Below are 57,671 nucleotides of genomic sequence, written 5' to 3'. Positions count from 1 at the left end.
GCAACCGCCACATCGCCCGGCACTTCCGTCGCCTGGCGTTGCTGGAAACCTTCACCGACACCACGGTCAGCCGTGAAGTCCCGCCCACCCTGGCGCAAACCCTGGTCAACGCTGCCGGCAGCGAAACTGGCCAGTTGCTCGACACACTCGGCTCTCACACCGATGGCTTGAGCGAGCCTGAAGCCGATGCCCTGCGCGAGCAGTTCGGCCTTAATGAAATCGAGCACGAACAACCGCTGCCCTGGTGGACACACCTGTGGCACTGCTACAAGAATCCGTTCAACCTGCTGCTGACACTGTTGGCGGTCATCTCCTGGCTGACTGAAGACATGAAAGCCGCCATCGTGATTTTCTCCATGGTGGTGCTCTCGACCTTGCTGCGTTTCTGGCAGGAAACCAAATCCAATCAGGCCGCCGATGCCCTCAAGGCCATGGTCAGCAACACGGCCACAGTGATGCGCCGGGACCTTGAGAACCACAGCGCACAGCGCATCGAACTGCCAATCAAACAACTGGTGCCGGGCGACCTGATCGTGCTGTCTGCCGGGGACATGATTCCCGCCGATTGCCGGGTGCTCAGCGCCAAGGACCTGTTCGTCAGCCAGGCGGCCATGACCGGCGAATCGATGCCGGTGGAAAAATTTCCCCGGCAGCAGGACCGCGACACGCAGAATCCGCTGGACCTGGACAACATCCTGTTCATGGGCACCAACGTGGTGTCCGGCACGGCCATGGCGGTGATCCTCACCACCGGCAACAGCACCTATTTCGGCGCCCTGGCCCAGCGGGTCGGGGCGACGGATCGCACGCCGACTTCGTTCCAGACCGGCATCAACAAAGTCAGCTGGCTGTTGATTCGCTTCATGTTCGTGATGGCGCCGCTGGTGTTGTTCATCAACGGTTTCACCAAGGGCGACTGGACCGAAGCGCTGCTGTTCGCACTGTCGATTGCCGTGGGCCTGACTCCGGAAATGCTGCCGATGATCGTCACCTCGACCCTGGCCAAGGGCGCGGTGTTCCTGTCGCGCAAGAAAGTCATCGTCAAACGCCTCGACGCGATCCAGAACTTCGGCGCCATGGACGTGCTGTGCACCGACAAGACCGGCACCCTGACCCAGGACAAGATCTTCCTGGCGCGCAACGTCGACGTCTGGGGCAACGACTCGGATGATGTGCTGGAAATGGCCTACCTCAACAGCTACTACCAGACCGGCCTGAAAAATCTGCTGGATGTGGCGGTGCTCGAGCACGTCGAAATCCATCGTGAGCTGAAAGTCGGCACGGCGTTTCGCAAGGTCGACGAGATTCCGTTCGACTTCACTCGCCGGCGCATGTCGGTGGTGGTCGCCGAGCGCGATCAACCGCACCTGCTGATCTGCAAGGGGGCGGTGGAGGAAGTGTTGGCGGTCTGCTCGCGGGTGCGCCACGGTGAAGTCGATGAAGCCTTGAGCGAAGAACTGCTGGCGCGCATCCGTCAGGTCACGGCCACCTTCAACGCCGAGGGCCTGCGAGTGGTGGCGGTAGCGGCACGGCCGATGATTGAAGGCCGCGACACCTACAGCCTGGCCGATGAACAGGCCCTGACGCTGATCGGTTACGTAGCCTTTCTCGATCCGCCGAAAGTAAGCACCGCGCCGGCCCTCAAGGCGCTGGCGGCCCATGGCGTGGCGGTGAAAGTGCTGACCGGCGACAACGAACTGGTGACGGCGAAGATCTGCCGCGAAGTCGGCCTGGAGCAGCAGGGGCTGCTGATGGGCAACGACATCGAGCGCATGAGCGACGCCGAGCTGGCGAAAGCCGTGGAGACCACCAACGTCTTCGCCAAACTGACGCCGTCGCACAAGGAGCGCATTGTCCGGCTGCTCAAGGGTAACGGCCATGTGGTCGGTTTCATGGGCGACGGCATCAACGACGCCCCGGCCCTGCGCACGGCCGACATCGGCATTTCCGTGGACAGTGCCGTGGACATCGCCAAGGAGGCAGCCGACATCATCCTGCTGGAAAAGAGCCTGATGGTGCTGGAGGAGGGCGTGCTGGAAGGGCGCCGGACCTTCGCCAACATGCTCAAGTACATCAAGATGACCGCCAGTTCGAACTTCGGCAACGTGTTCTCGGTGCTGGTGGCCAGTGCGTTCATCCCCTTTCTGCCGATGCTGCCGATGCACCTGCTGGTGCAGAACCTGCTCTACGACATTTCGCAGATCGCCATTCCATTCGATAACGTCGATGACGAGATGCTCAAGCAACCGCAGCGCTGGCAGCCGGCGGATGTCGGGCGTTTCATGCTGTTTTTCGGGCCGATCAGTTCGATCTTCGACATCACCACGTTCGCCTTGATGTGGTACGTGTTCGATGCCAACACCCCGGATCACCAGACCCTGTTCCAGTCCGGCTGGTTCGTGGTCGGGCTGCTGACCCAGACACTGATCGTGCACATGATCCGCACGCCGAAGATCCCGTTCCTGCAAAGCCGCGCGGCCATGCCGTTGCTGGTGATGACCGGATTGATCATGGCCGTGGGGATTTTCCTGCCGATGGGCCCGCTGGCGCACTACTTCAAGCTGCAGGCATTGCCGTCGCTGTACTTCGTGTTCCTGCCGGTGATCCTGCTGGCGTACATGGCGCTGACCCAGGCGGTGAAGGGGTTCTACATCCGCCGGTTTGGCTGGCAATAAGCCCGCTCCCACAGGGGATCGTGTATTTTTCAAGGATTTCATCATGCAAGCCATCAACAACCTCAACCTGACCTCTCTGCTCGACACCCTGGTCAGCCTCAGCGCGGCCTTCATCCTCGGTGGCCTGATCGGATTCGAGCGCCAGTACCGGCAGCGCACCGCCGGCCTGCGCACCAACGTGCTGGTGGCGGTGGGCGCAGCGATTTTCGTCGACATGGCCAACCGGCTTGCCGGTGCCGATGGCGCCGTGCGGGTCGTGGCGTATGTGGTTTCCGGCATCGGTTTTCTCGGTGCCGGGGTGATCATGCGTGAAGAGGGCAATGTGCGCGGCCTCAATACGGCCGCCACCCTCTGGACCTCGGCGGCGGTCGGTGCCTGCGCCGGTGCCGACCTGCTGGCCGAGGCCTTGCTCGGCACGCTGTTCGTGCTGGCGGCCAACACCTTGCTGCGGCCGATCGTCAACAACATCAACCGTCAGCCGCTGGACGTGATTTCGGCGGAAGTCACCAACATCGTCTATGTCATCGCCCGGCGTACGCAGCAAAAAACCGTGCTGGCCTTGCTCGAAGCCGAGCTGGAGCGCAGCAACTATCCGGCCAGCGATGTCGATGTGCATGCCTTCGGCACGGATGAAATTGAAATCGAAGCCACTCTGGCGACCACCTCGGTCGATGGTGATGAACTGGATGCGCTGGTGGCCCGGATTTCGACCTCGACCCTGGTGGTGCAGGCGTTCTGGAGTCCTAGTACTACGGAGTGAAGGCCAAGGTTTCCCTGGCAAACGTCAGACTAACCGACATTCATTTAGGAATATTCCTACATAAACCTGGGAGGGGCTGCCGTAGGCTTTGCGACCTCTTGAAACCGACATCCATTTGGAGGTCACCTTGCCGGATAAATCCTTGCGCATCCTGATCGCCGATGCGCAGCACTTCAATCGCCTGCGGATCGAGCGGCTGTTCAACCAGCTCGGCTACTTTCGGGTGGCGCCGGTGCACAGCCTCGACGAGCTCCTTCCACTGGTGGAGTACGCTGGCGAGCCCCTGGACCTGGTGCTCGTCAATGGGGCGATGGCCAGTGAAGGGCTGGACCTGTTCAGTTTCCTGGCTGACAACCCACAGGTTCATCACGGGTTTATCTTCAATGAACAGCAGGCGCCGGCGCCGCCTGTCTCGGGCAAAGTCCAGGTCAGCCAGGCCGTTCTGCCTGACCTGGCGTCGATTACGCAGTTGATGAGCACCGTCGATCGTCGCCTGCCGTTCGTCGGAACTGTCATTTCTGTCAGGTAGTTCTTTCCAGCCTTCCATGCAATTGTCTTTGCGCAGCGTTGTGCCCAACCGCTGCGGTGCCTGGAGGGCATTTTTTGCCCGATCGTGTTGTTTTGCACGGGAGTTGTCATGAAGTCAGCACTGATTGTGGAAGATCATCCGGTGGTTCGCTCCATGATCAAACTCATACTCAAGGGTGAAGGGTTCAAGCAGATTTACGAGGCCTCTCGTGGCGACGAGGTCCTGTCGTTGATCCGGGAGCATCAACCGGATGTCGTGCTGCTTGATCTGGGTCTTCCCGGGGTGGCGGGGCTTGAGGTGATGGATCGCATAAAGGCTGAAAACACCCGATGTCGTGTGGTGGTGTTTACCTCGCTGGAGGCGCAGTTCTATCAGGACCGCTGCATGCGTGCCGGGGCTGTTGCCTATGTTTCCAAGAGCAAGGACCTGGATGACTTGAAGGCGGCGGTGAATTCGGTGATGGCCGGCTACACCTATTTCGCCCAGACCCCCTCGAGCTCCGTGGCGATGGGACAGTTGCAACGCAGTGAAAAGCAGTTGATCGACAAACTCTCCAATCGTGAACTGACCATTCTGCAGTACCTGGCCCGGGGCTCGAAAAACCTGGAGATCGCCGAGATCATGCACCTGAGCTACAAGACCGTCAGTACCTACAAGACCCGGCTCATCCTCAAGCTCAACATGAGCTCGTCGGTGCACTTGAGGGATTTCGCCCTGCGCAATCATCTGATCTGAATGAACGTTTTCCGACGACTGACTGGTTGGTTGCTGACGGGCCTTCTTCTCTGGGCATCGACTGTCTGTGCGCAACAGTCGTTGACCCTGTTGGGACGCTCGAGTGCCGAAGGCCTGAGCGTCAGGTTGTCGGACACCGAGTTACGCTGGCTGCAGCAAAAGGGCAAATTGGTGCTGGCTGTCTCGGGACCGGACTATCCCCCCTTCGAGTTCAATACGGCGGGCAAGGTGTTCGAAGGCGTGACAGCCGATTACGCCGGGTTGCTCGAACAATTGTTGAACATCGACATAGAGGTGCACTGTTATCCGTCGCGAGCCGACGCGCTGCAGGCCATCAAGGAGGGGCGGGCAGACCTTCTGGGAACCGCCAATCGATATGAAGCCGAGGACCCACAGTTACAGATGTCCAGCGCCTACGCGGTCGATCAACCGGTGCTGGTCACCCGCACCGATTCCCCTCCGGTGCTTGACTCGACTCTGGCCGGCCAGCGGTTGGTGATGCTGTATCACTACTTGCCCGAATACAGCGTGCAACAGTTCTATTCCAAGGCGCAGGTCCAGCTGTTTCCCTCGACACTGGCGGCGATGGGTGCCGTGGCTTTCGGCCAGGCCGATGTCTATCTGGGCGATGCGATCAATGCCCACTACCTGATCAGCAGGAACTACCTGAACAACGTGCAACTGACCGACTTCTCGCCCATGGAGTCCGGGCGCTTTGCCTTCGCGATGACCCGCGACAACGTTTCGCTGTTGCGCATCGTCAACAAGGCTTTGGCGGCCATCACCCCCAATGAACAGATGAACATTCTGCGTCGCTGGGGGGGCAATGGCGTATCTATCCACGGCACCCGGTCATTGCAATTGAGTGTGGCGGAACAGCACTGGCTCGAACTCCACCCGCGGGTGAGGGTGGCAATCAACGACAATATTCCGCCGATTTCATTTATCGACAGCGAAGGCAAGTTTCGCGGTATCAGCGTCGATGTGCTGGCGAAAATCACTTCGCGCACCGGGCTGCAATTCGACATCCAGAGCATGAAATCAGTGACTGATATGGTGTCCGGTATCACCAGTGGGCAGGTCGATGTGCTGGCCGGTATCGGCCTCAGTTCCCAGCGTGAGGATGAACTGCTGTTCACCCGGGCGTTTCTGAGCAGCCCTTCGGTGCTGGTGACCCGAGCGACCGGGGACAGCCCCAGGACGCTGGAAGACATGGCGGGAAAAGCCCTGGCACTGACCCAGGGCAACATTGCCGGCGAGTACCTTCGCCAGCATCACCCGCAGATCCAGCTGGTGGATGCACCACTGTCGACGGACGCCATGAAAATGGTCGCCCAGGGCAAGGTCCACGGCGGCATCAACTCCTTGATCAGCGCCCGTTACCTGATTTCCCGGCAGTATCGCGATCGCCTGCAGGTAACCAGCACCGTGGGTGCCAATCCTGTCCGAAGCACTCTGGCAACCAGTCGCGAGGCTACCGAACTGCATTCGATTCTGGATAAGGCGCTGTTAAGCATTCCTCCCGAAGAAATAGACGAGCTGACTCAACCCTGGCGCTATGACTCGGTGGTCGAGCAGAGTTACTGGCTGCGACACCGACAGGCGATCTTGCAGGCGTTTGCGCTGGCGGGTGTCTTGCTGTTGCTCGCGTTGGCCGGGATCGTCTGGCAGCGGCGGCAGATTCGCCAGCGTCAGCAATTGCTCGGGCAATTGCAGGAAGCCAAGGACGCGGCGGACGACGCCAACCGGGCCAAGACCACGTTCCTGGCCACCATGAGCCATGAGATCCGCACGCCGATGAACGCCTTGATCGGCATGCTCGAACTGGCGCTGAAACGGGCCGATGAAGGGGTGACCGACCGCGACGCCATTGAGGTCGCGTCAAATGCCGGGCAGCAATTGCTGGATTTGATCGGCGACATTCTGGACGTCGCCCGGATCGAATCGGGGCATTTGTCGTTGGCGCCGGAGCGGGTCAACCTGCATGCGCTGGTGACATCGGTCTGCCGGGTTTTCGAAGGGCTGGCGATTCAGAAGAATCTGCAATGGCGGGTCGAGCTCGCCGAACACAGTGACCTCGATGTGATGCTCGATCCCGTGCGCTTCAAACAAGTGCTGTCCAATCTGCTGAGCAACGCCATCAAGTTCACCCGTGCAGGCCAGGTGAGCCTGACACTGCGAGTGCGGCCGCAAGCTCCGGCGCATCTCGCCGTCAGCGTACGGATCGAGGACAGCGGCATCGGTATCAACGCTTTCGACCAGCAACGCCTGTTCAGCCCGTTCGTGCAGGCCGATAACAATCAGCAGACCGCCCGGCAAGGGTCCGGCCTGGGCCTGGTGATCAGTCGTACCTTGTGCGAAATGATGGGCGGGCAGTTGCATCTCGATAGTGAGCCTGGGCGCGGCACGCGGGTGGACATCAGCCTGATGCTGCCCGCCCTGCAAGCGTTGCCCGCGGGGGGGATGCCCCAGGACTCGGCGCAGCTCACGACCCGGGCGTTGTCGATCCTGGTGGTTGACGATTACCCGGCCAATCGCCTGCTGCTCTCGCGGCAGTTGAGCTATCTGGGTCACAGTGTGGTATTGGCGGAGGATGGGGCGCAGGGGCTTGAACAGTGGCGCGGACAGAGTTTCGAACAGAGTTTCGAACTGGTCATTACCGACTGCAACATGCCGGTGCTCAGCGGTTACGAATTGGCGGGCGCAATACGTGAGCACGAGCGGCTGCAAGGGCTGTCGCCGACGCTGATTCTGGGCTTTACCGCCAATGCGCAGGCCGAGGAGAAAACCCGCTGTCAGGCGGCGGGCATGGACGATTGCCTGTTCAAACCCATTCGCCTGGTGGATTTGCAGGCGTGGCTGGCGCAGCGCTTTTCCAGCGCCCCTCCGGCGGCAAATGACGACCCAGGCTTGGCCGAGTTCGACTTGAGCGGGCTGGAGCGCTATGCGGATACGGACCCTGAGCTGATCGATCAACTGCTGCACGATCTGGCGCTGACCAACCGTGAGGACCGCGTGCATTTGCTGGCCTTGCACGCCAGCGACAACCGCCCGGGTTTGCAGACGCTGGCACACCGGATCAAGGGCGGGGCGCTGATGGTGCAAGCGCTTGGCCTGGTCGAGTGTTGCGAACAACTGGAGCGGGCGTGCAATGACGGCCGCGCGGCACTGATCGACGACGCCGTCGACCAGTTGCAGCATGCCATGGCCCGCCTGGACCTGCGTCTCGAGCAGGATTGAGGCTCAATCCCAGTTCGGTGCGATGCCTTTGGGGCTGGTCAATCGGTGGCCGCGATCCAGTGTTGCGATCAAGGCCATGTCGGCCTCGCTCAAGGTCAGTTCGCGAGCCTTCAAGTTGCTTTCGAGGTTGGCCCGGCGAGTGGACGACGGGATCACCGAGTAACCCGATTGCATGGCCCACGCCAGGGTGACCTGAGCCGGCGTCGCTTGCAGGCGTTCAGCGATCAACTGGATGAGCGGGTCCTTGAGGACTTCACCGTAAGCCAGAGTCATGTAGGACGTGATGCCAATGCCCTGGCTCTGCGCGAACGCGACGACCTTGCGGTTTTGCAGGTACGGGTGCAGTTCGATCTGGTTCGTGGCGATGTGCTCGGCGCCGATGGCCGCAATCGCCTGTTTCATCAGGTCGATGGTGAAGTTGGACACGCCGATCTGCCGGGTCAGGCCCATACGTTTGGCTTCGAGCAGGGCGCCCATGAACTCTGCGACAGGCACTTGATCGTCCGGCGAAGGCCAATGGATCAGGGTCAGGTCCAGGTAATCGGTCTGCAGTTTGCCCAGGCTTTCCTTCAGGCTGTCGATCAGTCGATCACCGGCCAGGTTGGCGACCCAGATCTTGCTGGTGATGAACAGGTCTTCCCGGGCGATGCCGCTGGCAGCGATAGCCTCGCCGACCTCGGCTTCGTTCTCGTAGATTTGTGCGGTATCGATCACCCGGTAACCGAGCGCCAGGGCGGTGCTCACCGAATCGATGAGCACCTGGCCTTGCAGGCGAAACGTACCCAGGCCGAAGGCGGGAATGGACATTGATGACTCCAGAGGTTGCAGTGGGAATGGGCGGCAGTATCTGCGCCTGCATCCGTGAGAAAAACCGCTGGATTGGCAAAGCAATGTTTACTGGAAATCAAGAATCATCGGCAGTCTGGTGGGGTGATGGTGTCTGATCCGACGCCTTCGCGAGCAAGCCCGCTCCCACATTTGCAATGCATTCCCCATGTGGGAGCGGGCTTGCTCGCGAAGGTAGCGACTCGGTCTGAAGCCTTACCCCCGAGGTTCAAGAATCATGCAAGTGGTGGTCCCCGTCGCATACAACCGCCCATCCACATCATAAATCCGCCCCTCGGCCAGCGCTGTCGAGCGACCCAAGTGCACAATCTTGCCCTCGGCACGCACCGGTCCACTGGCGTTGTTCAACGCGCGGACGTAGCTGATGCGCAGATCCAGCGTGGTGTAACCCTGGCCTTTTTTCAGTTGTGTATGGACCGCGCAACCCATGCATGAATCAAGCAAGGTTGCGGCATAACCGCCGTGGACGGTGCCCAGCGGGTTGTAGTGCCGGGCATCCGGCGTGCCCTGGAAGATGAACAGTCCGGTCGACCATTGGATGGGGATGAAATCCATCAGCGTGCCAATCGGCGGGGAGGGCAATTCGCCGTTGCCAATGCCTTCGAAAAACTCGGCGGGGGACAACGCGCTGACCTCGGCCATGGACAGACTGCCGGGCCCGGCAAGGCGGGCGCGCATGGCTTGTTCCTGGGCGATCCATTGGGCGAGGGTGGCGTCGCGGTTAGGGCTTTGCATGACGGAGTCCTCGGTGGGGTAAATATTATGGGTGTAATCAAATTTAATATTATGCCCGAAATAAAATATCCGCTACCCCCCAATCAACTTGCCGCTTTCAGCTCAAAGCTTGCCGCTGCCTTCAAGCAATATCACTGCGACTGAATTCTTCCCCGAGAAAATCGATCAAGGTGCGCACCGACGGCAGTAACCCCCGACGCGAGGGGAATATCGCATGGATCACACCGCTCTTCGGTGCCCAGCCCGGCACCAGTTCCACCAGTTGCCCGGCAGCGATTTCATCGCGCACCACCACGCTGGGCAGGTGCACGATGCCGATCCCGGCGACCGCCGCATGGCGCAAGGCCAACAGGTCATCGGTGACCATGCGCGGGGCATGCCGGATCATCGCCGTGCTGCCATCGGCGCCGAACAGTTCCCACTGATATTCGCGCTGCGCCGCGCCCCAGTGCAGGCTCGGCAGGCCGCTGAGGTCGGCCGGGGAGGCCGGTGTCGACAGGCGCGATAAAAAGGCCGGGCTGCCGACCACGCTCTGGGTGCTGTTGCCCAGCACCTTCATCACCATGTCGGTGTTTTCCAGCGGTGGAAAGCGTACCCGCAGGGCAATGTCGAAGCCTTCGTGAATCAGATCGACCCGGCGGTTGGTGCTCTCGATGAACACTTGCACCAACGGATACTTGAGCATGTAGCGGGTCAGCATTGGCCCGACCCAAGTGTTGAGCAGCGCCGTCGGGCAACTGATACGCACCATGCCCTGAGGCTCGGAGCGGTTGCGCTCGATCAGTTCGGCGGCGCTTTCCGCCTCCACCCGCATGGCCAGGCAGCGCTGGTAATACGCCTGGCCGATTTCCGTCAATGAGCAATGCCGGCTGGTGCGGTGCAGCAGGCGCACGCCGAGACGTTCTTCAAGCTCGGCAATGCGTCGGCTGAGCTTCGACTTGGGCATGTCCAGTGCCCGGCCGGCCGCAGCGAAACCGTGATGCTCCACCACTTGGGTGAAGTAGTAGAGGGTGTTGAGGTCTTCCACCATCGTTCTCCAGATAGAACGCTAAAGCTGATTTTTGCAGTCTAGCGCAGCAAAGGTCACGGTTTTAAGCTTTGTCCATGGCTTCACCACCCCTTCACCAGGAGACACCATGAAAAACATCATCGGTATCTACACCAGCCCACGGACCCATTGGGTTGGCGACGGTTTTCCGGTTCGCACGCTGTTTTCCTACGACAACCTGGGCAAACACATCAGCCCGTTCCTGTTGCTCGATCACGCCGGCCCCGCTGAATTCACCCCGACCACCGAACGACGTGGCGTTGGTCAGCATCCTCATCGTGGTTTTGAAACCGTGACTATCGTTTACAAGGGCGAACTGGAGCACCGGGATTCCACCGGCAGTGGCGGCAAGATCGGCCCTGGCGATGTGCAATGGATGACCGCTGCCTCGGGGATCCTGCATGAAGAGTTTCACTCCGAAGGATTCGCCAAAAGCGGCGGCACCCTGGAGATGGTGCAACTGTGGGTCAACCTGCCGGCCAGGGACAAAATGGCCGACCCCGGCTACCAGACGATTCTCGATGCTGACATCCCGAGCATCGCCTTGAAGGACAGCGCCGGCAGCCTGCGCCTGATCGCCGGTGAGTTCGACGGCCACAAGGGCCCGGCACGCACCTTTACCCCGGTCGAGCTGTGGGACATTCGTTTGAATGCCGGCAAGTCGCTGACCCTGGACCTGTATGAAGGGCGCAACACCGCACTGGTGGTCTTGCGTGGCACGGTTCAGGTCAATGGCCTGGAACCGGTGCGCCAGGGGCAACTGGCCCTGTTCGATCGCAAGGGCGATCAGATGACCCTCCAAGCCAGCGAAGACGCGGTGGTGTTGTTGCTCAGCGGTGAGCCGATCGACGAGCCGATCGTCGGTCACGGGCCGTTCGTGATGAACACCGAGCAAGAAATCCACCAGGCCTTCGCCGACTTCCAGTCCGGACGCTTCGGCCGGATGCACGCTTAATTCGCAGCGCTTCAACACCCGACTCTACACAGGATGAGTAGGCCGGTTTTCAGGCCAGGGATGGCTGTTGCCCAAAAGAAAGAGGAAACGCACATGAGTACTGTCTACGCGGCCAACTTCAACGGCCAGAAACCGACCATCGATCCCAGCGACAGCGCGATGCTGTTGATCGATCACCAGAGCGGACTGTTCCAGATCGTCAAGGACATGGACGTGCCCCAACTGCGCGCCAACGCCATTGCCCTGGCCAAGGCTGCGACCCTGCTGAAGATGCCGGTGATCACCACGGCTTCCGTTCCCCAGGGGCCGAACGGGCCGCTGATTCCCGAGATTCACGAGGCCGCACCCCATGCGCAGTACGTGGCGCGCAAAGGCGAAATCAATGCCTGGGACAACCCGGAGTTTCATGCGGCGGTCAAAGCCACCGGCAAGAAAACCCTGGTGATCGCCGGCACCCTGACCAGCGTGTGCCTGGCGTTCCCGTCCATCGCCGCCGTGCATGAAGGCTACAAGGTATTTGCGGTGGTCGACGCCTCCGGCAACCACTCGAAACTGGCCACTGATCTGACCGTTGCCCGTCTGGCCCAGGCCGGGGTGGTGCCGATCGACATCATGGCGACGCTCTCCGAGCTGCAAGGCTCGTGGAACCGCCCCGATGCCGAACAGTGGGCCGCTGTCTACGCCCAGGCCATGCCGCATTATCAATTGCTGATCGAGAGCTACCTCAAGGCCCAGCAAGTGGCGAACGAACACGAGGCGCTGGACTCCCAGCGCTAACCGGCTGCCCCACGCCGATCTCCAATCGGCATCGATAACCTGCGAGGATTACTGCAATGACCACTTCCTACAAGCGTCTGGACAAGGACAACGCCGCCGTTCTGCTGGTGGATCATCAGACCGGCCTGCTGTCACTGGTCCGCGACATCGATCCTGATCGCTTCAAGAACAATGTGTTGGCCCTGGCCGACCTGGCCAAGTACTTCAAGCTGCCGACCATCCTCACCACCAGTTTCGAAACCGGCCCCAACGGCCCGCTGGTGCCGGAGCTCAAGGCACAGTTCCCGGACGCGCCGTACATCGCTCGGCCTGGCCAGATCAACGCCTGGGACAACGAAGACTTCGTCAAGGCGATCAAGGCCACCGGCAAGAAACAACTGATCATCGCCGGCGTAGTGACCGAAGTCTGTGTGGCGTTCCCGGCACTGTCGGCGCTGGCCGAAGGCTTTGATGTGTTCGTGGTCACCGACGCGTCCGGCACCTTCAACGAACTGACCCGCGAATCGGCATGGAGCCGCATGACCGCCCAGGGGGCGCAATTGATGACCTGGTTCGGCCTGGCCTGTGAACTGCACCGCGACTGGCGCAACGATATCGAAGGGTTGGGCACGCTGTTCTCCAACCATATTCCGGACTACCGCAACCTGATGACCAGCTACAGCACGCTGACCAACAGCAAATAACTTCGGCATCACGCATCCCCCCTGTGGGAGCGGGCTTGCTCGCGAAAGCGGTGTGTCAAACAACATATATGTTGCCTGACACACTGAATTCGCGAGCAAGCCCGCTCCCACATTTGTTTTTGTGGCGTTTGCAGAATCCCGCCAAATCAATTGCTCCTACACTGGTGCCAATCCATGCGATCTTCGCGTCATTGGCCCTGGATGGAGTTGCTTGATGCTGTCATTGCTCACTGAACACCCATTGATCTGCGCCATGGCGCTGATCCTGATCGATCTCGGGTTGTGGTACTTGCTCAGTGCCGCTGGCAGTGCCTGGCGGCTGCTGGTGCGGGTGGTGATTTTTTCGTTGTTCAGCCTCCTGTTGTTCAACGAAGGCCTGAACCCGATGGAACCGCCGCCCTGGGCCGATAACGTGCCGCTGCACCTGGCCGCCACCGGCTTGCAGATCGGCTGGTGGTTGTTCGGCGCGCGGACCCTGACCGTGCTGATCGGCGCGGTGATGATGCAACGGGTGGGGCATACCGGGCGCTTGCTCCAGGATTTGCTCGGCGCGGTGATTTTCCTGATCGCGGTGATTGCGGCCCTGGCCTATGTGCTGGAACTGCCGGTCAAGGGTGTTCTGGCCACCTCCGGTGCGTTGGCGATCATCGTCGGCCTGGCGTTGCAAAGTACCCTCAGCGACGTGTTCTCCGGGATCGTCCTCAACACCACCAAGCCCTATCAACTCGATGACTACATCTCCATCGACGGCATGGAGGGCAAGGTGACCGACATCGACTGGCGCGCCACCCGCCTGCAGACCTCCCAGGGCTGCATGGCAGTGATTCCGAACTCGTTGGCGGCCAAAGCCAAGATCATCAATTTCAGCAGGCCGAACGACATGTTCGGTATCTCCGTCTCACTGGAAGTGAGCCCCCACGCGAGGCCGAACACGGTGATCGAAGCCTTGGAGCGGGCCATGCAAGGGTGCCGTGCGCTGCTGGAGACGCCGTCGCCCAGCGTCGGCCTGAAAAATGCCAGCAACACTGGTGTGGTCTATGAAATCAGCGGGTTTGTCGCATCGATGGACGAGAAACGCTCAGTGCGCAATCAGCTGTACGACCTGGCCTACCGGCACTTGCAGGCCTGCGGGGTCAATTTGTTGTCGAGCGTGGAGCCCAACCCGCCGATCAACTCGACACGCAAACGGGCGTTGCTGGACAGCTCGCCGATTTTCTCCACCCTGCGTCAGGAGGAGAAAGACACGTTCAGCCAGAACATGACCCTGCAAACCTTTCGCGCCGGGGAGGTGATCCTGGAAGCGGAGGAGGTCAGCGATCACTTGTTCATTATCGAATCCGGCGTGATCTCGGTGACCTTGATGCGCCACGGAACGCCATTCGAATCCGGACGCATGGGGCCGGGGGAGGTGATCGGCGAGGCGGGTATTCTCACCGACAGCGCGCTGCCTGCGCAGTTTACCGCCAAGACCTTCTGTGGCCTGTACCGCATCGAAAAGTCCTACCTCAAGCCGTGCCTGGATGCCCGTCACGACATCAACGATGCAATGAAAGCCTTGCTCGATTACCGGCTGCAAAAAGCGAAAACCCTGACTCAGGAGCTGCCGGTGGCGGTGGAGAAAAAAGGCTTTCTGCGGTGGTTGCGCAATCGGGTTTGAGCTCGGTGGTGAATGGCCGCTGCGCGGATCGCGAGCAAGCTCGCTCCCACATTTGAGTGCATTTCCCTGTGGGAGCGAGCTTGCTCGCGATGACGGCAGTGAATTCACCAAAAGTGAAGAGTGAAACCCATCACACCCGCGCCAATGGCCTCCTCGACTTCTGGAATATTGGCTATTTGTGTAGACCGGCCTGGGAACTAACGTAGCGACACACCCACTTGCCCTGGAGCACGCCATGCAACCCCGTATCGATTTCTACACTGCCAGCCCTGATGCCCTCAAGGCGATGATCGCCCTGGAAACAGCAGTGTCGAAGCTGCCGCTGGAAAAAAGCCTGATTGAACTGGTCAAGCTGCGCGCTTCGCAGATCAACGGCTGTGCCTTCTGCATCGACATGCACACCGCCGATGCGATCAAGGGTGGCGAAACCCCGCGTCGTCTGTTCGCCGTGACGGCCTGGCGCGAGGCGCCGTTTTTCACCGAGCGTGAACGCGCTGCGTTGCTGTGGACCGAATCCCTGACCCAGCTCAGCCTGACCCACGCCCCGGACGAAGACTACGAAGTGGTCAGCGCACAGTTCACGCCCAAGGAAATGGTCGACCTGACCGTCGCCATCAGCACCATCAACAGCTGGAACCGCCTGGCGGTCGGCTTCCGTAAAACGCCTCAGGCCTGACATTCAGGTCATCGATGCGGGGATGGGTAACTCGCTACGGACCATTGATATTTGAGTCACCCAACTTGCTTATTGATAACGGACGCCTCCACTTCGGAGGCGTTCCTTTTTCCGGATTAGCTCTATTTATTCAATTTCTCTCTGCGTAATGGCGGGCTTATGGGTTTACCGTCTAACGAACTGTAATTTATGACAGTTATATAAATATGTTTTTGATCCTAATGTCTTTTCGAAATCCAGCGCTTTTCTATGGGGCGAGTTGAAATGGCTAACGAAGAGACTAAGAGATACACGCAGACAATGTACAGCCTTGAGCGACCTGATTGGTTGCTTAAGTCGGGACTCAGCAAAGGAATTTTTCATGACCGAAAATCAACTTCGTTAATTGTCCCGGCAGGCAAATCAATACGATTTCGTCAATCTCTCCCGGAAACGGGTATGGGGGTAACTCTGAACTTGATGAATGATGACAGCGCAAAAGAGAACCACCACACAGTGACCACTCAGTGGAAAGAAGTTTTCGCCGAGCATGCGTCAGCCATATTTTTGACTACGCCTTATACCGATACCGCTGGCCAGCAGGTTAATGTTGAGGTGGAGTTTGTAAACGGCGGGGGAAGTTTGCCAACCTGCCAGGCGGGTTTGGATGCAGATGAGTTTTTTAAAGAGTGGGACCGATTGGCAGCACCATATGCGTTGTATGTTTGTGGTTATGCAATGATTCTAATTCCTGCCAAGGATAAAGAGGTCCTGCGCAGGTTGCATGAGGAATCCGGCTTGCATAGCCTGACTGCTTACTATGATGGTGTTTTTGAATACTTCAATTATCTTGCCGGTCTTTCATTTGCCCCGAGCGTGCCCACCGATAAAAATATTCCTAACCGTTACTTTATGAAGGCGGACAAATCAGGTGGTGGTTCTGCCTATTATGGGGGGGGATGGACCGCGGAGTCTACGGATTCGGTAGCGAAATTCTGGTTGGATATCAGGGCTACCAATTGGGGCTCTCTTCATGAAATATCTCATGGTTACGAAGGACGGTTCATCAGTGATGCTGTCGTCAGGATGAGTGAGATTTGGAACAATATTTTGTGTGCAATGTATCAACAGAAGGAGTTGGGGGAGGACTTTTACAAAATCGGCTGGCTGTACGGTGCCGGGGAAGAACAGCTTTATATCAATGCCAAAGCGGCATTTGATAAAGGGCTTGTCGATGTAGGGCCTAATGGACACTTGATACTTTTTTTCTATCTGCTGCTGGTTAAATCGATGGGGGAAGCTGGGTTGATAGAGTTTTATCAACGCTTTCGTCGGAACAGTAACTCCGACGGCTATGTTGTCGCCGATTATGCCGGTATGGATTTGTTGAGTGAAGTAGGGGTCGATATCGGGAATGTTGACTTTTCACCAGTCATGTCTTACGTGGGAGTTGTGCTGTCGCCTGAGAAAGTTAAGTTTAATTCCTTTAGCAGCGCCAGTGCTGTTTATCCTCTGTATCTGCTTGTAGAAAATCACGACATTCAGCAGATTCAAACTCAACTGGGACTAAGGAGTCCATTGGATTTGGTTAGTTGTGCTGATCTCAGTGTTACTGGCTTAATCGGCAGCGTATCATTTGTTTTTGATGAAGACATACTCGATAAGATTCAGGGCAAGACCCTGCTCCTGAGAGATGGATGGGGGCCTGCCAAGCTTGCACAGATAAATGGGGCAAGGGTGGTTGTCAGTAATTTGGAGTTGGGTGTATATGCATTGCAACTACCGGCTATAGGTGATGACGCGTATCAGTGGGATTGTCATTATGTTGCGGTTAAGGATAAACATATTCAGTATAACTGCACGTACGTAAAAAAATATGCGAGTTCTCTTGTCGGTCAGGCCGTATACCTGGGGGGATTGAATGGTGACTTTTGCAGAATTGCAGTAGATGTTTCGCTCGGGCGCCTGAAGATCGATGTTTTGCATCGAAGACCACATGGCTATTTTCCGGGGCAGGTATATGGGAAAATAGTAGTGGCGAATGCACGGGGCGATATTGTTTTTTGTCGAGAGATGTTGGGTGATAATACCGAATTGTTCTCGGGGACGGTTTTGATTTCTCCAGGATTTACTATTGAGATAATGCACAAGGAGCCATCGCGTATAAAGATGCCTAAAGCGACGGCGTCGGCAATTATTGATTTGAATGCACAGATCAATAGGTTGAAAGTGACTGAGCAAGGACTGATAAATATAAGTCTTGGCACTGATGCAGGTGAAAATCTGATGGCTGAAATTGATAGGTGTGCAAAGGAGTTTGAACGGAATCCACACTTTGTACTGGGTAATGAAATTTTATTGAAGCAAGATATGCGGCGCGCAATTAATACTTATGATGAGCCTGTTCGTGGTTTGCTTTTCGAAAAGTATCGCGCGGTTGAGTTTGTCAGGCCTGGATTTGATGTTGCTATTTCTGGTATGGATTTTGTTTGGCACTTACGAGGAAATGGCGATCGTGAGATAGGGTGGATACGCATAAATTTATTTTCGCGTTGGGTGGAAGTAACCTTCCTCGCTAACTCCAGTGCTCATGAATACTTTTCCTCGGTATATTTATCAGTTGTGTTGACGTCGGCGACAGGTGAGCTTGTTTATGTTCGAGATCTTCGAGGGAATACTCCCGTGGCAGCCAGTAGTGTGCAACTCCCGCTTTCCTCCGATATGGTCGTGAGTGTTATGCATAGAGAGCCCACACGTTGTCGAATTAGTAATAGTAATAGCGGGGCCGAGATTCCGGTGGGGCGTGTACAGCACGCTCAAATCAATACAACCTCATTTTCCTTGAATTTGGGCAGTTACTGGCCAAGGGAAACGGTCGATTCCTGACAAAGATCCTCAATGAGCATCGGCACTCGGCGCGGCCGGTGGTTGCACCTTGCGCATCAGGGGCACCATCGCCGTGGCAATGACAAAGCACACCCCGATCATCAGAAACGCGTCGCCATAGGTTTGTGTCTGGGCTTCGCGGTAGGTCAGCAACCATAGCTGATGCAGGCTGGCGGTGACCCCGGCGTCACCGCTCTGGCCGAGGGCGGCGAAGTTGTTGCCGACCTGGGACAGCCATTGGTTGAGGGCCTCGTTGGTGCTGTTGAGGTTCTCCGCCAACCGGGTGAAATGCAGGTTGGTACGGTCGTTGAGAATGGTCGCACAGGCGGCGATACCGATCGCCCCGCCCAGGTTACGCATCAGGTTGAACAGCCCCGATGCATGTTTGAGCCGCGCCGGCGCCAGGCCGCCGAGGGTCAGCGTTACCGCGGGCGGCACCGCCAGTTGCTGGGCAATCCCGCGCAAGGCTTGCGGCAACATCAATTCCCTGGCCCCCCAGTCATGGGTGATCGGGCTGAAATCCCACATCGATAACGCGAACAGCCCGAGGCCGGTCATCATGATCCAGCGCAGGTCGACGCGGTTGGCCAGAAAGGCATACAGCGGAATCGCCATGATCTGGAACACCCCGGTGGAGAAAACCGCCAGACCAATGTCCAGCGCGCCGTAGCCACGCACCCGGCCGAGGAACAGTGGCGTCAGGTAAATGGTGGCGAACAGGCCGATGCCAGTGACGAACGAGAAGAAGCAGCCAAGGGCAAAATTGCGATCCTTCAGGGCGCGCAGATCGACAATCGGATTGGCCACATGCAGGGTCCGGCCGATGAATGCCAACCCGGCCAGGCCGCTGATCCACGCAGTGGTCAGGATCGTGCGATCGCTGAACCAGTTCCAGCGCGGGCCTTCTTCGAGGGTGTATTCCAGGCAGCCGAGGAACAGCGCCAGAAACACCATGCTCAAATAATCCGCGCCTTTGAGCAGCGACAGTTCCGGCTGGTCGATCTTGACCAGCATCGGCACGGCCACGGCGACAAAGATGCCGGGCACCAGGTTGATGTAGAACAGCCAGTGCCAGGACGAGATGTCGGTGATCCAGCCACCGATCACTGGCCCCAGTGTCGGTGCCAGGGATGCCACCGCGCCAATGGTCGCGGCGGCGATCACCCGTTGTTTGCCGGAGAAGAACACGAAGGCCGTGGTGAACACCAGCGGGATCATCGAACCGCCGAGAAAGCCTTGCAGGGCGCGGAAGGCGATCATGCTCTGGATGTTCCAGGCCACGCCGCACAGCAGGCTGGTCAGGGTAAAGCCGACCGCCGATGCGCAGAATAGCCAGCGCGTGGAAAACACCCGGGACAACCAGCCCGACAGCGGGATCACGATGATCTCGGCGATCAGGTAACTGGTTTGCACCCACGCGGTTTCGTCGGTGCCGGCGGAGAGTCCGCCGCCGATGTCACGCAACGAGGCCGAGACAATCTGGATATCCAGCAGCGCAATGAACATGCCGATGCACATGCTGGCAAAGGCGAAGACCTTGGTCGCCGTCGCCATGTCCGCGGCATTGAACGGTTGCGCCGGGGCGGCGAGGGCGCGGCTCATGGCGCGCTGGCCACGGCGGGCGCTTCAGGCGCCTTGCGCGTGTCCACTTCAGCGGTGACCGACAACCCCGGACGCAGGTGGCCGAGCACGCTGTCGGCCGGGTCGAGGTGAATCCGCACCGGCACCCGCTGCACGATCTTGGTGAAGTTGCCTGTGGCGTTTTCCGGCGGCAACACACTGAATTGCGAGCCGCTGGCGGGGGCGAGGCTGTCCAGGTGACCGTGGAATTCCTGCCCCGACAGCACGTCGGCACGGATCACCACCCGCTGCCCCGGCACCATGTGCGCCAGTTGGTCTTCCTTGAAGTTGGCATCGACCCACAGGCCGCTGGCCGGCACCACCGAGAGCAATTGCGAGCCGGCCTGGGCATAGGCGCCGACCCGTGCCCGACGGTTGCCGATCACGCCGTCAACCGGTGCCTTCAGTTCGGTGTAGCCGACATTCAGTTGCGCCAGACCACGCTCGGCCTTGGCCTGGATCAAGGCGGCCCGGGCCTGTTGTTTCTGGGTGTCGATCACATTCAACTGGCGCTGAGCGGCCAGTAACTCCGCCTGGGCGCGGTTGCTTTGGGCCTGGGCGGTCTTGAACGTGGCATTGGCCCGCTGGGCGCTTTCCACCGAGACGGCGTTGGTGGACACCAGTTTTCTGTAGCGGGCATCGTCATCTCGCGAACGGGTGGCTTCGGCACCGGCGGCGTCGATGCCGGCACGGGCCTGGCCAATGACCGCCTGTTGCAGTTGTTCGGTGGCGTCGAGGTTGGCCAGCAAGGCTTCCTGGGCGGCCACTGCGCCTTCGGCCTTGGCCAGGTTCGCGCGGTAGTCGCGCGAATCGAGACGGATCAGCACATCGCCGGCCTTGACCTTCTGGTTATCAGTCACCAGCACTTCGTCGATATAACCCGCCACCTTTGGCCCGATCACCGTTACGTCACCGCCGATGTAGGCATCGTCGGTTTCTTCGATGAAACGCCCGGCCGTCCACCAATGCGCGCCATACACACCGGCCAACACCAACGCTGCAATCCCCATTGTTGGCACAAGCAGGCGCTTGAGCAGGGGACGTTTTGCCGGTTGCACCGGGGCGTCCAGGTCGGGTTCAACGGTGGGCATGCTGGTCATGGAGGGATACCTGTCAGGCGGCGCTTAATTATTACGCCTGTAATATGACGCATGTAATATTTTGCGGCAAATGGTTTTTGCTGCCGGTCGTCAGGTGCTTGGTTCAGAGAGAAGGAGATTCTGCATGCGCTAGAGAACCACTGTGGGAGCGAGCTTGCTCGCGATAGCGGTAGTCCAGTCAACAATGATGGTGCCTGACATGCCGCCATCGCGAGCAAGCTCGCTCCCACAGGGGATCGCTACTGGTTTACCGGAATGAAAAAGGCCGGTGATCTGCGCGATCACCGGCCTTTTTTGAGGCTATTGCTTAGACGCGTTCAAAAATCGCAGCAATCCCCTGGCCACCACCGATGCACATGGTCACCAGCGCGTAACGGCCGCCGGTGCGGTGCAGTTCGTGGATGGCCTTGGTGGCGATGATCGCGCCGGTCGCGCCCACCGGGTGGCCCAGCGCGATGCCCGAACCGTTCGGGTTGACCTTGGCCGGGTCGAGGTCCAGTTCCTGGCTGACGGCGCAGGCCTGGGCGGCGAAGGCGATGTTGGCTTCGATCACGTCCAGGTCGGCGACGGTCAGGCCGGCGCGCTTGAGCGCCAGGCGGGTGGCCGGGATCGGGCCCAGGCCCATGAATTCCGGTTCGACGCCGGCGTGGGCGTAGCTGACCAGGCGGGCCAGTGGCTTCAGGTTGTTGGCCTGGACCGCATTGCCGCTGGCCATGACCAGTGCGGCGGCGCCGTCGTTCAGGCCCGAGGCGTTGCCGGCGGTGACCGAACCGTCCTTCTTGAACGCCGGCTTCATGGCTGCCAGTTGTTCCAGGGACGTGGCGCGCGGGTGTTCGTCGACGCTGAACAGTTTGACGCCTTTGCGATCCTGGATTTCCACGGTCGCGATCTGCTCGCTGAAGTAGCCGTTGGCAATCGCGTGGGCCGCGCGATTCTGGTCTTCCAGGGCCAGGGCGTCCTGCATTTCACGGGTGATGCCGTTGCGCGCGGCGACGTTTTCGGCGGTGATGCCCATGTGGATGCCATGGAAAGGGTCATGCAGGATGCCGAGCATGTAGTCGATGACCTGGGCGTTGCCCATGCGCGAACCCCAACGGGCCGAAGGCATCAGGTACGGACCGCGGCTCATGGATTCGGCACCGGCGCCGACGACGATGTCGGCATCGCCGAGCATCAGGGTCTGGGCGGCGTTGATGATCGCTTGCAGGCCCGAACCGCACAGGCGGTTGACGTTGTAGGCCGGGGTTTCCTTCGGGATGCCGGCGTTCATCGCGGCGACGCGGGAGATGTAGGCGTCGCGGGTTTCGGTCGGGATCACGTTGCCCATCACCAGATGGCCAACGAGCGCCGGGTCCACGGCGGCTCGTTCCAGGGCGGCTTTCACGGCCGTGGTTGCGAGGTCGGCCAGTGGCACGTCCTTGAGCGAACCGCCGAACGTACCGATGGCGGTACGGGCGGCGCTGACGACGTAGATTTCCGGAGTGTTCATGGCTGGTTTCCTTTCGGTGGATTCTTGTCTGTACTGCGATTGAGCAGGGCGTTCAAGGCGTTTTTCGCCTCGTCGGTATTCAGGCGCTGGATGAACAGCGTGTTTTCTTCGCGCAGGGTGGCTTGCAGTTCCGGCAACGTCGCCTGTTTCATCAACTGACGGGACTGGCGCAAGGCCTCCCGGGGCAGGGCCAAAAAGCGCTGGGCGATTTTTCTGGCCGCTGCCAGGCATTGCTCGCCGTCATCGAAGGCTTCGTTGGCGATGCCCCAGTTCACCGCTTCGTTGCCGTCCAGGCCGTTGCCCAGCAGGAGCAGGCTCGCGGCGCGGGCATGGCCGAGTCGACGGGGCAGCAACAGGCTGGCACCGAATTCGGGGCACAGGCCGATGTTGACGAACGGCATGCGCAGCTTGGCGTTGCGGGTGACCAACACCTGATCGCAATGCAGCAGCAACGTAGTACCAATGCCGATGGCCGCCCCGCAGACTGCCGCGATCAGCGGTTTTTGCAGGTGCGTGACGACTTTCATCAGGCGGAACGCCGGGGCGTCCAGATGCGTCGGCGGATGCTGGAGGAAATCCACCAGGTCATTGCCGCTGGTGAAGCAGGCCGGGCCGCCGGTGAGGATGATGACGCCGGTCTGCGGGTCTTCGTCGGCGGCCAGCAACAGCTCGGCCAGCTGCGTGTACATGGCGTTGTTCAGCGCGTTGAGCTTGTCCGGGCGGTCGATGGTCAGCGTCAACACGCCGTCGCGTTGCTCGTGTTTGATCAAATCTGTCATCGCAGGCTCCGCAGGGTCGATTCAGGCTGCCACTTTAAGCGCCGGGCAAATCCCGATCTATGGCAAAACGGGTCAACTGCGCTGCCGCTTTTTGCCATGCCGGTGTGCCAAAAACGACACACACCCATTCGGGGTATGGTTCCGCCCGGCCAATCGACCAATAGTGCAGGCATCCGCTCATCCAGAGCCGAACTCGCTATAAGGTGCATTTGCAATGGGCAAGACACTGCTTAAGGTGATTTCCAGTCTGTTTGTTGTACCGTTGACATTGAATGCCTACGCGGACGACAGCAATACGCTGCGGCTGTACAACTGGGCGGATTACATCGGTGAAAAAACCATCGCCGATTTCGAAAAGGCCACCGGTATCAAGGTGGTCTACGACACCTTCGACTCTTATGAAACGGTGCAGGCCAAGTTGCTCACCGGCCATTCCGGTTATGACCTGATCGTGTTGAACGCCTCGCTCGCGCCACCCCTGATCAAGGCCAAGGTGTTCCAGCCGCTGGACAAAAAACAGCTGCCGGGCTGGACCAACCTCGACCCGCAAATCCTCGAGGATCTGCAAGGCTATGACCCCGGCACCCAGTACTCTGCGCCCTACACCTGGGGCAGCAACGGCGTGACCTACAACGTCGACAAGATCAAGGAGCGCATGCCGGACGCGCCGATCGGTTCGCTGGCGATGATCTTCGATCCGAAGATTGTCTCGCGCTTCGCCGACTGTGGCGTGACCCTGCTCGATGCGCCGACCGAAGTCATTCCGATGGCCTTGACCTACCTGGGACGTGACCCGAACAGTGCCGCCCCGGCAGATCTGAAAGCCGCCCAGGACTTGCTGTTGTCCGTGCGGCCATACATCCGAAAATTCGACTCGGTCAATTACCTGACCAGTCTGCCTAACGGCGATGTGTGCATGGCCATGACCTGGTCCGGCGATTACGCCACGGCCATGGCCCGCGCTGCAGAAGCCAGGAAGCAGATCAACCTGGCGTACTTCATCCCCAAGGAAGGTTCGCTGATCTGGTTCGACAACCTGTACATCCCGGCCGATGCGACGCACGTCGCCAATGCGCACAAATTCCTGGAATACCTGATGCAGCCGCAGGTGATGGCGGATGTGAGTGACTACATCAATTACGCCAACAGTAACGCGGCGGCCACGCCCCTGTTGAACGCCGAAGTACGCGACAACCCGGCGATCTACCCCGATGCACAGACCCGCGAGCGCCTGTTCCCGCAGAAGACCCAGGACGCCAAGGACATGCGGGCGATTACCCGGGTCTGGAGCACTGTGAAAAGCGGCATCTGATTTGTTCGATCGTTAGTCATTCCGGTTAGAGGTTCATTTATGGCGACGCCAACACGCAGCGTTTTTTCCCCAGCGGACGAGTCCCGGCTGGTCAAGGCCGACAAGGCCCATCACATGCACGGCTACCACATGTTCGACGAGCACGCCGAGCAAGGCTCGTTGAACATCGTTGCCGGCGATGGCGCCTACATCTACGACACCCAGGGCAACCGCTTTCTCGATGCAGTGGGCGGCATGTGGTGCACCAACATCGGCCTGGGTCGCGAGGAAATGGCCGAGGCCATCGCCGATCAGGTGCGCCAACTGGCCTATTCGAACCCGTTTTCCGACATGTCGAACAACGTCGCCATCAAACTGTGCGAAAAACTCGCCAGCCTGGCCCCCGGCGACCTCGACCATGTGTTCCTGACCACCGGCGGCTCCACCGCGGTGGACACCGCGTACCGGCTGATCCAGTACTACCAGAACTGCCGTGGCAAGCCGGAAAAGAAACACGTCATCGCCCGGTTCAACGCCTATCACGGCTCCACCACCCTGACCATGTCGATCGGCAACAAGGCCGCCGACCGGGTGCCGGAGTTCGATTACGCCAACCCGCTGATCCACCACGTTTCCAACCCCAACCCGTACCGCGCGCCGGACGGCATGGACGAGACGCAGTTCCTCGAGTTTCTGGTCAAGGAGTTCGAAGACAAGATCCTGTCGATTGGCGCGGACAAGGTCGCCGCTTTCTTTGCCGAACCGATCATGGGCTCGGGCGGGGTGATCATTCCGCCCCGGGGCTACCTCAAGCGCATGTGGGACGTCTGCCAGCGCTACGACATCCTGTTCGTCGCCGACGAAGTGGTGACCTCGTTCGGGCGCCTGGGCAAGTTCTTCGCTTCCCGGGATGTGTTCGACGTGCAACCCGACATCATCACCACCGCCAAGGGCCTGACCTCGGCCTACCTGCCGCTGGGCGCGTGCATCTTTTCCGAGCGCATCTGGAAGGTCATCGCCGAGCCGGGCAAGGGCCGCTGCTTCACCCACGGCTTCACCTACAGCGGCCACCCGGTGTGCTGCACGGCGGCGCTGAAGAACATCGAAATCATCGAGCGGGAAAACCTGCTGGCCCATGTCGACACGGTGGGCGCTTATCTGGAGGAACGTCTGGCAACCCTGCGCGACTTGCCGCTGGTGGGGGATGTGCGCTGCCAGAAACTCATGGCCTGCGTGGAGTTCGTGGCGGATAAACGCACCAAGGCACTGTTCCCCGACGAGATCAACATCGGCGAGAAGATCCACGTGCGGGCCCAGGCCCGAGGATTGCTGGTGCGGCCGATCATGCACCTCAATGTGATGTCGCCACCGTTGATCCTCACGTTTGCCCAGGTCGATGAAATCGTCGAGACCTTGCGCGATTGCATTGTCGAAGTGGCAGCTGAGCTTCAGGCCAGCGGTCAGTATGGCGGCCAATGAATTCGCCACACAGGTTGTTACCAAGGGCCTGCGCACCCGCTAGACTGCGGGGCATGAGCAAACCAGACGACGATACGCTGATCGCGATGCCCTTCGGGGCGTTGCACAAATGGCATGGGGGAATGCGCGAGGCATTCGCCCATGTCGATGAACCTGACGCCCTGCAGTACCTGGCGTCAGCGTTGGCGCAGCTGGTGTCCGTGGAGTCGATGATGATCAGCCTGGAGCGCAAGGACCGCGCACCACAGCTGCTGCATCAGCGCGGGATTGCCCAGGAGTATCAGGTCTCGATTCTTGAGCGCTATTTTTCCGGGGGCTATTTGCTCGACCCCTTCTGCCTGGCGGTGGAGCAGGGGTTGGCGCAAGGCTTCTATCACCTGGAGGAAATCGCCCCGGACAACTTCTTCGACAGTGACTACTACAAATCCTATTACCTGAAGGCGGGCTGTTCGGAAGACAGCTACTACATCGTCGATACCGGCAATGACACGAAGATTTCCGTCAGCCTCTATCAGGGTTTCGGCGGTGAATGCCTGAGCGACGAACAGTTGAACCTGCTGCGTGCCGTCGAACCGCTGGTGCGTGAGTTCATCAGCGAATTCAGCCAGCGTGGGCTTCTGCGCAGTGCCGGGATCGAGCGTGATGACGAGCAAGGCATGCGTGATGATCTCAAGCATCGCGTGCAGGCGGCGTTCGAAAACTTCGGTTGTGAATTGCTCACCGAGCGCGAGCGGGAAGTGGCGCACATGGTGCTGCGCGGGCATTCGGTGAAGTCCACGGCCAGCCAGATGAACATCTCGCCGGAAACCGTACGCATGCACCGCAAGAACCTGTACCTGAAGCTGGAGGTGGGTTCGCAGTCGGAGTTGTTTGCGTTGTTTATCGAGTGGTTGCGCAGGCACTGACTTTTCAGGTTTCCCAAAAACCTGTGGGAGCGAGCTTGCTCGCGATGAGGCCGGCACAGCCAACATCAATGTCGCCAGTCAGGACGCCATCGCGAGCAAGCTCCCACAGTGATTCGAGGTTGGCTTAAATATTCATGGGCATCGCTGAAACCCTTTGGGAGCTGCCGAAGGCTGCGTCTTTTACGCCTCTACTCAGGTGGATCGACTCGATCCAGCGCCCGGTTCACCGCCAACTCGCCCAACATGATGACTTGCGCAATACCCAGCAGCGTATTGCGACTCGATCCCTCCGTCCGGTCCGCCAGATCCATCGTCATGACATTGGCTGAAGCCAGTGATTCGCAGGCATGGGTCAGGAGGCTTTCGGTATCGAGTTCAGGATTAACGAAAAACATCGTGCACAGTTTGCGTGGAGTGGCCTGTATGTCGGCGGATGAGGGGATGCGCTCGGAAGGTGTTTCCGAATAGTTGTTCGGCGGATTCGGTGTGGGTTTGATCATAAATGCTTCCCTTTAATAGTAGGGCCGCACCATTTCGCGACTAAACGTAGGGGTGGCGGCTGTGCGCAAGTTAGTCGACCGGCAAGGAAAGCAAAAACCGGCGCGTCCGAAGACGCCAAGCGCACAGCCACCATCGAGCGCAGGCTGATACCTGACTGATGATACTCATGCGACCGCTTTAACCTTGCCCGGGCGACTAAACCCGATCACTGGCAATCAGTGACGTGAATCAAGTTACCGAGCGGCCCTAAGGCGCACAAGCCGGCGGATTCTGGGGTATGTGTAGGCAACGACGCAAGGTGGTGTAGCTTTCGTGAAGTAACCTTGAGGGCTTTTAAACAAGCAGTTTTTACGCTCTGCAGTAGCGCTCGACCCGAACGGTTTAACCCTGTCAAAAAGCAGCTGTGGCACTGGGTGCCGACAAGATCGCGAACGGTCCTACAGCCTAGGTACGTCGACACTCGGACGCATCCTACGCGTGCGCCGGAAGCGTCCTATATCAACCTTTTTTCCCTTCCTGAAAGCTGTCGAGCGCTTGAACGGGGATGGAAATGACGCCTCCCCGACTACCCCAGGGAGGTCTGAATCTTGTCCACCGCACCGCGCACCTTCTTCGACCACAGCCGCCACAAACTCCAGGTCGACGGCCTCGACACCACCCTCGACGTCCTCACCTTCAAGGGCGAAGAACACCTCAGCCAGCCGTTCACCTACACCGTCGAATTCACCGCCACCAACCTCGACCTCGGCGCCGACCGACTGCTCGGCCAATACGCCCAGTTCAGCCTGCACGCCGCGCCATCCACCGTGGCCCTGATGGCGTGGGAAGTACCCAAGCCGGTCAAACCGCTGCGCACGTTTTACGGCGTGATCAGCGGCTGCCAACGCCTGTCCGGCTCGGTCGACGAAGCGCGCTACGAAATCACCCTGCAACCGCGCCTGGGACGGCTCGCCCGTGGCCGGCAAACGCGCCTCTACCTGCAGCAATCCGTCCCGGAAATCGTCGAAAGCATCCTGCGCAGCCGCCACGATTTTCTCGGCCAGGACTTCTTCTTCCGCCTGCATCGCGAGTACCCGCGCCGCGAGCAGGTGATGCAGTACAACGAAAGCGACCTGGACTTCATCACCCGCCTGCTGGCCGACGTCGGCATCTGGTACCGCTGCACCAGCGACGAACGCCTGAGCATCGACGTCGTCGAGTTCTGCGACGACCAGCGCGGCTACCAGTTCGACGTCGCCTTGCCGATGCGCACGCCCTCCGGCCTGAGCAGCAGCGGCGAGGACGCCGTCTGGGCCCTGCAAACCCGCCACCAGATGGTGGAACAGCAGGTCAGCGTGCGCGCCTACCACCCCCGCGACGCCCGCGCCTACCTCGACGGCGAAGTCGACCAGACCCGCGGCGAGCCCGCCACCCATGGCGCACCCCACACCTACGGCGAGGCCTACCACTACGCCGAACCCTACAGCGTGCTCGGCAACGCCTACCACCAGGACGAAGACCTGCTCAGCGAAAGCGGCTACTTCTACGCGCGCCTGCGCCACGAGCGCTACCTCAACCAACAGACCCACCTCAGCGGCACCAGCAGCAGCGCCACCCTGGCCCCCGGCCAGGTACTGAACATCAGCGGCGGCGCGCCCCAGGCCTTCGCGCGCGGCGCGGTGCTCACCGGCCTCACCACCCACGCCGCCCGCGACCGCAGCTTCGTATGCCATTTCCAAGCCATGCCCTACGCCGAACGCCTGTGCTTCCGCCCACCGCACGCGCCCAAACCGCAAATCGCCGGCACCCTGCCGGCACGGGTCACCAGCCCGAAAGCCAACGACCCCTACGCCGACACCGACCTCGAAGGCCGCTACCGGGTCAGATTCCTCTTCGACCGCGACACCCGCAAACCCGGCCAGGACAGCAAATGGCTGCGCCAGGCCCGCGCCTACGCCGGCGACACCCACGGCCTGCACCTGCCACTGATCTGCGGCACCGAAGTGGCGATCGCCTTCGAACAGGGCGACCCCGACCGTCCCTACATCGCCCACGCCTTGCACGACGACCAACACCCCGACCACGTGACCCTCGGCAAGCGCGACTACACCCGCAATGTGCTGCGTACCCCGGCCAACAACAAACTGCGCATGGAGGACCGGCGCGGGGAGGAGCACGTCAAGCTCAGTACCGAGTATGGGGGCAAGAGTCAGTTGAATCTGGGGCATTTGGTGGATGCCAAGAAGCAGAAGCGTGGGGAAGGGTTTGAGCTGCGTAGCGATGGTCATGGTGCCATTCGTGGCGGCAAGGGCCTGTTCATCAGTGCCGATGCGCAGACCAAGGCGCAGGGCCCGGTGCTGGACATGGACGCCGCCGTCGGCCGCCTGCAACAGGCCGGCGAACAACTGCAAAAGCTCTCGGTCGACGCCCAGGCCGCCAATGCCGAACCGGCGGACGTGGCCGCGCAGTTGAACCTGCTGCGCCAGGACCTCGAACAGCTCAAGTCCCAGGTCCTGCTGCTCAGCGCGCCGCAAGGCATCGCCCTCACCAGCGGGAAGCACCTGCAACTGGCAGCGCAACACAACCTGATGCTCAACGCCGGCGGTGAAGCCGACCTCAGCGTGGTCAGGCGCCTGTTCATCGGCGTGGGTCAGGGGCTGAGCCTGTTTGTGCGCAAGCTCGGGATCAAGCTGATCGCCAATCAGGGCGCGGTGCAGATCCAGGCGCAGAACGACAAACTGGAATTACTCGCCCGTCATGGCCTGGATATCACCAGCACCGAAGACGAAATCCACATCACCGCGAAGAAGAAAATCGTCCTCAACGGGGGCGGCAGCTACCTCAGCCTGGAACCGTGTGGCATCGAATCGGGCACAGCGGGCGACCACAAGGTCAAGTCGGCGCATTTCGAGTACAGCGGCGCGGTCACGCAAGTACCGGAGATGCCCGTGCTGCCGCCGTTGCGCGATTACGCGACCAAGCATCTGGGCTTGACCAAAATCTCCGGCTAATCCGGAACGCCACCGCCTCGTACAACGCCTGCTTCATCACAAGGAACGGATAAACATGCTCGGCTACATTTTTGAGGTTATTAAGGACGAGATCAGCTATCGACGCGAGCGAGCCCGGCGCGCCGCTCTGCCACCTCCGACACCCGAGACACAATCGCCTCCTGCGACACCGTCACTCGGCATGCGCATACTCTCGCCACCAGCGCGACCGGCTGTGTCAACGGCACCGCTGAAGAACTGGAGACACCCCTTCGGCGACCGTGGCAACCCGTTGCAGCAGTTGACCCAACTGGCCAACGCCCAAGCCGGTTATTACCCGTTGGGTCGCAATGGCATGTGGCATGGCGGCGTGCATTTCGATTCCGGTACCACAGGCACCGATGCGCTGTCCCAGGTGCACTGCCTGGCTGACGGTGAGGTCGTGGCCTACCGCGTTCCCGGGCACACACCGCTTAGCACCTTTTATCCCGAGGCAGGGGGCACCCTCAAAGCGCCGTTTGCTACGGGGTTCGTGCTGGTCCGGCATCACCTGCAAGCACCGAAGATGGATGGCAGCGGCGAAGCACCGCCTGGTCTGACCTTTTACAGCCTGTACATGCACCTGGAAGATTGGGCGCGTTACGAAGCGGCCCCCCAGGTGCCACGCCCAGGCTTCTGGCCTTATAACCCGGTACATCGCGTCAAACCCGACGCGCCCGACAGAATGCCCGGCCACCCGGAACAACGGGGGGCGAGTGTTTGGCATAAAGACCATCAGGGCAACGTAATCGATTTCCTGCCTGTTGGCACTGAGGTGACAATCAGTGGCACCGGTAACTTTCGCAAGCTGGAAAATAGCCTTGGTCCGACGTCTCTGCGCAATGAGGATGGTGCGTTACGAGGTTATGTTTCATTCAGCCACCTTGCGCCGATTCAGGCAGGCAGTTATCGCGTCAATGTGATCAACGATCCACTTGTGGTCCGTGCGGAACCCGACAGGCATAGCGCAAAAATTGGAAAGTTGCCGAAGGGCACTGAAGTCACCATCAGCGGCGAAGGTGATTTCCGCAAGCTGGAAAGTATTACCCAGTACGTGCAATTCAACTCGTTGCAGAGTGAGCGCAAACCGAAGATTTTCGATGACGTGGTGGTACTCGACCAGCCAGCGCCCATCAAGGCTGGCGAGCTGATCGGGCATCTCGGCCCGTATCAGGAATGCGACGAAACCGCGCCACAGCAAAAGCTGCATCTGGAGGTCTTCAGCGATGATGACGTGGAAGCCTTCTTCGCCGCGAGCCGTGTCTGGGCCCAGCGCCAGCCGGATAAACACAAGACCTGGCTGAAGCTGGCAAAGGGCACGCCCGTGTCGACGCATCAAGATCACATCAGCGCCCGCCTTTTGCCCATCTGGAGCCGCGACAATCCCGGCAGCGATGCCGACCTGCTGGTGCCCAAAAGCCTGCTCGACGGCTTGCCGCCCGAACGGAAAATCCGGCTGCCCACCGGTGCCAGCGGCAAATCCTACAACTGGTACCGCCTTGAGTGCCTGCTCTATGACGCAGCCGGAAAACCGCTGGACGGCTGGGTGCGTGAGGAAGTGGGTGTCACACCCTGGGTCAGTCCCTGGTCCTGGGACGGTTACGACGTTCTCTACAACTACGCCCTACCGCAGTTGAGCCTGTCCTATCTGTTCAGTGTCACCGGCGTGCTCGGTGAAGAGTCGAAGGAGCGCCTGCGCGCCCGGGCGGAAAAGTGGGACAAGGGGCGGATGCAGACGCGCCTGTACGAAATCATCGACCGAGACCGCAACGGAAAAATGACCGCCGACGAATTGCAAACGGCATTGCGGGTGCCCGCGCTGGCGCAATCGTTGGCACAGTTGGTGATCCTCAGCGAAAGCGAATGGTTATACCGGCAGAGCAAGTGGGATGCACTGGATGAAGTGTTGGGGCATACCAATTCGGCACCGATTTTGAATTGGGTGGCGGAGAAACAGCGAATGAAGCAATTGAGCTGGTGGGATGAGGTGGCGGGGAAAGTTGGGTTGTCTAAGGAAGGGATGGTGTTTCACTTTCATCCGATTGGATTAGCAAGTTTTTTTTCCAAAGCTCACCCGCTGGAAATTACATACTTGCAACTAAAGCAGATATTTCCCGCAGCAGAGGACGGCGATATCGATGTCGTATTGAGTGAAGTCAATGGTCGGATGGAAGAGTTTAAGTTGGACACTAGATTGCGTCAGTGTCACTTTTTCGCACAAATCAAAGGTGAAGTGGGGGCTACTATGAAAGGCGTCACTGAAAGCTGGGAGTACTCACCAGCAACACTGAAATCCTTTAGTGCTTATTATCGTGCGCACCCCGACGAAGCGGAGAACGATGGATACTTAAAAAATGCGCAAGGAAAAATTATTCGACGAGCGAATCAGCGTGAGATTGGGCGCAAGCACTTTCAAAGGTTAAATGGAAATCGAGCATCAAATCCTGATGATGGATATAACCTGCGAGGTAGGGGGCTAATACAAATTACGGGGTATGAAAAATATAATGGTTTTATGTGCGACTTTAAAAAGTACTGGGCAGAAAGTACGCCTAACACCGTAAGTAATCCAGAGCTTATTAATGTATCACCTATGGGGATTAGAAGTGCGCTGTGGTTCTGGCTGACCTATAAAATTTTCGAAGCAGAACGTGGAAATGGCTATCTAGATGTCAAAAAGGTTACGCAAAGAGTAAACGGTGGAAATACGGGCCTCGAAGAAAGAAAGGCCGCATACAAAGACGCTGAGAAGGCTCTAAAATGAAAAAATTCTGTTTATTGTTTATATGCTTTGTAAGCGTCGATGCATATGCGAGCGAAACTACGTTATGTAGAATAAATGAAGTAGTAATTGCCTCGTGTCGATTAGATGAAGCAAAAGGCAGAGTTGTATCTTTTTGCGCCAACACAAATAAAAACATAGTAAGTTATAGGGTTGGATCGAATTCTGACCTGGAGATGGATATAAAATTTTCCAAGAGAAAACCAGTAAGTCGATGGTTGGATATTGGGACATATACAACCTATTTTGGATTTCGTAGGGAGGCGTACTCATATGTTTTTGGTGTGCCACAGGAGTCTTTAGGGGCAAAAGCATTTTTGGAAGTTATTAAAAACGATAAAATAATTGCTTCGCTTGATTGCACAGATAACTCTTATGGTGAAAAAAACATTGACAGCGAAGCGATAATAAGTGTTGGGGATGATTCGGTTAGGGATAATGAGTTTTTGTTTCCACCCTATTAAATAAAAAATGGGGGATCAGTTTTCCTAAATCATCACGTTAACTGTCACGGTTACCCGTACTACAAACTCCATCATTTGGATGAATTCATGTTCAAAATTGAGACGTTTTTTATTGCTGTAGTGTTTGCATTGCTTGTTCAGCCGGTAGTGGCAGAAGACAAGCAGGAAGGCATGCGGTTTTCCCATCTTGACTGGTCCCTTATATGCGACAACACACGAACATGCAGCGCGGTGGGCAGCCGTGGACTTCAGGACTGGCTCCATCACGACGCGGCAGTTCTGCTTTCTCGCAAGGCGGGGCCGGGTGAGCCAATACAGGCCAGGGCCCGTTTTGTCAGTTGGAATGCCGCTCAACCACAAGTGGTCAGGATGCATATCAACCAGGAGGATTTGGGCGTTCTTGACGGTCCGGACAGCAATGGCGATTACCAACTGAGCGCAAGCCAAGTGCAGTCGCTTTTACCCGTATTGGTGGGACGTTATGGAGGTGTCGTGTTCAAAAGTTCTGGCTGGGAATGGCCGCTCTCTGTAACTGGCGCCGCTGCAGTGTTCCTTAAAATGGATGAGGTTCAAGGGCGCATTGACACACCGGGGGACGTAATGCGCAAAGGTAATCGACCTGAGCAAAGCGTTTTACCGCTCGCCTTAGCCCCTGTTGTCAAGCGGGTTGATTTCGTGCCGCGAAGGCATGGCGACTCTTCCCTGGCATTTGCGCCGGACTTCCGCAAGGAGCTTTTCGCGAAGCCGGAGGCTAGCTTCTGCATCCCTTATAAAAAAGGCCTGATTTTCAGCACGGAGCAAATTAGCAAGGACAAGGTTCTGGTTTTACTTCAGTGCAACTACGGAAATTTCAAATACTGGGTTGCAAACGACACGCCACCCTACGATCCGCAGCTTGTAACGAATAATGGCGTTTCGCATGATCGTAATGGGGAAATACTGGCGAAACAAAATGCATCAAAGACTGGGGACTGTGCTGTGAGTGAAAGGTGGACATGGGATGGCGTGTCTTTTGTGCGAACCAGTATGCTTACCAGTGGAAAGTGCGTGGCTCAAAATGATGCTGGAAAATGGCAAATACCGATTTTTGTTACAAGGGTCGTACCTTGACATGAAACTATGATGGTAGCCAAATCTTAGCCGTCAAGTTCAAGCATGAGCTACATGCTTCGTCGACCTGATGACGTGCTAACAGTTCGACGGATGCCTTAGCTTCACCGCCAATGCCTTCAGATCTACGACAACAAGTACTTGGCTCGCATGTTCACCTTCAGCATCTCCTTCTACGGTGAGCCGTGTAACCCGCAAATCACGGCGAAGTACGACTTCTGAGTCGCTGAGCTGAAACGAACAATGCCTGTTTCATGAGATACAGTTTTTTTGGGGGAGAAAGATCGCAGCTTGTGGCAGCTTCTACAGGTGTACGCATTCCAAGGGGAGCTGCCGAAGGCTGCGATCTTTTGATCTTGCTTTTGTGCTGTTATCGCGAAGGCTGCGCCCGCAGCCTTCGCCCTATCACATCCAGCACATCACAGCCATCGCGCAACGGGATGGCGCAGAGCAATGAAAAGTCGCTGAGGATGAAGGAGTCGCACTCGATTGAGCCGCGCATGGACAGGTTTTCCAGAACTTGGGTGACGGCCCGGATTCGGTAGTCGACGGCGTCCATCAGGGTGTCGAGCGGTGCGTGGGTGTCGACGAAGAGGGTGGGCATTTCACTGCAATTGCTGGTGAGTGCCATGAAGCGATTGTCGGGGTGTGGAGTTGGTTTTTCGTAGGGGGGGCGGGATGAATGGTTTTCATGGTTTCTAACTCGGGAAGAGAATACGGAGCTGCCGAAAGCCTTCCTACGGGCTAGGGTGGCAGCCATGTACGGGGTAGGAAAATCGAGCCCGAGAACCTCGACCACGCCGAAGCGTGCCCGTACATAGCCGCCGCAGCTGATCTTACGGACGCATTTGAGCGGCCGCAAACCAGGTAACTGGCGCCAACGTAGTTCACGGGATTCTGGAGGTTGCTACACCTCACCACTGAATTTCAGTGACCCCCAAAGACTATCGATTGAGCACCTTTCAAACCAGTTTACGCAAATCGCCACAATTCGAAGGAAATCTCCGAAGACCTTGCCCAGAAATGTCCTAGGACCTGCGCAATCAATATCTGCAAAATGGGGACGGTGGATTGTGGATGAGGGACAACGGGCATGTCCGAAGTCTAGGAAAAACAGAAATGTCCTACGCCAGTTGAGACTTGGCTCACATCTACTCCTGTGGAGCGGGCTTGCTCGCGATGGGGCCATTACATCCGACAGCGATGCCGGATGAGGATCAGTCTTCGCGTTTAACCACTAGGGTCATAATGTCATAACTCGCCACCAGTTCACCCAACTGATTGGTGACCTCCACATCCCACGCCACCACCCCTTGCGGAGTCCCTTGCGGGCTCTTCTTGCCCAGGTCGATCTTGCGTTTGCAGGTCAGGCGCGCCGGGATGGTGTCGTCGATGTCCACCGGGTTGATGAAGCGCAGGGTGTCCAGGCCGTAGTTGGCCAGCTCCGGGCCGACGCCGGGGGATACGAACAACCCGGCCGCTGATTTTTAAAGGGCTCGTATGCGGACGTCGTGACAGCTCCTTTAGCCCATCAATTCCTTGGGCTTCGTAGCGTGCAAGCCATTTGTCCAAAGTGGGTCGGCTGAGCCCGTAGTGACGGGCCAGCTCGCTTTTGGAGTAGCTGCCTTGCAGCCAGTCGCCCATGAGTTTGATACGTTGATCCATTGGGGACTCTCGATTCCAGGGCATGGTCAGGCACCTCCTGACCGCATTCATACCTGTAAACGATGTCTCCGGTTTAAAACGTAAATGATGTCTCCGGTTTCTACCCGGGCAAGCCCGCTCCCACAGGGTTTTGTTTGTAGCCTATTCGCGGCGTTCATCAAAAAGCTCTACGGTTTGAGCATTTGGCTGAACGCCTCCAGCTCACTTCTCTCCAGATCGGAAACCAGCACGAAGCGCATGTGGTTTTCTTGCCAGGACACGACGTTGAAACCTCGGATCGTCTGGCTCTGTCGCGGCTTGTCGGCCGCCTGCACGGGCAAGATGAACACATTGATTATGTGCTTGGCCCGGCCATAACTCAGGGCCGCCGTGGTCTGATGCTGCAGATAATCCAGCCGTCCGCCCAGCAGGGGAAAACCTTGTGCGGAGTAATCGACTACCGGCGGCGAGAAGTCGAGTTTGCCGGTGAACCAGGGCTTCACGGTATGCTGGTCGGACGACACCACATCGTTCAAATGCTCGCCCATTAACGAACGCACATGGCTGGAGACCGCCTCGTCCATCAAAGGCTGTTCGCTGCCCGGCGTCGCTACATATAACACCACCGCCAAGGCCAGAGCCGCCGCTGAAAAAGCTGGTGCGAACCATTGGCGCCAACGCTCGACGAAGCTGGCTGCCGAGGGAACAGGGGTGAACACCCGGGCAGTCAATGATGCCGGCGCTGCGTAATACGGCGCCCGTTGCTTCACACCGGCCTTCAGCAGCTTCGTCTGATCATGCAACCGCGAGCACTCGGCGCACTCGGTCAGATGCCCGGCCACGTTCGCAGCCGTCGGCGAATCAAGTTCCTGGTCCATATAGCCATGCATCAGGGGCTGGCAAACCGTGCAGTCGAGTTCATTCATGATCGTGCAACTTCAGTAGTTCGAGCTTGAGCATGGCCCGCGCCCTGGCCAGCCTCGACATGACGGTGCCGATGGGAATGTCGACCACCAGGGCGATGTCCTTGTAAGGCATGTCTTCGAGTTCCTTAAGCACGATCACCTCGCGAAACGCCGGCGGCAGGGCGCACAGGGCTTGCTGGATCAGCGCCGCATTTTCGTTGTGGATGGCCAGCAGTTCCGGGGTCTGGCTGTGGCTGAGCGCCTTGTCGTCTTCGGGGAGTTCATCGCCGATGGCGACCCAATGGTGGCCGGCCGAAGCTTTGAGCCAGGTGTAGCTTTCGTTGCGCACGATGGTCAGGAACCAGGCCTTGGCGTTGCCATCGGCGAAGCGGTGCAAAAACCTGAAGGCGCGCAAGGCGCTTTCCTGCACGACATCGGATGCGGCGCTGTCGTTTGCCGGTGAGCCAGCGCGCGAGGTTGTAAGCGGCGTCCAGGTGGGGTGCAAACAGTTCCTCAAATCGCTTCATAGTGGTTCCCGCACTGTCCCACCTCTATAACCGTGAGGCGGCGCATTTTATTCCCGGAAAAAAACATGTTTTTTCATCTGGAATAAAGTTCCGTCCCGCTCGGTTTACCTCGTGTCAGCTACATCACCCGCTTCACCACTGTAGTACGCCACCGAGGGCATACCGATGGATATTCATGCAAAAAACCAACGACGCACCGACGGCCCGCTCAACCCCGACCGCCGAACGCTGCTCAAGTGCTCGGCATGGGCCGGGGCAGGCGTAATCTGGGCCCTGAGCGGCGGCATTCCCCGGGCCTTCGCCCTGGATGATGCGGGCAATGTTTCCAACCCCGAGGCGCTCGGCAGCACCTTCCACTTCGTGCAGATCAGCGACTCGCACATCGGTTTCAACAAGGAGGCCAACCCGGAACCGCTGAATACCTTGCAAGTGGCGATCGACAAGGTCATTGCGCTGCCAAAACGTCCCTCGCTGATCCTGCACACCGGCGATATCACCCACCTGTCCAAAGCCGACGAGTTCGACACCGCCGCACAATTGCTTAACGGCCTGCCGTCCACCGTGCACTACGTGTCGGGCGAGCACGACACCCTCGACGAGGGCGGCGGCAAGCTCTATCTGGAGCGTTACGGCAAGGGCACCAAAGGCAATGGCTGGTACAGCTTCGATGACCACGGCGTGCACTTCATTGCGCTGGTGAACGTCTTCAACTTCCAGGCGGGCCGTGAAGCGACCCTGGGCGCCGAACAACTGGCCTGGCTGGCCGACGACTTGCGCGCGGTGACCAGCAGCACGCCAGTCGTGGTGTTTACCCATATTCCGTTGTGGACGATTTATCAGCCGTGGGGCTGGGGCACTGAGGATGGCGATCAGGCGATCGCCATGCTGCGCAAGTACGGTTCGGTGACGGTGTTGAACGGGCATATCCATCAGGTCATCCAGAAGGTCGAAGGCAATATCACTTTCCATACCGCTCGCGGTACGGCTTATCCACAACCCGCGCCGGGTACGGCGCCGACACCGGGACCGATGACTGTAGCGGCTGATCAATTGCGCAATTATCTGGGAATCACCGATGTGCGAGCGACCCAGGGTGAGCACCCGCTGGCGCTGATCGATTCGACACTGGTTTAGGGGAGGAGGCGCAATGAAAACGCGATGGTTGGCCGTTGCCTGCCTGATGGCATCAATGCCGGTGTGGGCTCAAGAGGTGAAAATCGATATCAAGGAATTCATGTTCGGCCCCAAGGATCTGAACGTGGCTGTGGGCACAAAGGTGACGTGGGTTAACGACGACGAGATCCCGCACACCGTAGCCGAAACCCACAAGCTGTTTCGCTCGGCGGCGCTGGATACCGGTGACAGTTACTCTTGGGTGTTCGACAAGCCGGGGGAGTTTGAGTATTTTTGTGCGTTGCATCCGCAGATGATCGGCAAGATTGTGGTGAGCCAGTAAACATGTCCCCTGTAGGAGCGAGCTTGCTCGCGAAAAACTCGAAGGCGCCGCCGGGCATCTGGTTTTACGCGTAATCGTTCACGCTCATCGCGTTCAAGCTCGCTCCTACAGGGGGCACGTATTTTTTATTTCGGGGCGCTGAGGTCCAGGGGTGGCGTTTCATCGAAGAAGTTTCACGGCTTCAACAGCATCTGCACCCATTCGGTCGGCATGATCGGCCATTCCTCGGCGTGGGCGATGTGGGCGATGTGGGTGGTGCCGGTGGTCAGCCACACCACGTCGTCGGTGTTCTCGATGGAGTGGTTGTCCTGGGTGAACTGCCCCAGGCCCGAGTCCTTGTCCGAGCGGTTCGGGTACTTGCCTTCCGGGTATTTTTCCTCGGGATTGTATTGGGTCACCCACAGCTGCTTGTCCATGAAAATCAGGCGGTGGTAGAGCCATTCGTCCTTGCCGAAGTTGGCGCCCTTGGCCACCGGGTGGGTGCCGCCGGCGTACGGAATCAACTGATAGGAAACCGGGTTGCCGACCTTGTTCTCCTTGCTGAAGTTGGTCAGCAGGCGCACGGTCGACGGGTCGATTTTCTGCGCCGCTTGCTGCTCGGTATCGACCACTTTGGTTTCGGTCTGCATGGTGCTGGTGCGCGGGCCGCCACGGTCGTTGGGCTGCACCACCGGGTTCACTTCCACCAGTGAGTTCTGCTCGCCGTCCACGTCCATGTCGAGGCGCAAGTTGCAGATGTGCTACAGCCAGTTCCTGCCAAAAACCTTTGTATCTGTGCCTGATTGAGCGTAGTGGGGCGGATTCTGACTGCCTTGCTATCGGTTGTCGTACAACGGTGAGGGGGCGATGACCCCTTTCAAAACGCACAAGGGAGCGAGCTTCGCATCGTGTTACCTGGGCCCAAGAGCCTGTTTAACGGGTTTATTCGATTACATGTCGTATTTTCAGGGCGGTCAGGCCGTTCAGGTCTAAGGGGTTTTCTTGTTGACAGCATCCCATGGTACTGGCTATAAATCTCTTAAGTCATACGACGACGTATGACATGCGTGTCCAAACTAAAAATAAAAAGAGTGTCGACCCCAACATGAATCCAATCGCCTCCCTCTCGCCCCTGAAGTTCCCGTGTTCAGCCATCGGCTTCTACGCCCACACCCCCTTGAGTCCGTTATCTGTGACAACCCGTCACTGACTCGCGTGAGAAACGCAGGCTGAGCAATCAGTCCCTGTTTTTCTGTGAGTTGTCTGATGAGTTGTCCGAAATCAGTTGGCCCAATCCCTCGGCGGAACAGGGCCCGTTTCGTCTGGACTGATGCATTGAAGTGAAGCCCGGCGGCCCAATCGATCTCGTTTTACACCGAGAGATCATCACCAAAAATCTACAATAAAGTGATGCCATGAACCTCAACGAGCCAATTACTGCGCAACGCGTCAGCCAGTCTGTCGGTAAATACCGATGGACCATTTGTGCATTGTTGTTTTTTGCAACCACCGTCAATTACCTCGACCGCCAGGTGCTCAGCCTGCTGGCGCCGGAGCTGTCGAGGCAATTTGGCTGGAGCAACACCGATTACGCCAACATTGCCGCGGTCTTCCAGTTTACCTACGCGATTTCCATGCTGTTCGCGGGCCGTGTGGTCGACAAGATCGGCACCAAGGCTGCTTTTGTGGTGGCGATTTGTGTTTGGTCGACCGGCGCCGTCATGCACGCCTTTGCAGAACCCATGGGCGAGGGTATCGCCGCCATCTGTGCCGCGCTCGGTATTGCGGTCATCCCGGTCTCGATCGCCGGCTTCATGCTGTCGCGCGCCGTGCTGGCGGTCGGTGAGTCGGCCAACTTCCCGGCGGCAATCAAGGTCACCGCTGAGTATTTCCCGAAGAAGGAACGCTCTTTCGCCACTGGCATCTTCAACTCCGGGGCCAACGTCGGCGCGATCCTGGCACCCATTTCGGTGCCGCTGATCGCTGGCCTGTGGGGCTGGCAGACTGCGTTCATCGTGATCGGCATGCTGGGCTTTATCTGGATGGGCGTATGGCTGGTGTTGTACGACAAGCCGGAGCAGCAGAAGCGCCTGTCGGCGCAGGAACTGGCGCACATCCGCAGTGATTCCCCCGCCAGCGCCGCTGTGCAGACGGGCGTCGGCAAAAAGGTTTCCTGGTTCCAATTGCTGAAATACCGTCAGACCTGGGCGTTCGCCTTCGGCAAGTTCATGACCGATGGTGTGTGGTGGTTCTTTCTGTTCTGGCTTCCGACTTACCTGTCGGAGCAGTACGGCCTGAAAGGCGCAGCAATCGTGGTGCCACTGGCCGTGCTGTACAGCATGACCATGGTGGGCAGTATTGGCGGCGGCTGGTTCCCCAGCTATTTCATGGCACGTGGCGACAAGCCGTATGACGGCCGCATGAAAGCCATGCTGGTGATTGCCGTTTTCCCGTTGGTCGTGCTGTTGGCGCAGCCATTGGGTCACATCAGTGTCTGGGTACCGGTGTTGCTCATCGGTGTGGGCGCGTCGGCGCATCAGGCCTGGTCGGCCAACATCTTCACCACGGTGTCCGACATGTTTCCGCAAAAGACCGTCGCATCCGTGGTCGGCATTGGCGGTATGGCGGGTGGGTTGGGCGGAGTCTTGCTGACCAAAATCGGTGGCTGGGTGTTCGACTACTACAAAACGGTGGGTGAAATCCGTACCGGCTACATGATCATGTTCGCCGTCTGCGCGCTGGCCTATCTGGTGGCGTGGAGTGTGATGAAGATGCTGGTGCCTCGCCACAAGGAAATTACCGACCTTTGAATGACGGCTTCGAGGGCATCTGCCAGGCGGACTAACCCATCGGATTGAACAAGGCCGCTGAGCAATCAGCGGCCTTTTTGCGTTTCGGGCTACAGGAATACGCATTTCCCTGTAGGAGCTGCCGAAGGCTGCGATCTTTTGACTTTGATTTTTGAAAGAAAGATCAAAAGATCGCAGCCTTCGGCAGCTCCTACGGGGAGCGTGTTTGAGGCGGCAAGCGATTGCTTTGGTTTAATAAGAAGCATTACTATTCATGCCCCGTTTCCACAGCACAGCGCAATGACCCTCAAGCTGCCCCGCAGACACGGCTTTTTCGAGCATTACGAAGAGTTGGTTGGTACCTGGACCCGTCGCCTGAGGAATCGTCAGCAGGCCGAGGACCTGGCCCACGATACCTTCGTGCGGGTGCTTGAGTCCGATTCGGCGCGGGTTGAACAGCCCCGGGCGTATTTGCACCAGACCGCGCGCAACATTGCCGTGGATGGGTATCGGCGTGAGGACCGGCGGGGCGCCATGGAGTCAGAGGCGATCGATCTCAGTGAGTCGCCGAGCGGCGACCCGGAGCATTTCATGCACGCGATCCAGCTGGCTGATTCCATCGAACGGGCGCTCTGCGAGTTGCCGGTCAACTGCCGCAAGGTGTTTGTCTGGCAGAAAATCGAGGGCCTGACCCAGGCCGAAATCGCCGAACGCCTGGGGCTGTCCAAGAACATGGTGGAAAAGTATATGATCCGCACGCTTCGGCACCTGCGTGATCGCCTGGACGGGTTGCAGTCATGATCTGTCGCGCCATCTCCTCCCCAGCCAAACAGGAACTTCCATGATGGATACTCGTGATTGTGCGTGCGGGCAAACAACGGTTCGCGATGACGCGGCGCTATGGTTTGTACGTTTGCAGGAGCCTGTCGTCGATGTCGAAGTGCGTCGCCGGTTTCAGGCCTGGCTGGACGAACATCCCCAACACCGGAACGAATTCGAAGTGCTCCAGGGGGTGTGGCGCGCCGCCGATTTGCTGCCGGCGGCGCGTTTGCGTGCCTTGTGTGAAACTCCGCCAGCCCTGAAAAAAACTCGTCCGGTGCTGCGTTACGCGGTAGCCGCCAGCGTGGTCGCGGTGGCGCTTGGCCTGGGTCTGTTCAGCAGCCTGAATCATCCGGCGCCTTACACGGCCGAGTTTTCAACGGCCCTGAATGAGCGGCGCCATGTGACGTTGCCGGACGGTTCGGCGGTGGATCTGGACAGCCGCAGCCGGATTCAGGTGCGTTTTGAAAAGGGTCAACGCCACGTTGAGCTGAGCGAAGGCGAAGCGATGTTCAGCGTCGAGCACGACACCCGCCGACCCTTTGTGGTCGAGTCGGGCAGCGGCAAGGTCACGGTCACCGGCACCCGGTTCGACGTACGCCGTGGCGCCAGTGAAACCCGGGTGGTGGTGGAGCAGGGCACGGTCAAGGTCCAGGGGCGCGAGGCTGCCGATAACGATTTCATCAATCTGACAGCGGGCCTGGGCACCCACGTCGATGCCCAGGGCAAGGTCGCGGCCGCCTACGCCGTCAACCCGGCGGAAATGACTGCCTGGCGCAGCGGCAAACTGGTGTTCAACAACGCCCGCCTGGCCGACGTCGCCGAGCAGGTCTCACGTTATCGGGAGAAACCGCTCAAGGTCGCCAGCGCAGCGGTCGGCGATCTGCGCCTGACCAGTGTGTTCAAGTCCGACAACACCGACGCGCTGCTCAAGGCCTTGCCGAGCATTCTGCCGGTGGCCGTGCACACCCTTGGCGATGGCAGCCAGGAAATAATTTCAAAATAAAATTCAGGTTTTTTTCGAGTTCATCGTCTTCCTGTTCAACTGCAACTGGTTTGCATTAACAAGCGCACACTTTTGCGATCCACAGGATTACGTTCGACGTGAATAACTCCACCACTAAAAACAACAAATTCCCCTGGTTGCCGCTGGCTCTCGCCCTGGCGGTCAACGTTGCGCTGCCCCAGGCCTTTGCCGCCGACGGCATCCGCATCCCGGCGCAACCCTTGGGACAAGCCTTGAGCCAGTTGGGTCAGCAAACCTCGCTTCAGGTGTTCTTCAGCCCTGAGCTGGTCGCCGGCAAACAGGCTCCGGCGGTGGACGGCAATATTTCCCCGGAAGACGCACTGCGCCAGTTGCTGCAAGGCAGCGGCCTGCAATACCAGATCGATGAAGGTTCGGTGACCCTGATGCCGGCGCCGACTTCGGCGGCCAACGGCCCACTGGAATTGGGCGTGACGGACATCAAGGTGGTGGGCGACTGGCTCGATGACGCCGATGCCGTCTTGGTGCAGAACCACCCTGGCGCACGAACGGTGGTGCGCCGCGAAGCCATGATCGAGCAGGGCGCGATGAACGTCGGCGACGTGTTGAAACGGGTTCCCGGCGTGCAAGTGCAGGACGCCAACGGCACCGGTGGCAGCGACATTTCCCTCAACGTCGGCGTGCGCGGCCTGACGTCGCGCCTTTCGCCTCGCTCCACCGTGCTGATCGACGGCATCCCGGCAGCGTTTGCGCCTTACGGTCAGCCACAACTGTCCATGGCACCGATTTCCTCCGGCAACCTCGACAGCATCGACGTGGTACGCGGTGCCGGGTCCGTGCGCTACGGACCGCAAAACGTCGGCGGTGTGATCAACTTCGTGACCCGCGCGATCCCGGAACAGGCCTCCGCGGAAATCGGCACCACCCTGGAAACGTCACAGCACGGTGGCTGGAAACACATCGATACGGCGTTCATGGGCGGCACCGCCGACAACGGCATGGGCGTGGCGCTGTTGTACTCCGGCGTCAATGGCAACGGTTACCGTGAAAGCAACAACGGCAACGACATCGACGACGTCATTCTCAAGACCCATTGGGCGCCGACCGATGTCGACGATTTCAGCCTCAATTTCCACTACTACGACGCCAAGGCCGACATGCCCGGTGGCCTGACCCAGGCGCAGTACGACGCCGACCCGTTCCAGTCGGTGCGCGACTACGACAGCTTCAGCGGCCGTCGCAAGGATGTGTCGTTCAAGTGGGCGCGGCAGATCGACGATCGCACCCAGGCCGAAGTGCTGACTTACTACACCGACAGTTTTCGTGGCAGCACCATCGCCTCCCGTGACCTGAAGACACTCAATTCCTATCCGCGCAGCTACTACACCTTCGGTATCGAACCACGGGTGTCCCATGTGTTCGATGTGGGCCCGACCACCCAGGAAGTCAGTGTCGGTTATCGCTACCTGAAGGAAGCCATGCACGAAGAGGCCAGCCGAGTGGCGCTGGTCAACAACGAGCCCGTCGTGCGTCCGGGGGCGGACGGCCATGTCTATCAGGACCGCACAGGTGGAACCGAGGCCAATTCGGTCTACGTCGACAACAAGATCGACGTGGGCCACTGGACCGTCACCCCGGGTATTCGCTTCGAGCACATCAGCACCGATTGGCATGACCGCCCGGTGCTCGATAATGCCGGTAAACCGGTGCCGGAGAAAAAACGCAGCATCGAGAGCAATGAACCGCTGCCGGCCCTGAGCGTGATGTACCACATGTCCGAGGCCTGGAAGCTGTTCGCCAACTACGAAACCTCGTTCGGCGCGCTGCAGTATTTCCAACTGGGGCAGGGCGGTATCGGTGATGAGCCTGCCAACGGCCTGCAGCCGGAAAAGGCCAAGACCTACGAAATCGGTACGCGCTACAACGATGACGTGTGGGGCGGCGAGGTGACGCTGTTCTACATCGACTTCGACGACGAACTGCAATACATCAGCAATGACGTGGGCTGGACCAACCTCGGCGCGACCAAGCACCAGGGCATCGAAACGTCGGTGCACTACAATCTGGCGGCGCTGGACCCACGCCTCGACGGCCTGACCGCCAACGCCGGTTTCACCTACACCCGTGCCACTTATGAAGGTGAAATCCCGGGTTTCAAGGGCCGTGACCTGCCGTTCTACTCCCGTCAGGTGGCCACCGCCGGCCTGCGTTACGACATCAACCGCTGGACCTGGAACCTCGATGCGTTCGCCCAGTCGAAACAGCGCTCGCCGGGCACCGGGGTGAACGCCGATGGCAGTTTCAACGGCAACTACATCACCGAAGGCTCCGCCGACGGCCAGTTCGGCGACATTCCGGGTTATGTGACCTGGAACGTGCGTAGCGGCTATGACTTCGGCCCGCAGGTGTCGAACCTGAAACTGGGTGCGGGGGTGAAAAACATCTTCGACAAGCAGTACTTCACCCGCTCCAGCGACAACAACTCGGGCATGTACGTCGGCGCGCCGCGTACGTTCTTTGTGCAGGCCAGTGTCGGGTTCTAGCCCATCTGTGGCGAGGGGGCTTGCCCCCGTTGGGCCGCGTAGCGGTCCCGAATCCGGTAACTTCAGTTCTACAGATAGAACTCATCAGCCGATTTGCGACTGCTGCGCAGCCGAACGGGGGCAAGCCCCCTCGCCACAATTCAGACTTTCAACACCCTCCCGCCAATGGCCACCGCCACCAGCAGCACCGCCATCAACCCGAAGGCAAAACTCAAGCTGGCGCCATGGGCGACAAAGCCGATCAGCGCAGGCCCCGCAAGAATGCCCGCATAACCCAGGGTGGTGATGGCCGGCACGGCGATGCTCTCGGGCATGACCGTCTGCTTGCCCACGGCGGTGTACAACACCGGCACGATGTTCGAGCAACCGGCGCCCAGCAACGCGTAACCCACCAGCGCCGCTTCCCAGCTCGAGGCGAACGTCGCCAGAAACAAGCCCGCGGCAGCCGTCAGCCCGCCGAACACAATCACCCGTGTCGCGCCCAACCGCCGTACGATTTTGTCACCGGTCAAACGCCCGGCCGTCATGGTCAAGGCAAACGCCGCATAGCCGAGGCCCGCATACGCCGTGTCGATGCCACGTTCCTGTGCCAGGAATACCGCGCTCCAGTCCAGCGCCGCACCTTCGGCGAGGAACACGATAAAGCACATGCCACCGATAAACAGGACGATGCCATGGGGCACCGCGAACGCCGGCCCCGAGCTCTCGCTGCCGTAGGGCAACAGGTGCGGCACGGCCTTGGCCAATGCGATCAGCAGCATCACGATCACCACCAGCGTGGCCCCCAGCGGTGAAATCCCCAGGCCAAGCAAGCCGCTGACACCTGCCGCACCGACTATCCCGCCGAGGCTGAACAGGCCATGGAAACCCGACATCATGTTTTTGCCGCTGGCGCGCTCGACGATCACCGCTTGCAGGTTGACCGTCGAATCCACTGTGCCAAGGCCCGCGCCGAACATGAACAGCGCCGCGATCAAGGCCGGAATCGATGACACCGTCGCCAGCAGCGGCAGGGCGGCACAGATCAGCAAGGTCCCGCCGGTCGTCACCCGTCGGCAGCCGAAACGCGTGGCCAGGATTCCGGCTATCGGCATCGCCAGGATCGAACCTACCCCCAGACACAGCAGCAACAGACCCAAGGTGCCTTCATCCAGTCCGGCCCGGGCCTTGGCATAGGGCACCAGCGGCGCCCACGCGGCGATGCCGAACCCGGCGATGAAAAAGGCGATGCGCGTGGACATCTGTTCCAGGCGTCCGGGAACGAAGGTGGTCTGGCTGTTGAGGCTGGTCATATCAATCCCTGGCAAAAACGTCACGTCCTCAACGGACAGTGATCGGCCGGTGAGGGTTCGATCAGTGCCCGGAAAGTTTTACGGTCAAACTGGGCGACATCGTTGCACAGCCCCGCTGGTTTTCGCGATATGTTGAGCCATTCCAATGACACACGGAGGGCGCCATGGCGCAGAGGTACGATGCACGGGGCAATATTTACATCGTGGTAGCGCCCGAAGAATTGCGCCGCCAGGGCATCGACTTGCCCGATCAGGCCAGCCACGCGGCACAAACTTGTCAGGCATGGGCTGTGGCGGCCATCGAAGCCTGCTGCAACTGGGCACCCGGCACGCAACCGGCCGGCAGCAAGGATCATCGCAGCGACGGATTGCTGGTCGGACCGTTCCAGTCCTCGCCACCCTTTGACCTGCTGATCGTCAACACCGACGGGACCCTGGCCGAACGCAGTGGCAACGGGCTGACGATTTTTTCCCAGGCCTTGAGCGACCAGGGGCTTTTACCCGGCGACGAAGCCTGTCTGCTCAGGGTTCACCACGACAAGTCCGACACGCCTTCACCGGGGCAGACTTCGGTGAAAGCCGCTCAAGTCGAGGACGTGCAGGGTTTCTGGCTTGACCTTGGCCAGCCTGGTTTCGGGCCATCGGCGGTCAGTGCCGAGGGCGTTGAAACGGCGCTGTTGAATGGCCGCGAACTCAGCCACGTCAAACCGCTGTCGGCACTCAATGGCGCATGGTCACGCAGCCAGTTCGCGCGGGTCGGTAATCCGCATTGCGTGACGCTGGTCGAAAACGCCGATGACTTGCCGAGCAACGAACAGATGCGTGAACCGGCGCTGGGTGACGGGTTGATGCGAATTGCCTACGCCATGCCGGTCGGTGCAGGCAAACCCTGTCCGGCGGGGATCAATCTGCAATGGGCGACGCGCTTGTCCGAAGGACACATCGCCGCGCGGGTATTCGAGCGTGGCGAGGGGCCGACAGCGTCTTCGGGGACCAGCGCCAGTGCGGTGGCCTGCGCGGCCTGGCGCGTGGGTTGGGTCAGTGCCGGGGAAGTGAAGGTGACCATGCCGGGTGGCACGGCGCCGATCTTGCTGGAAGAGGAGCGGGGGGAGTTGAGTCGGGTCAGTCTGTTTGGTACGGCTCGAATGATTGATTGACTTCAAAATAGCCTTCGCGGGCAAGCCCGCTCCCACAGGGTTTTGTGAACGACACAAATCTACTGTGGGAGCGGGCTTGCTCGCGAAGAGGCCAGTTCAGTCAGCACCAGACTCAATTCAGACCAGCGAACTCCACCACCGGCATCGTCCGCTTCATCAACACCTTGCCCTCGCGCACCGAGTACAGCGGCAACCCCTGGCTGCGGATCACCTCGTAATCACTCTCCGCCGACAGAATCAGCAGGTTCGCCGGCCGCCCGCGCTCCAGGCCATAGCGCTCGCCGAGGTTCATGGCCCTGGCGCTGTTGTCCGTCACCAGGTCCAGCGCGCTTTGCAGGTTGCGATAACCGAGCATGTGGCAGATGTGCAGCCCGGCCTCGAGCACCCGCAGAATGTTGCCATTGCCCAGCGGGTACCACGGATCGACGATGGAATCCTGGCCGAAGCACACGTTCATGCCCGCTTCGAGCAACTCGTTGACCCGGGTCACGCCCCGGCGTTTCGGGAAGCTGTCGAAGCGACCTTGCAGGTGGATGCTTTCGGTGGGGCAGGAGACAAAGCTGATCCCCGAATGCCCGAGCAAGCGAAACAGCTTGGCGCAGTAGGCGTTATCGTAGGAGCCCATGGCCGTGGTGTGGCTGGCCGTGACCCGCGAACCCATGTCGCGGCTGCGGGCCTCTTCGGCGAGCACTTCGAGAAAGCGTGAATGCGGGTCGTCGGTTTCGTCGCAATGCACGTCGACCAGGCAACCGCTGCGTTCGGCCAGGTCCATGAGGAACTTCACCGAACTGACACCCTGGTCGCGGGTGTACTCGAAATGCGGAATGCCACCGACTACGTCCGCGCCCATGCGGATCGCCTCTTCCATCAACTCGCGACCATTGCGGTACGACTCGATGCCTTCCTGAGGGAAGGCGACGATTTGCAGGTCGACCAGGTGCCGGTTTTCATCACGCACTTCGAGCATCGCCTTGAGCGCGGTCAGTTGCGGGTCGGTGACGTCGACGTGGGTGCGCACATGCTGGATGCCGTGGGCGGCGAGGGCCTGGATGGTTTTTTTGGCGCGGGTCTTGGTGTCTTCGTGGGTGATGGTCGCCTTGCGCTCGCCCCAGCACTCAATGCCTTCGAACAGCGTGCCGCTCATGTTCCAGCGCGGCTCGCCGGCGGTCAGGGTGGCGTCGAGGTGGATGTGCGGCTCGACAAAAGGCGGCACTACCAGGTTGCCGCCGGCATCCAGGTCGCCAGGGCCCAGGGTCGGGGCCTCGATCTGGCGGGCGATGCTGCTGATCAGGCCGTTTTCCAGGTTCAACTCATGCAGGCCTTCCTGGTTGCGCAGACGGGCGTTGATGATGTGCATCGGGCGAGTCCTTTTAGCGAGTCGTATTGGCAATACCTTTACGTTAGCTCGGTGGTGGCGATCCCCGCCAGTTCCAAATGTGGGAGCGGGCTTGCTCGCGAAGGCGGCTGTACATTCGACATATGCATCGACTGATACTCCGCTTTCGCGAGCAAGCCCGCTCCCACAGTGGTTTTGGTTCCGTCAGGAAGACTGGTTCAGGGGCAAAAATCGCAGCAACGCCGCGACTATGGCTTCAGGCGCATCTTCCTGAACCAGATGACCGGCGTTGGGTATCGGATGGAACTGCGCACCGGGAATCATCTCCTGCAAGGCTCGCCCGCGTTCGACGGGAATCCACTGATCGTCTTCACCCCAGAGAATCTGCACCGGGCAACGAATCGTCGGGTACAGACCTTCGGCCTCACGGGTATAGCGCTCGTCCATCTGCGCGATCTGCCGGTAGAACGCCGCTTGCCCCCGCTCCCCCAGCCACGGCAGAACGTAGGGGGCGAGTTCGGCGTCGGGAATTTCGCGCTGGATGGCCCCGCGAATGTAGGTCGGCACGATGGCCCGCTGGATGTAATCGGGCAGTCCGCTGAACGCCGCTTCATGCTGGCGCACATGCTGCACGAATGGCGAACCCCAGGGCGTCAGCGCCACCGGATCGATCAGCGTCAGGCTGCGGTAATCCTTGCCATTGAGCAGATGCGTGCGCAGGGCGGTGGCGCCGCCGAAGTCGTGGGCCACCACGTCGGGGCGATCCAGACCCCAATGCTCCAGCAACTGCGCGAGCAATTCGTTCTGCACACCCAGGGACACGTCGCCATCGACTTTCTCGGATTGCCCGTAGCCCAGCAAGTCGAAATAGTGCACCCGGTGCGTGGTGATGAAGTGTGGGGCAATCCGGTGCCAGACACAGGAGGAGAAGGGCGTGCCATGCACGAACACCAGCGGCGGGCCATCGCCACGCACAGCGTAGCGCACGGAGTGCCCTTTGAAGCTATAGGTCTGGGGCAGTGGCCAGTCAGTCATGGGCTTGTCCTCTTGGCGGGGGAAGAGGCAAAAAGCATAGGCATAAAAAAACAGCCGATGAAGGCTGTTCTTTATTTCTCTGACAAAACGCTGTTCCCCTGTGGGAGCGGGCTTGCTCGCGAAAGCGGTATGGCCGGCAACATTGATGGCGACTGACACGCCCTCTTCGCGAGCAAGCCCGCTCCCACATTCGATGGGGAGCGCCGGGATTATTCGCCGCGATAGATGCAGCCGCTGGTGCAGGTTTCGTGGATACGAATCGCACTGAGCTCCGGCAACAACGGCTTCATCTCATTCCAGATAAACTTGGCCAACACTTCGCTGGTCGGGTTTTCCAGGCCAGGAATGTCGTTCAGGTAGTTATGGTCCAGACGCTCGTACAGCGGCTTGAAGATCGCCTTGATCTCCGAGAAGTCGCGGATCCAGCCGGTGTGCGGATCAAGATCGCCGCTCAAATGGATCGCCACTTTGAACGAGTGACCGTGCAGGCGCCCGCACTTGTGGCCGTCCGGTACGTGGGGCAGGCGGTGGGCGGATTCGAAAGTAAATTCCTTGAAGATTTCCACAGTGTTTTCAGCTCTGTTCAGGTGGCGTTCGCCGCAGCGATTCGGGCAGGCGGCGAGTTTACCAGTTTGTCCTGACTAAAGGGTCAGCAAGCGCTCGCCGAGGCGACCGTTGGCGGCCAGTTCGAGGAATTCGTCGCCCATGCGACGGCTTTCCTCCATGGTGGTGCGCCAGTATTTCTGCCGGCTCGGGGCGTCGCCCATGAAGCGCTTGAAGTCGTTACGGTCCGGCAGTTTGCCGTAGGGCAGGCGCGCCAGGTATTCCTTCGACGGTGCCAGCAGCAGCACGTTTTGCAAGCGGGCCGGGCAGGCGCGGCGCCACGGCAGGGTCTTGTCGAACCAGCCGGGAATCACCCGGTCGGTGAAATGCGGGTAGAGCACGATGTCATTGCCGCTGTAGGGCAGGTCCAGGTGATAGTCCAGCAGACCGCCGTCGCGGAAGGTGCCGGCGCCGGCGCCCGGCAGGTCGCGCACGCCTTCCATCACCATCGGGATCGAGCCCGAAGCCAGCAGGGCCTGACGCAAATTGCCGGCATCGAGAGCGACGAAGCGCGACGGGAAGTCGTTCAAGGCGTCGACCGGCGGCGCCAGGCGCGGGTCGTGGATGATCAGGCGTTCGAAGTGCCGGGCCAGCCGCGCACGGCCGCGCAGGTTGTCGGCGATGACCGAGGACAGGCCCAGCCCCAGGCGACCGCGATGGTCGTCGGCGAGCAGGCCGTGGCTTTTGACCACCATGATGTTCAGGCGGTAGGCGCTGTTGCCGAGGATCGAGGCATCACGACCGTCGAGCAGGTCATCGAGCATGCGTCGCGAGCTCTGGCTGATTTGCGCCATGGTCACGCCCTTGGCAAAGTTTTGCTCGGTGTACAGCTGCCCGAGACGCCGGATGCCCTCGGCGGCGTCCGGCAGGCAGGCGCTGGCGAAGCGCCAGGAACCCACCGATGCACCAATCAGCGAGCGCTCCCGTGGTGCCGCCGGCAGCCACTCGCCGAACAGCGCCAGGTCCAGCCCCTGAATCCCCAGCGCCTTCGGACCGCCGGCTGCACCGGGCAGGGTGCCGACCTCGGCGGCGTTCAGGCCGCTCTCACGGATGCGCGCAAAAGCTCGCGGACCGGCCTTGAGGGTCAGGGAAGGAAACTTGATGTGGATGGCGGTCATACCGGTCTCGAATGTTGGCAAGCGGGGAAATATAAACACGACATCCCCTGTAGGAGCGAGCCTGCTCGCGATGGTCGTCAACGATTACGCTGGTAACCTGACACCCCGCGGCGTTCCAAGGTCCATCGCGAGCAGGCTCTCTCCCACAGGGGCTGGGGTTTCAGCAATGATGGCCATTCAGTTTCAATTAAGTTCATCCGGTTAAGGTGTCGTCCACAGGCAGCACCTGAAGCAATACGGAGACACCCATGAAAACCCCGACAGCCCTGTTCACCGCGTGCATCATCGGCATGATCGCGAGCATCGCCCATGCCCGGGAACTTGGCCCGGATGAAGCGCTGAGATTGCGCGACGCTGGTACCATTGTCTCGTTCGAGACACTCAATGCCAATGCAGTGGCCAGGCATCCAGGCTCCACCGTCAATGAATCCGAGCTGGAGCAGCATTACGGCAGGTACTTGTACAAGGTAGAGCTGCGCGATCCCCAGGGTATCGACTGGGATCTGGAATTAGACGCTGTCAGCGGGCAGGTTCTCAAGGATCATCAGGATTGGTAATGAAGGTGTTTTTATCCAATCGATGCACCGGCGGCCGGATGGCGCTGGTGCTTCTGGCATTTTGCTCGGCAGTGATGGCTCGCGACCTGGACCAGGACGAAGCCCTGCGCCTGCGTCAACAGGGCGTGATCCTGCCGCTGGAGCAATTGCTGCAGCAGGCAATGGGGCGCTACCCCGGCGCGAAACTGCTGGAGGCCGAGCTCGAAGAAAAACACGACGTCTACATTTATGAAGTCGAGCTGCTGACCCCTGAAGGCGTGGTCCGCGAACTGGACATCGATGCCACCACCGGCCGTTTACTCAAAGACAAGGAAGACTGATCCATGCGTTTGCTTCTGGTGGAAGACCATGTGCCCCTGGCCGACGAACTGCTGGCCGGTCTCAACCGCCAGGGTTATGCGGTGGACTGGCTGGCCGACGGTCGCGACGCGGTGCATCAGGGCAGTACTGAACCTTACGACCTGATCATCCTCGACCTCGGCTTGCCGGGCGTGCCGGGGCTTGAGGTGCTGGCGCAATGGCGCGCGGCGGGGCTGGCCACGCCGGTGCTGATCCTCACGGCCCGGGATTCCTGGGCCGAACGCATCGAAGGCCTCAAGGCCGGCGCCGACGATTACCTGACCAAACCCTTTCATCCCGAAGAGCTGTTTTTGCGTATCCAGGCGTTGCTGCGCCGCTCCCATGGCCAGTTCAACCAGCCGACGCTCCAGGCCGCCGGGCTGCACCTGGACGAAGGTCGCCAGTGCGTTGTCCGTGACGGTGCGGACATTCAGCTGACCGCCGCGGAGTTTCGCCTGTTGCGTTATTTCATGCTGCACCCCGAGCAGATCCTCTCCAAAAGTCACCTGGCCGAACACCTCTACGACGGTGAAACCGAGCGCGATTCCAATGTGCTGGAGGTCCATGTCAACCATTTGCGCCGCAAGCTCGGCAAAAGCGTGATCGAAACCCGTCGTGGCCAGGGCTACCTGTTCGGCGGGCAAGCCCGGTGAGATCGATCCAGCGTCGCTTGAGCCTGGGCCTGATCAGCGTGATGGTGGTCGTTGGCCTGGTGCTGGCGCAAACCAGCCTGTGGCTGTTCGAAATGGGGTTGCAGCGCTACCTCGAAGCCGGGTTGCGCAATGACAGCGAGAGCCTGCTGGCGGCGCTGGTGCGCGGGCCGCAAGGCTTGCAACTGGATGAGCGACGTCTGTCGCCGGCCTATCAGCGGCCGTTTTCCGGGCACTATTTCCGCATCGATTTCACCGATGGCCATTGGCGTTCCCGTTCGTTATGGGATCAGGAACTGCCGGCGCTCGATCACCCCGGCCTGCACGACGATCTGCAACTGGGGCCGGAAGGGCAACAGTTGCTGGTGCTGCGTACGGACTATCGGCGTCTGGGGTTGCCGATCTCCATCAGCGTCGCCGAGGATTACACGCCGATACGCGAAAGCTTCCGGCGCGTGCAACAGCTCGGGTTGGGCTTGGGTTTGAGCGGGTTGCTGCTGATTCTGTTGCTGCAACGGATCACCGTGCGCCGCGCCTTGCGTCCGCTGGAACAGGCGCGCGAGCAGATCGCGCAGTTACAACAGGGCCAGCGCTCGCAACTCGATGATCAGGTACCGCTGGAGCTGGAGCCACTGGTGGCGCAGATCAACCACCTGCTGGCCCACACCGAGGACAGCCTCAAGCGCTCACGCAATGCCCTGGGCAACCTCGGCCACGCGTTGAAAACACCGCTGGCGGTGCTGTTGAGCCTGGCCTCGAGCGAGCAGCTTGAGGCGCACCCGCAGCTGCGCAAGACCCTCAAGGAACAACTGCAACAGGTCGAGCAACGACTCAATCGGGAACTCAATCGTGCGCGGTTATCCGGTGATGCGCTGCCGGGCGCGCTGTTTGATTGCGATGCCGAACTCCCCGGGTTGCTGGCAACCCTGAACATGATCCATGGCGAACACCTGGCGCTGAGCTACCGTGCTCCGGCCGGCCTGCAATTGCCTTGGGATCGTGAAGACCTGCTGGAACTGTTGGGCAACCTGCTGGATAACGCCTGCAAATGGGCGGATGCCGAAGTTCGCGTGAGTGTGGCGGAGTTGGCGACCGGGTTTGAACTCAGTGTGGAAGATGACGGCCCGGGCATTCCCGAAGAGCGTCGCGATCAAGTGTTCAGCCGGGGAACGCGGCTGGATGAACAGACCCATGGGCATGGCCTGGGACTTGGCATCGTGCGTGACATCGTCGATAGCTGGGGCGGGAAACTGTCGTTGCTGGAAAGCGAGTGGGGCGGGCTGAAGGTTGTCATCGAATTACCCAGACACTGAGATCCATTGTGGGAGCGGGCTTGCTCGCGAAGGCGGAGTGTCAGCCGATACGGTCATCGACTGATACACCGCCTTCGCGAGCAAGCTCGCTCCCACAGGGGGGCACTGATTGGCTGACAAGCCTCAGGTGTGATGAATCTCCCGATCCTTGGTTTCCGGCATGAAGAAAATACCCAGCACAGCCGTCATCACCGCGATGACGATCGGATACCACAGCCCGTAATAGATATCCCCCGTGGCCGCCACCATGGCGAACGCCACCGTCGGCAGGAAGCCACCGAACCAGCCATTGCCGATGTGATAGGGCAGCGACATCGAGGTGTAGCGGATGCGCGCCGGGAACAGTTCCACCAGCCAGGCGGCGATCGGCCCGTAGACCATGGTCACGTAGATCACCAGGATTGTCAGGAGCAACAGCACCATCGGATAGTTGGTCTTGGCCGGGTCGGCCTTCTCGGGGTAGCCGGCGTCCTTGAGGGCGGTGGCGAGATTGGCAGTAAAGGCATCGTTCCTGGCCTTGAAGTCGGCGGCCGGCATGCCGGTGCCCTCGAAGCTCTCGATCACTTTCTCGCCGATGCGCACCTGCGCAACGGCGCCCGGCTCGGCGTTGACGTTGGTGTAGGGGATGGCCTTTTTGGCCAGCACGGTCTTGGCCAGGTCGCAGGAGCTGGTGAATTTGGCCTTGCCCACCGGGTCGAACTGGAACGAGCACTGGTCAGGATTGGCGATGACCGTGACCGGGTTCTTCTCCTGTGCCACGAACACGTCGGGGTTACCGTATTGGGTCAATGCCTGGAAGATCGGGAAGTACGTCAGTGCGGCGATGATGCAGCCGGCCATAATGATGCCCTTGCGGCCGATACGATCGGACAGGCTGCCGAATATGACGAAGAACGGTGTGCCGATCAGCAGCGAGCCGGCAATCAGCAAGTTGGCGGTCTGTGGGTCGATCTTCAGCGTCTGCAACAGGAAGAACAGCGCATAGAATTGCCCGGTGTACCAGACCACGGCCTGGCCGGCGGTGCCACCGAGCAGGGCCATGATCACGATCTTGAGGTTGTCCCAACGGGCGAAGGATTCGGTCAACGGTGCCTTGGAGGACTTGCCTTCAGCCTTCATTTTCATGAACACCGGTGATTCGCTCAGTTGCAGACGGATGTACACCGAGATGATCAACAACAGGATCGAAAGCAGGAACGGAATCCGCCAGCCCCAGGCTTCGAAGGCTTCCGTGCCCAGCGCGGTACGGCAGGCCAGGATCACCAGCAGTGAAAGAAACAGGCCAAGGGTGGCTGTCGTCTGAATCCACGAGGTGAAATAGCCGCGCCTGCCCTTGGGGGCATGTTCGGCCACGTAGGTGGCTGCGCCGCCGTACTCACCGCCCAGCGCCAGGCCCTGCAGCAAACGCAGGCTGATCAGGATGATCGGCGCGGCCACGCCTATGGTCGCGTAGCCGGGCAGCAAGCCCACCACGGCCGTCGAGACACCCATGATCACGATGGTGATGAGGAAGGTGTGCTTGCGTCCGATCATGTCGCCCAAGCGACCGAACACAATGGCGCCGAACGGCCGGACAGCGAAACCGGCGGCGAAGGCGAGCAGGGCGAAGATGAAGGAAGTCGTTTCGTTGACGCCGGCGAAGAAGTGCTTGGCGATAATCGCCGCGAGGGAGCCGTACAGGTAGAAGTCATACCATTCGAACACGGTGCCCAGGGACGACGCGAAGATGACCTTGCGCTCCTCCTTGGTGAGCCCGTGGTTGGGCGCGCTGCCCGTGGTTGCATTGTCGATTGCTGCCATGAGTCTTCTCCGTCTTGCTCTTGTTGTAGGCCGGAGTTCCCACCAACACTTGCCGTACCCAGGCCCTGGGGCTGAAATCATCGGATTACGTGGCTTGCATTCAAGTTGACGCCAG

44 protein-coding genes and 5 pseudogenes (1 of these 49 cut by a window edge) are annotated in these 57,671 nt (G+C 59.5%); 29 read left to right on the top strand and 20 right to left on the bottom strand.

Features of this window, described 5'->3' with window-relative positions; all coding sequences use genetic code 11:
• From mgtA to KSS91_RS19760, 5 genes are all read left to right on the top strand, one after another.
• Positions 1–2,675, top strand: the 3' portion of a protein-coding gene (gene mgtA / locus KSS91_RS19780) for a magnesium-translocating P-type ATPase (protein ID WP_217835864.1). Its footprint begins 40 nt before the window's first position; the window shows 2,675 of its 2,715 coding nt (coding positions 41–2,715); its start codon lies off the left edge, out of view; its stop codon occupies positions 2,673–2,675.
• A gap of 43 nt (positions 2,676–2,718) precedes the next feature.
• A complete protein-coding gene (locus KSS91_RS19775; protein WP_217835863.1) occupies positions 2,719–3,435 on the top strand; it encodes an MgtC/SapB family protein in 717 nt (238 codons plus the stop codon).
• 127 nt (positions 3,436–3,562) lie between these two features.
• Positions 3,563–3,964 (top strand): ANTAR domain-containing protein, encoded by a 402-nt coding sequence (locus KSS91_RS19770; RefSeq protein WP_217835862.1) that lies wholly within the window; start codon positions 3,563–3,565, stop codon positions 3,962–3,964.
• Between the two features lie 108 nt (positions 3,965–4,072).
• Positions 4,073–4,699 (top strand): response regulator transcription factor, encoded by a 627-nt coding sequence (locus KSS91_RS19765; RefSeq protein WP_217835861.1) that lies wholly within the window; start codon positions 4,073–4,075, stop codon positions 4,697–4,699.
• Entirely contained in the window at positions 4,700–7,939 is a 3,240-nt protein-coding gene (locus KSS91_RS19760) for a transporter substrate-binding domain-containing protein (RefSeq protein ID WP_217835860.1), read from the top strand. It begins immediately after the preceding gene.
• A gap of 3 nt (positions 7,940–7,942) precedes the next feature.
• Here KSS91_RS19760 and dkgB read toward each other — a convergent pair whose 3' ends face one another.
• The 3 genes from dkgB to KSS91_RS19745 all read right to left on the bottom strand — a co-directional run bounded on the left by dkgB (position 7,943) and on the right by KSS91_RS19745 (position 10,550).
• Positions 7,943–8,746 (bottom strand): 2,5-didehydrogluconate reductase DkgB, encoded by an 804-nt coding sequence (gene dkgB / locus KSS91_RS19755; RefSeq protein WP_217835859.1) that lies wholly within the window; start codon positions 8,744–8,746, stop codon positions 7,943–7,945.
• A gap of 234 nt (positions 8,747–8,980) precedes the next feature.
• Positions 8,981–9,520: a PaaI family thioesterase gene (locus tag KSS91_RS19750; RefSeq protein ID WP_015094180.1), complete on the bottom strand. Its 540-nt coding sequence runs from the start codon at positions 9,518–9,520 to the stop codon at positions 8,981–8,983.
• A gap of 121 nt (positions 9,521–9,641) precedes the next feature.
• The gene (locus KSS91_RS19745) at positions 9,642–10,550 is read right to left on the bottom strand and encodes a LysR family transcriptional regulator (RefSeq protein ID WP_041474809.1); all 909 of its coding nucleotides are present in this window, start codon (positions 10,548–10,550) and stop codon (positions 9,642–9,644) included.
• Between the two features lie 106 nt (positions 10,551–10,656).
• Here KSS91_RS19745 and KSS91_RS19740 point away from each other — a divergent pair, with 106 nt between their 5' ends.
• The 6 genes from KSS91_RS19740 to KSS91_RS19715 all read left to right on the top strand — a co-directional run bounded on the left by KSS91_RS19740 (position 10,657) and on the right by KSS91_RS19715 (position 18,181).
• Positions 10,657–11,523: a pirin family protein gene (locus tag KSS91_RS19740; protein WP_217835858.1), complete on the top strand. Its 867-nt coding sequence runs from the start codon at positions 10,657–10,659 to the stop codon at positions 11,521–11,523.
• A gap of 93 nt (positions 11,524–11,616) precedes the next feature.
• Positions 11,617–12,300 carry an isochorismatase family protein gene (locus KSS91_RS19735; RefSeq protein WP_217835857.1) on the top strand — a complete coding sequence of 228 codons (684 nt, stop codon included), beginning with the start codon at positions 11,617–11,619 and terminating at the stop codon, positions 12,298–12,300.
• 56 nt (positions 12,301–12,356) lie between these two features.
• Positions 12,357–12,983, top strand: a complete 627-nt coding sequence (gene ycaC, locus KSS91_RS19730) for an isochorismate family cysteine hydrolase YcaC (RefSeq protein ID WP_007977984.1) — start codon at positions 12,357–12,359, stop codon at positions 12,981–12,983.
• 214 nt (positions 12,984–13,197) lie between these two features.
• Positions 13,198–14,640 carry a mechanosensitive ion channel domain-containing protein gene (locus KSS91_RS19725; protein WP_217835856.1) on the top strand — a complete coding sequence of 481 codons (1,443 nt, stop codon included), beginning with the start codon at positions 13,198–13,200 and terminating at the stop codon, positions 14,638–14,640.
• A gap of 235 nt (positions 14,641–14,875) precedes the next feature.
• The gene (locus KSS91_RS19720; RefSeq protein ID WP_126050209.1) at positions 14,876–15,316 is read left to right on the top strand and encodes a carboxymuconolactone decarboxylase family protein; all 441 of its coding nucleotides are present in this window, start codon (positions 14,876–14,878) and stop codon (positions 15,314–15,316) included.
• 264 nt (positions 15,317–15,580) lie between these two features.
• The gene (locus tag KSS91_RS19715; protein WP_225923703.1) at positions 15,581–18,181 is read left to right on the top strand and encodes a putative mucin/carbohydrate-binding domain-containing protein; all 2,601 of its coding nucleotides are present in this window, start codon (positions 15,581–15,583) and stop codon (positions 18,179–18,181) included.
• Between the two features lie 9 nt (positions 18,182–18,190).
• Here KSS91_RS19715 and KSS91_RS19710 read toward each other — a convergent pair whose 3' ends face one another.
• The 4 genes from KSS91_RS19710 to KSS91_RS19695 form a co-directional block, all read right to left on the bottom strand.
• A complete protein-coding gene (locus tag KSS91_RS19710) occupies positions 18,191–19,783 on the bottom strand; it encodes a DHA2 family efflux MFS transporter permease subunit (RefSeq protein WP_217835855.1) in 1,593 nt (530 codons plus the stop codon).
• Positions 19,780–20,901, bottom strand: a complete 1,122-nt coding sequence (locus KSS91_RS19705; RefSeq protein ID WP_217835854.1) for an HlyD family secretion protein — start codon at positions 20,899–20,901, stop codon at positions 19,780–19,782. Before KSS91_RS19705 ends, KSS91_RS19710 begins: the two co-directional genes overlap by 4 nt.
• A 307-nt stretch (positions 20,902–21,208) precedes the next feature.
• Positions 21,209–22,390, bottom strand: coding sequence for an acetyl-CoA C-acyltransferase family protein (locus tag KSS91_RS19700; protein WP_095968036.1), 1,182 nt, complete (start codon positions 22,388–22,390; stop codon positions 21,209–21,211).
• Entirely contained in the window at positions 22,387–23,169 is a 783-nt protein-coding gene (locus tag KSS91_RS19695) for an enoyl-CoA hydratase (protein WP_217835853.1), read from the bottom strand. Before KSS91_RS19695 ends, KSS91_RS19700 begins: the two co-directional genes overlap by 4 nt.
• A 214-nt stretch (positions 23,170–23,383) precedes the next feature.
• Here KSS91_RS19695 and KSS91_RS19690 point away from each other — a divergent pair, with 214 nt between their 5' ends.
• Genes KSS91_RS19690 through KSS91_RS19680 form a run of 3 tightly spaced genes read left to right on the top strand, consistent with a single transcriptional unit; the run spans position 23,384 to position 26,844 of the window.
• Positions 23,384–24,481, top strand: coding sequence for a polyamine ABC transporter substrate-binding protein (locus tag KSS91_RS19690; protein WP_217835852.1), 1,098 nt, complete (start codon positions 23,384–23,386; stop codon positions 24,479–24,481).
• A gap of 39 nt (positions 24,482–24,520) precedes the next feature.
• The gene (locus tag KSS91_RS19685) at positions 24,521–25,939 is read left to right on the top strand and encodes an aminotransferase (protein ID WP_217835851.1); all 1,419 of its coding nucleotides are present in this window, start codon (positions 24,521–24,523) and stop codon (positions 25,937–25,939) included.
• Positions 25,936–26,844 carry a helix-turn-helix transcriptional regulator gene (locus tag KSS91_RS19680; protein ID WP_015094193.1) on the top strand — a complete coding sequence of 303 codons (909 nt, stop codon included), beginning with the start codon at positions 25,936–25,938 and terminating at the stop codon, positions 26,842–26,844. The genes KSS91_RS19685 and KSS91_RS19680 overlap by 4 nt, the downstream gene beginning before the upstream one ends.
• Positions 26,845–27,032: 188 nt before the next feature.
• Here KSS91_RS19680 and KSS91_RS19675 read toward each other — a convergent pair whose 3' ends face one another.
• Positions 27,033–27,344 carry a DUF6124 family protein gene (locus tag KSS91_RS19675; protein WP_217835850.1) on the bottom strand — a complete coding sequence of 104 codons (312 nt, stop codon included), beginning with the start codon at positions 27,342–27,344 and terminating at the stop codon, positions 27,033–27,035.
• A gap of 588 nt (positions 27,345–27,932) precedes the next feature.
• Between KSS91_RS19675 and KSS91_RS19670 the strand changes: the two genes are divergently transcribed.
• The 4 genes from KSS91_RS19670 to KSS91_RS19655 all read left to right on the top strand — a co-directional run bounded on the left by KSS91_RS19670 (position 27,933) and on the right by KSS91_RS19655 (position 34,709).
• A complete protein-coding gene (locus KSS91_RS19670; RefSeq protein WP_217835849.1) occupies positions 27,933–30,335 on the top strand; it encodes a type VI secretion system Vgr family protein in 2,403 nt (800 codons plus the stop codon).
• Between the two features lie 55 nt (positions 30,336–30,390).
• Complete coding sequence (locus KSS91_RS19665) at positions 30,391–33,117, top strand: hypothetical protein (protein WP_217835848.1); 2,727 nt, start codon at positions 30,391–30,393, stop codon at positions 33,115–33,117.
• Positions 33,114–33,599, top strand: coding sequence for a hypothetical protein (locus KSS91_RS19660; protein ID WP_217835847.1), 486 nt, complete (start codon positions 33,114–33,116; stop codon positions 33,597–33,599). The genes KSS91_RS19665 and KSS91_RS19660 overlap by 4 nt, the downstream gene beginning before the upstream one ends.
• An 87-nt stretch (positions 33,600–33,686) precedes the next feature.
• On the top strand, positions 33,687–34,709 hold the full coding sequence (locus tag KSS91_RS19655; protein WP_217835846.1) for a DUF1176 domain-containing protein: 1,023 nt from the start codon (positions 33,687–33,689) through the stop codon (positions 34,707–34,709).
• A 370-nt stretch (positions 34,710–35,079) separates the two neighbouring features.
• On the opposite strand, the pseudogene KSS91_RS19650 reads toward KSS91_RS19655, so the two are convergent.
• The 5 genes and pseudogenes from KSS91_RS19650 to KSS91_RS19630 form a co-directional block, all read right to left on the bottom strand.
• A pseudogene (locus KSS91_RS19650) lies at positions 35,080–35,402 on the bottom strand (hypothetical protein).
• Between the two features lie 524 nt (positions 35,403–35,926).
• Positions 35,927–36,193, bottom strand: a pseudogene (locus tag KSS91_RS19645) (hotdog family protein); the annotation flags it as partial.
• Positions 36,194–36,206: 13 nt separating this feature from the next.
• Positions 36,207–36,374, bottom strand: a pseudogene (locus KSS91_RS19640) (helix-turn-helix domain-containing protein); the annotation flags it as partial.
• Positions 36,375–36,541: 167 nt separating this feature from the next.
• Entirely contained in the window at positions 36,542–37,279 is a 738-nt protein-coding gene (locus tag KSS91_RS19635; RefSeq protein WP_217835845.1) for an anti-sigma factor family protein, read from the bottom strand.
• Positions 37,272–37,785: pseudogene (locus KSS91_RS19630) on the bottom strand (sigma-70 family RNA polymerase sigma factor). Before KSS91_RS19630 ends, KSS91_RS19635 begins: the two are co-directional and overlap by 8 nt.
• A 165-nt stretch (positions 37,786–37,950) precedes the next feature.
• Here KSS91_RS19630 and KSS91_RS19625 point away from each other — a divergent pair.
• The gene (locus tag KSS91_RS19625) at positions 37,951–38,919 is read left to right on the top strand and encodes a metallophosphoesterase family protein (protein WP_217835844.1); all 969 of its coding nucleotides are present in this window, start codon (positions 37,951–37,953) and stop codon (positions 38,917–38,919) included.
• 13 nt (positions 38,920–38,932) lie between these two features.
• Positions 38,933–39,241, top strand: coding sequence for a cupredoxin domain-containing protein (locus KSS91_RS19620; RefSeq protein WP_217835843.1), 309 nt, complete (start codon positions 38,933–38,935; stop codon positions 39,239–39,241).
• A gap of 173 nt (positions 39,242–39,414) precedes the next feature.
• Here KSS91_RS19620 and KSS91_RS19615 read toward each other — a convergent pair.
• A pseudogene (locus KSS91_RS19615) lies at positions 39,415–39,981 on the bottom strand (copper amine oxidase); the annotation flags it as partial.
• Between the two features lie 654 nt (positions 39,982–40,635).
• Between KSS91_RS19615 and KSS91_RS19610 the strand changes: the two are divergent.
• The 4 genes from KSS91_RS19610 to KSS91_RS19595 all read left to right on the top strand — a co-directional run bounded on the left by KSS91_RS19610 (position 40,636) and on the right by KSS91_RS19595 (position 46,356).
• Entirely contained in the window at positions 40,636–42,030 is a 1,395-nt protein-coding gene (locus KSS91_RS19610; protein WP_217835842.1) for an MFS transporter, read from the top strand.
• Between the two features lie 279 nt (positions 42,031–42,309).
• A complete protein-coding gene (locus KSS91_RS19605) occupies positions 42,310–42,810 on the top strand; it encodes a sigma-70 family RNA polymerase sigma factor (protein ID WP_102675353.1) in 501 nt (166 codons plus the stop codon).
• 40 nt (positions 42,811–42,850) lie between these two features.
• Positions 42,851–43,834: a FecR family protein gene (locus KSS91_RS19600; protein ID WP_217835841.1), complete on the top strand. Its 984-nt coding sequence runs from the start codon at positions 42,851–42,853 to the stop codon at positions 43,832–43,834.
• Positions 43,835–43,932: 98 nt separating this feature from the next.
• Positions 43,933–46,356, top strand: coding sequence for a TonB-dependent siderophore receptor (locus KSS91_RS19595; RefSeq protein WP_217835840.1), 2,424 nt, complete (start codon positions 43,933–43,935; stop codon positions 46,354–46,356).
• Positions 46,357–46,496: 140 nt separating this feature from the next.
• Here KSS91_RS19595 and KSS91_RS19590 read toward each other — a convergent pair whose 3' ends face one another.
• Entirely contained in the window at positions 46,497–47,648 is a 1,152-nt protein-coding gene (locus KSS91_RS19590) for an MFS transporter (protein ID WP_217835839.1), read from the bottom strand.
• Positions 47,649–47,812: 164 nt separating this feature from the next.
• On the opposite strand from KSS91_RS19590, the gene KSS91_RS19585 reads away from it, so the two are divergent.
• Positions 47,813–48,805: a diaminopimelate epimerase gene (locus KSS91_RS19585; protein ID WP_217835838.1), complete on the top strand. Its 993-nt coding sequence runs from the start codon at positions 47,813–47,815 to the stop codon at positions 48,803–48,805.
• Positions 48,806–48,917: 112 nt separating this feature from the next.
• Here KSS91_RS19585 and codA read toward each other — a convergent pair whose 3' ends face one another.
• The 4 genes from codA to KSS91_RS19565 form a co-directional block, all read right to left on the bottom strand.
• The gene (gene codA, locus KSS91_RS19580) at positions 48,918–50,162 is read right to left on the bottom strand and encodes a cytosine deaminase (protein WP_217835837.1); all 1,245 of its coding nucleotides are present in this window, start codon (positions 50,160–50,162) and stop codon (positions 48,918–48,920) included.
• A 183-nt stretch (positions 50,163–50,345) separates the two neighbouring features.
• Positions 50,346–51,176, bottom strand: coding sequence for an alpha/beta fold hydrolase (locus tag KSS91_RS19575; protein ID WP_217835836.1), 831 nt, complete (start codon positions 51,174–51,176; stop codon positions 50,346–50,348).
• Positions 51,177–51,385: 209 nt separating this feature from the next.
• Positions 51,386–51,742 (bottom strand): 6-carboxytetrahydropterin synthase QueD, encoded by a 357-nt coding sequence (queD, locus tag KSS91_RS19570; protein WP_003223505.1) that lies wholly within the window; start codon positions 51,740–51,742, stop codon positions 51,386–51,388.
• A 75-nt stretch (positions 51,743–51,817) separates the two neighbouring features.
• A complete protein-coding gene (locus KSS91_RS19565; RefSeq protein WP_217835835.1) occupies positions 51,818–52,897 on the bottom strand; it encodes a patatin-like phospholipase family protein in 1,080 nt (359 codons plus the stop codon).
• 248 nt (positions 52,898–53,145) lie between these two features.
• Between KSS91_RS19565 and KSS91_RS19560 the strand changes: the two genes are divergently transcribed.
• Genes KSS91_RS19560 through KSS91_RS19545 form a run of 4 tightly spaced genes read left to right on the top strand, consistent with a single transcriptional unit; the run spans position 53,146 to position 55,756 of the window.
• Positions 53,146–53,454: a PepSY domain-containing protein gene (locus KSS91_RS19560; protein WP_015094203.1), complete on the top strand. Its 309-nt coding sequence runs from the start codon at positions 53,146–53,148 to the stop codon at positions 53,452–53,454.
• Positions 53,454–53,774 (top strand): PepSY domain-containing protein, encoded by a 321-nt coding sequence (locus KSS91_RS19555; protein WP_217835834.1) that lies wholly within the window; start codon positions 53,454–53,456, stop codon positions 53,772–53,774. Before KSS91_RS19560 ends, KSS91_RS19555 begins: the two co-directional genes overlap by 1 nt.
• Positions 53,775–53,777: 3 nt before the next feature.
• Positions 53,778–54,446, top strand: a complete 669-nt coding sequence (locus tag KSS91_RS19550; protein WP_095968066.1) for a response regulator transcription factor — start codon at positions 53,778–53,780, stop codon at positions 54,444–54,446.
• A complete protein-coding gene (locus tag KSS91_RS19545) occupies positions 54,443–55,756 on the top strand; it encodes a sensor histidine kinase (RefSeq protein ID WP_217835833.1) in 1,314 nt (437 codons plus the stop codon). Before KSS91_RS19550 ends, KSS91_RS19545 begins: the two co-directional genes overlap by 4 nt.
• A 123-nt stretch (positions 55,757–55,879) precedes the next feature.
• Here KSS91_RS19545 and KSS91_RS19540 read toward each other — a convergent pair whose 3' ends face one another.
• Positions 55,880–57,556 (bottom strand): MFS transporter, encoded by a 1,677-nt coding sequence (locus tag KSS91_RS19540; protein ID WP_217835832.1) that lies wholly within the window; start codon positions 57,554–57,556, stop codon positions 55,880–55,882.
• Between the last annotated feature and the right edge of the window lie 115 nt (positions 57,557–57,671).

The sequence above is a fragment of the Pseudomonas azerbaijanorientalis genome, from assembly GCF_019139795.1.
Classification (GTDB): domain Bacteria; phylum Pseudomonadota; class Gammaproteobacteria; order Pseudomonadales; family Pseudomonadaceae; genus Aquipseudomonas; species Aquipseudomonas laurylsulfatiphila.
This window is presented reverse-complemented; position numbering and strand designations above follow the sequence as displayed.

Excerpts from the sequence above, each read along its gene's own strand:
- KSS91_RS19575 (WP_217835836.1), bottom strand. The coding sequence starts at position 51,176 with ATGACTGACTGGCCACTGCCCCAGACCTATAGCTTCAAAGGGCACTCC.
- KSS91_RS19660 (WP_217835847.1), top strand. The coding sequence starts at position 33,114 with ATGAAAAAATTCTGTTTATTGTTTATATGCTTTGTAAGCGTCGATGCA.
- KSS91_RS19705 (WP_217835854.1), bottom strand. The coding sequence starts at position 20,901 with ATGACCAGCATGCCCACCGTTGAACCCGACCTGGACGCCCCGGTGCAA.
- KSS91_RS19685 (WP_217835851.1), top strand. The coding sequence starts at position 24,521 with ATGGCGACGCCAACACGCAGCGTTTTTTCCCCAGCGGACGAGTCCCGG.
- KSS91_RS19710 (WP_217835855.1), bottom strand. The coding sequence starts at position 19,783 with ATGAGCCGCGCCCTCGCCGCCCCGGCGCAACCGTTCAATGCCGCGGAC.
- KSS91_RS19585 (WP_217835838.1), top strand. The coding sequence starts at position 47,813 with ATGGCGCAGAGGTACGATGCACGGGGCAATATTTACATCGTGGTAGCG.
- KSS91_RS19750 (WP_015094180.1), bottom strand. The coding sequence starts at position 9,520 with ATGCAAAGCCCTAACCGCGACGCCACCCTCGCCCAATGGATCGCCCAG.
- KSS91_RS19555 (WP_217835834.1), top strand. The coding sequence starts at position 53,454 with ATGAAGGTGTTTTTATCCAATCGATGCACCGGCGGCCGGATGGCGCTG.
- codA (WP_217835837.1), bottom strand. The coding sequence starts at position 50,162 with ATGCACATCATCAACGCCCGTCTGCGCAACCAGGAAGGCCTGCATGAG.
- dkgB (WP_217835859.1), bottom strand. The coding sequence starts at position 8,746 with ATGTCCATTCCCGCCTTCGGCCTGGGTACGTTTCGCCTGCAAGGCCAG.
- KSS91_RS19765 (WP_217835861.1), top strand. The coding sequence starts at position 4,073 with ATGAAGTCAGCACTGATTGTGGAAGATCATCCGGTGGTTCGCTCCATG.
- KSS91_RS19695 (WP_217835853.1), bottom strand. The coding sequence starts at position 23,169 with ATGACAGATTTGATCAAACACGAGCAACGCGACGGCGTGTTGACGCTG.
- KSS91_RS19760 (WP_217835860.1), top strand. The coding sequence starts at position 4,700 with ATGAACGTTTTCCGACGACTGACTGGTTGGTTGCTGACGGGCCTTCTT.
- KSS91_RS19540 (WP_217835832.1), bottom strand. The coding sequence starts at position 57,556 with ATGGCAGCAATCGACAATGCAACCACGGGCAGCGCGCCCAACCACGGG.
- KSS91_RS19680 (WP_015094193.1), top strand. The coding sequence starts at position 25,936 with ATGAATTCGCCACACAGGTTGTTACCAAGGGCCTGCGCACCCGCTAGA.
- KSS91_RS19715 (WP_225923703.1), top strand. The coding sequence starts at position 15,581 with ATGGCTAACGAAGAGACTAAGAGATACACGCAGACAATGTACAGCCTT.
- KSS91_RS19565 (WP_217835835.1), bottom strand. The coding sequence starts at position 52,897 with ATGACCGCCATCCACATCAAGTTTCCTTCCCTGACCCTCAAGGCCGGT.
- KSS91_RS19735 (WP_217835857.1), top strand. The coding sequence starts at position 11,617 with ATGAGTACTGTCTACGCGGCCAACTTCAACGGCCAGAAACCGACCATC.
- KSS91_RS19610 (WP_217835842.1), top strand. The coding sequence starts at position 40,636 with ATGAACCTCAACGAGCCAATTACTGCGCAACGCGTCAGCCAGTCTGTC.
- KSS91_RS19775 (WP_217835863.1), top strand. The coding sequence starts at position 2,719 with ATGCAAGCCATCAACAACCTCAACCTGACCTCTCTGCTCGACACCCTG.
- KSS91_RS19745 (WP_041474809.1), bottom strand. The coding sequence starts at position 10,550 with ATGGTGGAAGACCTCAACACCCTCTACTACTTCACCCAAGTGGTGGAG.
- KSS91_RS19700 (WP_095968036.1), bottom strand. The coding sequence starts at position 22,390 with ATGAACACTCCGGAAATCTACGTCGTCAGCGCCGCCCGTACCGCCATC.
- KSS91_RS19655 (WP_217835846.1), top strand. The coding sequence starts at position 33,687 with ATGTTCAAAATTGAGACGTTTTTTATTGCTGTAGTGTTTGCATTGCTT.
- KSS91_RS19665 (WP_217835848.1), top strand. The coding sequence starts at position 30,391 with ATGCTCGGCTACATTTTTGAGGTTATTAAGGACGAGATCAGCTATCGA.
- KSS91_RS19740 (WP_217835858.1), top strand. The coding sequence starts at position 10,657 with ATGAAAAACATCATCGGTATCTACACCAGCCCACGGACCCATTGGGTT.
- KSS91_RS19550 (WP_095968066.1), top strand. The coding sequence starts at position 53,778 with ATGCGTTTGCTTCTGGTGGAAGACCATGTGCCCCTGGCCGACGAACTG.
- KSS91_RS19725 (WP_217835856.1), top strand. The coding sequence starts at position 13,198 with ATGCTGTCATTGCTCACTGAACACCCATTGATCTGCGCCATGGCGCTG.
- ycaC (WP_007977984.1), top strand. The coding sequence starts at position 12,357 with ATGACCACTTCCTACAAGCGTCTGGACAAGGACAACGCCGCCGTTCTG.
- KSS91_RS19620 (WP_217835843.1), top strand. The coding sequence starts at position 38,933 with ATGAAAACGCGATGGTTGGCCGTTGCCTGCCTGATGGCATCAATGCCG.
- KSS91_RS19625 (WP_217835844.1), top strand. The coding sequence starts at position 37,951 with ATGGATATTCATGCAAAAAACCAACGACGCACCGACGGCCCGCTCAAC.
- KSS91_RS19690 (WP_217835852.1), top strand. The coding sequence starts at position 23,384 with ATGGGCAAGACACTGCTTAAGGTGATTTCCAGTCTGTTTGTTGTACCG.
- KSS91_RS19675 (WP_217835850.1), bottom strand. The coding sequence starts at position 27,344 with ATGATCAAACCCACACCGAATCCGCCGAACAACTATTCGGAAACACCT.
- KSS91_RS19560 (WP_015094203.1), top strand. The coding sequence starts at position 53,146 with ATGAAAACCCCGACAGCCCTGTTCACCGCGTGCATCATCGGCATGATC.
- KSS91_RS19720 (WP_126050209.1), top strand. The coding sequence starts at position 14,876 with ATGCAACCCCGTATCGATTTCTACACTGCCAGCCCTGATGCCCTCAAG.
- KSS91_RS19605 (WP_102675353.1), top strand. The coding sequence starts at position 42,310 with ATGACCCTCAAGCTGCCCCGCAGACACGGCTTTTTCGAGCATTACGAA.
- KSS91_RS19590 (WP_217835839.1), bottom strand. The coding sequence starts at position 47,648 with ATGACCAGCCTCAACAGCCAGACCACCTTCGTTCCCGGACGCCTGGAA.
- KSS91_RS19600 (WP_217835841.1), top strand. The coding sequence starts at position 42,851 with ATGATGGATACTCGTGATTGTGCGTGCGGGCAAACAACGGTTCGCGAT.
- KSS91_RS19635 (WP_217835845.1), bottom strand. The coding sequence starts at position 37,279 with ATGAATGAACTCGACTGCACGGTTTGCCAGCCCCTGATGCATGGCTAT.